Here is a 48,219-nt window from a genome sequence, read left to right as displayed (position 1 = left end):
CTTGAATTTGCTGCCAGATATCATCGGTGAGAAGAGTACGTGCCATTGAAAAAATATAGAAATCAAAAGAGCTTAAAGGAGGATTTTAAGTATTTAAAACCAATTTTTCAAATGAGGACACGCCCTAGTCCTTTACAATAATTAGCAATTACTTCTACCCCTTTCTGCTCTCGCCAACTGGTATAGGTCATTAATATTGCAAGCGGTGCAAAGATCGTTGCTGACCAAAGCAAGAGATTGGTCGCTAAAGCAATATCAACATCTAAAAGTTTGAAGATTGCATAAATCGCAATGCATAAAACTAAAATGATTGCATACACTGCCAGTAAAGTAGCCAACAGATTTTCTGACTTTTTCATCTCTTGCTACCCCAAAAGCAATTTAGCTTCTATTTGGCAACACGTTGTTTATTTTCTAAAATTTCTGGTAAACCATGTTCAATCCAGTGAATCATTTGCATCACTTTATCTGCAGCTTGTGAACCGGTAATGGTCAACTGATATTCCACTTTGGGCGGCACAACCGGATAAACCGTTCTGAGCACAAAACCATCTTGTTCCAGCACTTTTAAAGTCTGGGAGAGCATCTTTTCACTCACTCCTTCAATCCGTTGTTTCAGTTCACTAAAACGATGCACACCTTCACTCAGGCAACGCAACACCAAGACCGACCATTTATTGGAAAGATGCTCCAATATTTCACGTGATGGACATTCAGTTGATAAAACCTGTCCTAATAACGGACTAATTGCATAATTTGTCATAAATCTATCCTGGTATTTTATTACTTACTGATTTTAATATACTTACTCTTTGTAAGCTAACAGATTAATATTTCGTCAGCAAGCTGATTTACATTTTGTGATTGAATCGAATCCACCCGACTTCAATAAAAAATAAGTATAAAAAAAGAGCCTCCATAGAGACTCTTTTTTAAACTACATCAACAAATTATGCATTTGTTTCTGCAGGAACTTTAGGATAGCTTACGCCGCCCATTTGTTCAGCAATACGTAATACCTGGCAGCTATAACCCACTTCGTTATCGTACCAAACATAAGCAGTTAAACGGTTGCCTGAAGTGATTGTTGCTTGCGCGTCAAATACACCTGCAGTGCGTGAACCAATAAAGTCAGAAGAGACCACCTCAGTCGAGTTGGTATAACCGATTTGACCTTGAAGGATCGAACCGATTGAAATCTGACGAATATATTCGTTTACTTCATCACGATCAACGTCTTGACCTAAAGTCAGGTTAAGAATTGCAAGTGATACATTTGGCGTAGGAACACGTACAGAATTACCTGTCAATTTACCTTGAAGTGCTGGCAGCGCTTTAGCAACTGCTTTCGCTGCGCCAGTTTCAGTAATAACCATGTTCAATGTTGCAGCACGGCCACGACGGTCCGCTTTATGGTAGTTATCGATCAAGTTCTGGTCGTTTGTGAACGAGTGAACTGTTTCAACATGACCATTTAACACGGTGTATTTATCATGCAATACTTTCAGTGTTGGAGTAATTGCGTTAGTCGTACAGCTTGCAGCAGAGATGATGCTATCTTCAGCAAGGATGTCCGCCTGGTTCACACCGTAAACCACATTCTTCATGTCACCTTTACCAGGTGCAGTCAAAATAACACGAGCAGCGCCCGGGCATTTCAGGTGTTGAGCAAGACCTTCAGCATCACGCCATTTACCAGTGTTGTCGATCACAAGTGCATTGTTAATACCATATGCTGTGTAATCCACTTCAGAAGGATTAGACGCATAGATCACTTTAATGAAGTTACCGTTTGCAATAATTGCTTCGTTTTCTTCATCTACAGAAATCGTGCCTGCAAATGGGCCATGAATCGAGTCACGACGCAGTAGAGATGCACGTTTTTCCAAATCACCATCAGATGATTTACGAACCACGATTGCTTTCAGGCTAAGACCGCGACCCAGACCTGATTGACCAATCATCAAACGTGCCAGGATACGACCGATACGACCGAAACCATAAAGAACTACGTCTTTATGTTCTACAGCAGCAGCATTACCTTCTAGAGATTTAACAGCGTCTGCAACAAATGCATCGATGTCGCCGCCTTTTTCTTTAAATTCAACAGCAAGTTTACCTAGATCAACTTCAGCAGAACCGATGTTCTCAACTTTCGCCAATGCTTCAAGAATTGGGAATGTATTTACAACCGAAAGTTCAACATCGAGTACGCGAGTACGGCGGTGTGCTTTCAAGATCTGAATCACAGAACGGTTAATTAAAGAGCGACCATAAACTGTAGCTACAATATTTTTTTCACGATATAACTGACCAACAAGGGCAATCATGCGTTCCGCAAGTTCTTCACGGTTTTTCCAGCGACCTTGGTGCTCTGCATGTAGGGCAACGATAGTGTCTTTGCTCACAGATACGTCCTCTAATTAATTGTAAATCTAGGCATAAATTTCAAAACCCCATAATTGTAATGGAATTGGAGGCAACTTTGAATCAAAAGCTCACCGAGACGAGTGGTTTTTAACGTATATTCACTATAAATCTGGGAAATAGTTGCAATTAGCTAAATGATTTTGCATTCAAAAATTTTAAAAGCATGCGTTTTCCCGTACGGAGCAGAAATTTGTTAAATGTTGTTTATTCATTCGATCTCTTTTTAATTTTAAGAGTCTAGTCGATCCTGATAGTTTGCCAGATTTTTCTTAAGCGCTAATTGCTGTTTACGCTGCTTAAATAGATGCAGAATCCCTTCAATCACCAGCACCAATACGGCGAGCCAAATTGGAATATAAGTCAGCCACTCGCCAGCTTCCACACGCTCCCCCAAAGCCATCGAGGCAAAGGCCAACAGCACAGGTTCCAGATAACTCAACAACCCAAAAATAACAAAGGGTAAATATCGGCTGGCGAGAATATAGCTACCGAGTCCCAGTGCGCTCAAAAAACCCAGTACCAATACTGCCCAGATCAAATGAGAATGATTTAACATGAGCTGCATCGAGTCGCTATAAATAAAACCCAGATAAAATGCAGCGGGTAAAATCAGACATAGATCCCACCAGAAGCCCCCCAGATGATCCGTAGCAAATTTACGCCGCATGAAGAAATACAAAGGATAGGCCAAAGCCACATAGACCGTTTCCCATGCAATTGAACCAATTCGCCAGATCTCATGCCCTACACCCAATACAGCCAAAGTGACAGCCACCATCTGGAATGATGATAATTTCTCTTTATAGAGCATACAGCCGACCAGCACCATCACCAGAGGCAACAAAAAATAACCGAGTGAGACTTCTAGGCCACGGCCATTAATAGGGCCCCACAAGAACAGCCATAACTGTGTGGTACATAACAAAGAGCTGATCAGCAACCAGATCAAAAACGCAGGTTGCTGTAAAACCCGCTTAAAGATACTGCTGATATGTTGCAGATCACCCGACCACCACATAAAGGCAGTTAAAAACGGAATCGTGGCCAGCATACGCCAGGCAAAGGTCTGTTCACTATCTAAAGGCTGTAAGAAAGGCGTAAATACATAGAGCACCCCGAAAACCACCGAGGCCAATACAGATAACGCAATGCCTTTATACATAGTCAAACTCTACTTTCATTCGCCGGCATTATAACGATTAGTACACTAGAAAGCTTGATGCTTCATCTATTTAAAGTGAAATCACTACCCTACTTTGAAATATATTTTTGCTCATAAAAATAAAAAACCATGCCTAAGCATGGTTTCGATTAAGAAGATATTTCTATCTTTGCGTTTGTTTGGTATGAATCACATCACTCAGGTCATAACCCACAGACTGTGCATATTGCAAATATTCGTTTACAACATTTTTATCTAATTGCGGATTACGTGATAGTATCCACATGTATTTACGTTTAGGCTCACCGACCAGAACGGTTTGATAATTCTCATCCAGTTTTAAGACCCAATAATCGCCACGCCCGACCGGAATCCAGCGAATAAAGTCGGGCAGGAAACTGACTTTTAATTTGGTATTTTGCGGTGGATCTTGCACAAATGCCTCACCCAAGGATTGGGTTGGCTGACCATCTTTTTTAGTACAGCGGTTATCGACCACAATATTGCCATTTTCATTCAAGGTATAGGTTGCAGTGACATCACGATCACATTTATTTTGAAAAGACAAAGGCTTGCGCGCCACTTCATACCAAGTCCCCAAATAACGGTCCAGTTCTACTTTTTCAACGGTCGGTAATGGCTCATTTTGCGCATAGGCCATCGTTGCCGCGCCCAAACCCAGAAGAACCGCACTACCCACAGCAATTTTTGCCAGCTTCAATCCAGTACCTGAAGAATTTTGAGTTGTCATAAAAATACCTATTATATGTTCACAAAATATTTATTTAAAAATTTTCTGTTCTTACAATAGCCTTATCCAAGCACTTGATTTGTTACATTATGTTTGGTTTATGATTGACTTTAGGTCATTGAAATAAAACTTCATGTAAAAAAAATCAATCAAACATCTGGGCTTTTAAGCGCAAAATTTCATCACGCAGACGTGCAGCCTGCTCAAACTGTAACTCTTTAGAGGCTTTCAGCATTTCCTTTTCAAGCTTGTTAATATGCTTCGCAAACATTTTCGGGTCTGCCATGATATGTCGTTCATCTGCACTGATCGCGCGCGCCTGATCAGAAGCTTTCAATTCAATTGAATCATCATCCAATATTTCACCGGTATCAATTTCCTTGATTACCTGACGGACTGCGCTACGCGGAGTAATACCATGCTCTTCATTAAACTGAATCTGCTTGGCACGACGTCGATCTGTCTCATCAATGGCTTTTTGCATTGAGTCAGTTATTCGATCTGCATACAAAATCGCCCTCCCTTTCAGGTTACGCGCAGCACGCCCGATAGTCTGAATGAGAGAACGCTCAGAACGCAGGAAACCTTCTTTATCGGCATCCAGAATCGCAACCAGTGACACTTCCGGCATATCCAGACCTTCACGCAGCAGGTTAATCCCGACCAGCACATCGTGTACGCCAGTACGCAGCTCATGAATGATCTTGACGCGCTCAACAGTATCGATATCCGAGTGTAAATAAGCGACCTTAATCCCGTACTCTTTCAAATAAGAGGTCAGGTCTTCTGCCATGCGCTTGGTCAAGGTGGTGACCAGTACCCGCTCGTTGATATCTTTGCGCAGATTAATTTCTGAAAGTACATCATCGACTTGCGTCAGTACCGGACGAATTTCAATTTCAGGATCGATCAGACCGGTCGGACGTACCACCTGCTCGACAATCTGCTGCGATTTTTCCAGTTCATAGCGAGCTGGCGTTGCGCTGACATACACAGTGGTCGGGACAATGCGTTCCCATTCTTCAAATTTCATCGGACGGTTATCTAGCGCGCTTGGCAAACGGAAACCATAATTCACCAGATTTTCCTTACGCGAACGGTCGCCTTTATACATGGCACCAATTTGTGGCACGGTGACATGTGATTCATCAATAATCAGCAAGGCATCATCGGGAATATAATCGAACAAGGTGGGTGGCGCCTCGCCTGAAGGACGTCCAGACAAATGACGCGAGTAGTTTTCGATGCCATTGGTATAGCCCAACTGCTGCATCATTTCCAGATCATAACGGGTACGCTGTTCAATCCGCTGCGCTTCCAGCAATTTGTCATTTTCACGGAAGAATACCAGTCTCTCTTTGAGTTCTTCCCGAATGGTTTCAATTGCGCGGGATAAATTGTCTTTGGGCGTGACATAGTGACTTTTGGGATAAATCGTTACACGTGGTACTTTGCGCACCATTTTTCCGGTCAAGGGATCAAACCAGCGAATCGAATCGACTTCATCATCAAACAATTCAATCCGGATGGCATCCTGATCCGATTCTGCCGGGAAAATATCGATAATTTCGCCACGAATACGATAAGTACCGCGCAGGAATTCCAGTTCATTGCGCGAATACTGCATTTCGACCAGACGGCGGATAATATCATCACGACCAATGCGGTCGCCTTCCACCACATGCAGCAACATGCTCATGTAGGCATTCGGATCACCCAAACCATAAATTGCAGAAACTGATGCGACAATAATTGCATCACGACGTTCTAATAATGATCGGGTCGCGGAAAGACGCATCTGGTCAATATGGTCATTAATTGCGGCATCTTTCTCGATAAAAGTATCTGAAGATGGCACATAAGCTTCCGGCTGATAATAATCATAATAACTGACAAAATACTCGACGGCGTTATTCGGAAAAAATGCTTTAAATTCGCCATAAAGCTGTGCAGCCAGCGTTTTGTTATGTGCCATGACAATGGTCGGACGCTGGGTCTGTGCAATCACATTGGCCATGGTATAAGTCTTACCCGACCCGGTAACGCCCAGTAAAAGCTGATCATGAAAGCCCTGTTCAATACCCTTGACCAGCTTTTCAATGGCCTGTGGCTGATCACCTGCGGGTTGATAACTGGTTACTAATTCAAAGGGTTGCTTATCAGTCACAGCTACATGTCTCAACTCGAATGCGGATCAGGAATTTTAGCAGATTTCAGACTTGCCGGAGCAGATTCCATAGCCAAAATACCGAAATCCAACAGATGATGACAGTCGAGAAATATGTTGAGAATTCTCATATTTAGTCAGTCTTTCAACATTCAGGCCATCCCTGCTTTTTACTTGACCCCAACCCCGATCAAAGGCAACATGAAGATCAGGATGGCCTCGAATAGACAATTATGACTTACCACTATCACGATGAAAGTATTGTTAAATCCCTTCCGGAAAATACCGTGTTTGTTTTTGGCAGCAATCTGGCGGGGCAGCATGGCGCAGGTGCAGCAAGAACAGCGCTTGAGCATTTTGGTGCAGTCATGGGCGTCGGTCGTGGCTGGTCGGGTCAAAGCTATGCGATTCCAACCATGAACGAGCATTTGCAGCAAATGCCGCTGTCACAAATCCAGCACTATATCGATGACTTCAAGATTTACACCAAAAACCATTCTAAAAATAAATATTTTATTACGTCTTTAGGATGCGGGATCGCAGGTTATAAAGTCGAAGAAATTGCACCGATGTTTAAAGGCATTTCACGCAATGTCATTTTCCCGCAATCTTTCCGCCCTTTTGTGGAAAAGCCTCTACCCAAATTAAGCGCAAACTTCCTACATACGATTTTTCGCGATTCAGTCATTTTAAATCCTGCGACTGATGAGCTGATTGAAGAATTGCCATTGACCGAAAATGAAAAAAGTCTGGCGAGGATTATTTTAAATACCCAGATCTATCCGACCGACAGCAATGGGCGGGAACGGGTCTTCGAAATTGAAGATATCCTGCATAATCTAAATACCAAACTGGTCGATTTTCAGAGTCATTCCGAAGGTGCCATGCTGTTTGGGGGTGTGATTTTAGCGCTACTTGAGCTGTATAATATTAATGAAAAAGACTTTATTGATGTCTGGCAAGAACAGCGAGAAATTGCCCCACCAAAACCGGAAAATAAAGCACGTAAAAGCATTCGCTAATAACTTATCTCTCTAAAAGCCAATTTCTGAATTGGCTTTTTTTATGGGTATAAGATGTGCAAGGTCAATAGATCAACTAATTATTTTATTCTGCTTAGCGATGAGCTTTTTGAGATGCTGCATGTATTCGATCAAGATCATGCAAATGAGAAATGAGAAATGAGAAATGAGAAAAATCTGGCCAGGGTTTTATCTGCTCGAGAAATAAGGAAATAGATGAAATATTAATTGCTGAATATCTAAAAATTTACACAAAAAAAGCCATGACTCATCATAGCTTTTTGAGTTCGACCAATTAACGTTTACCCATTGAACGACGCGTACCGCGTGGCGGCATCCAGGTACGGTCAGCATAACGCTGCGGTCTTGGTCTTAAATCTTCCAGAACTTCTTCCGCAGCATTTTGCTCCGCTTGTTTGATCGGGAAAGGTAAATTAACCAGAGGCTTTTTTTTGGGAGGTGTTTGGGTGCTCATATGATTCACTCAATAATATATGCGCCTATTGTACAAAAAAACTCAAGCAACTGGGTAGCAGGATCTTGGATAAATTCTGTTAGTGCTATTTGGAGCTCAAGCACGGAAAGCAAAAAATCAATTCATTCCTAAACGACTTGCTGCAAAAATCGGCCTCATTCAGGAACAAAAACCTATATTGAGGACTTAAAAAATCAAAATTTTGCTGAGATAAAAACCAGATTTTTCTCTACTTAAACTAACTGTCTACATTTTAAAAGACTTATTTTACAGATGTTTCTTTGTTAACAGCTCAAACCTTGAATACAAAAAACACACAAAAGCTACCAATCTTAACCGATGGTTAACCTTTGATCTATTGTTCTATAACTGAATTTTTTAATGAAGTTCACATAATTAGTGAACTAGAAAAACGAATAAATACACTGGACATGGAGTTCCAAATCAATGAAAACAATGCTGGCATGTATGGCAGGCCTTGTCACTTTACCTATGGTCGCCCACGCAGATTCGCCTTATTTTAGTCTACAGGATGGAGATGGCTTTAAACGCTTTTCTGTGTCTGTGGGTGCACTACATGTGATGCCACAAGGTAAGGCCCAAGCTTTTGCAGTCAATACTGCGGTCAAAAATGGTGAAGTAAGTGATGTCGGGGCAGTCAAGTCAAGTACTGTACGCGACAATATTCGTGAAGGTTATAAAATCCCGCCTTTACTCGATTTAGCTTTAAACCTACCCGAAATCTCGGCTCCCCTCAGTGGGCAAGCCACCATTCAAGGTTTAGAACAATGGAATAATCCAGGGACTGGTCTGGAAGCCGATGATGTCACGACTTTAGGCATCATGACCAATTACTATTTTACTGATCATATTTCCTTTGAAGTGAAAGCTGGTATTCCACCCAAAGTGGATTTACAAGGCAGTGGTAAAATCTATGCCCCATTTTCGGCCATCGCAACCCCCCTGGGGGGTGCCTTAGGCAACCTTGAATTGGCCAATGATCTTCTGATTACAGACTTGGAAGCCTATGGCCCTGCTGCCTCGGCCCGTGCCTGGACACCTGCCGTTGAATTCCAGTATCACTTTGGTAAAACCGGAGTGAATAAATTTCGTCCTTATGTCGGCTTAGGTGTGATGTATGCCTATTTTAATGAACTGGAAATCAACTCGCGTACCGAGCAGGACCTGATTGCTGCTGGACATATGATTGCCAATATTAAACAAGGCAATGCTGGTGCTTCCCTTGAAGGTAAGCTAAGTGAAGCCGATCCTAAAGTAAAACTTGAAGCCTCAGATGTCTTTGCCCCTGTCGCTACGGTTGGCTTCAGTTATGACTTTAATGATACCTGGTTTGCGGTCGGCTCAGTCTCCTACGCACATCTGAAAAATGATACAACCATTACCGTCACTGATAGTACGTTGGGTGAACTGATTCGTTCCAAGGCAGATATTGAGATTAATCCGATTCTGGCCTATGCCGGTATTGGCATGCGTTTCTAAGTTCAATATCAGGTTTCAGAAAAACGGCTTCGGCCGTTTTTTTAGGCTTAAAATATTGATAAAAAAAATTTATCTTTCGATCAATTTTTATTTTATCGCCTCCTTTACCTGAATCGAATACTATAAGCGCTGACTTTATCTGCCTGCCTGCCCTATGTCCGATACTCCATTTTCCAAAGCGCTTATTTTTATGCTGATTGGCTCCGCTATCATTCTGGCATTGTCATTGGGCGTACGTCATGCATTTGGTCTTTATCTGGTGCCGATGAGTGATGAATTTGGTTGGGGACATAATGTTTTTAGCTTGGCGATTGCCATGCAAAACCTGATCTGGGGAGCAGTACAACCCATTACTGGAGCCTTCGCAGATAAATATGGCAGCAAGATTGTCGTTGCCTTAGGTGGGGCACTCTATGCCGTGGGCTTGCTACTCATGGCGGTCAGTTCTACTGGACTGCTGTTAAATCTGAGTGTGGGCCTGATTTTAGGTCTGGCCCTGTCTGCAACATCTTTTCCGGTTTTACTGTCTGCTGTAGGACGTGCTGCACCACCAGAAAAACGCAGTCTGGCGATGGGTATTGCCAGTGCGGCCGGATCTTTTGGCCAGTTTATCATGCTGCCTTCGACCCTGTTGCTGTTACAGAATGTCGGTTGGTCAGGAGCATTGGTGGTCAGTGCGATTTTGATTGCCCTGATTGTACCACTGGCCTGGATGCTGAAAGCACCAATGTATATTCATCCAAATGCAGCATCTACACCCAATAAAGTGTCCCTCAGTTTTAAACAGATTCTGCTGGTAGTGAAAAATCATAAACCCTTCTGGTTTCTGTCTATGGGCTTTTTTGTCTGCGGTTTCCAGGTGGTATTTATTGGCATTCACCTGCCGGGTTATCTGATTGATCACGGTTTTAATGCCACCACAGGGACTATTTTTCTGGCATTGGTGGGTCTATTTAATGTGGTCGGCACCTATACTGCAGGCTGGCTCGGGGGTAAATATTCCAAACCGCATTTGTTGATGGGTCTCTATGGCTTACGCGGGATCGCAATTACTGCCTTTCTCATGCTGCCACTGAGCACATGGACAGTCTATGCCTTTGGTGTCATTATGGGATTACTCTGGCTATCGACCGTTCCGCTCACCAACGGCATTGTGGCGAATATGTTCGGGGTGAAATACCTGACCATGCTCAGCGGTATCGTGTTTTTTACCCATCAGGTCGGCTCGTTTTTCGGTGGTTATCTTGGTGGAGTCAATCATGACTTGAGTGGTAATTATAATGCTGTCTGGATGCTGTCGATTGCCTTAAGCATTTTTGGCGTATTGGTACATTTCTGGGTCAATGAGGAGCAAATTGTGCATGACTGATTCTATGCTCATACTCAAAATCTCGATTGCTGTGGCGCTCTTGCTTTTATTTGCTCTGTCGGTGGCATTATGGATCCAGACACCGCAGCTGTTTGAATACTTTAATCAGGCCTTTTGTGCGCATTAAACTGCTGAAATTTACTCAGCTAAATAAACACAATTCACAGCACAATACCTTAAATGATTCATAATCAATAGAATAATAAAAACACAAGGTTATTTATAAACTTTCGATCATTACTTTTTTAATTTTGTTTCAATCGGCAATTTTCTTAGATGCTCATGAACAAGAAAATTCCGAGACTTTACATTCCAGTCGTCCTTTTCCAGCCGATCAGCACCATTTACTCAAACGGATCAGTCTTGCCGGTAGTCGCCTGTATTAATGAGAAACATCATAATAAAAAAAGGACGATCCAGCCTTCCAGAATAATTAGATCAGCGAGGTATACACTTTCACCATTGAGGAACTAACCACCTCAATGGTGTTTTATTTTTGGGATATTGCCAGTTCTGCTCGAGTGAATTTTATTTTTCAAGCTTGATGAATATAAGATTCTTTCGTATATCCTTTTACATAACCAAGTTATTCTTTACTTTTTCTCACCTAATTAACCTAGTGTGTTTTCCTTTTTCTGCTTAGCGTATTCAGTCATGAATATGTTTATCGCCTTAAGGAGAAAAAGATGAATACCAGTCATTTGTCAGATTGTGTTCAAACCTGTATGAGCTGCTCCCTCACCTGTACTGCTTGTGCAGCTGCCTGCTTAAAAGAAGAACATGTAGAAATGATGCGTGAATGCATCCAGCGTTGTCTGGATTGTGCCGATATTTGTCAGCTCTGCGCGCGTATGGAGCAGAAGCAATCGCCTTTTATGCAGGAAATCTGCGAGCTGTGTGCCAAGGCTTGTGATTATTGCGCAGAGGAATGCAGTCAGCACCAACATGAACATTGTCAGCAATGTGCAGAAGCCTGTCGCCGTTGTGCAGAAGAATGCCGAAAAATGGCTGCTTAAAAACCAAGTTAATCAACTTTATCTTCATCCGAATTGAATTGGTCAATGCTTTATCTTCTAGCTGATTTAAAGCATTTAAAACAAAAAACCCGCAAGCCTTCACTTACGGGTTTTTTTAAATCCAAGGCAAACATCTCGCTTAGAATAAACGATTCATACCATTGAGTGTCGCTACACGGTAGGCTTCCGCCATGGTCGGATAGTTAAACGTGGTTTCCACAAAATACTTGATCGTATTGTTTGGACTGTTCATCACCGCCTGACCAATGTGGATAATTTCAGATGCATTATTACCGAAGCAATGTACACCCAAAACTTCCAGCGTTTCACGATGGAACAAAATCTTTAATTCGCCCATAGTGTCACCGGTAATTTGCGCACGCGCCAAATGACGGAACGAGGCCTGACCGACTTCATACGGAATTTTTTCTTCAGTCAACTGCTGCTCAGTTTTACCAATCGAAGAAATCTCGGGAATGGTATAAATTCCGGTTGGAATATCAGTAACGGGGGCAACGTCTGGCTCACCGCTCATATTGGCACCCGCGCAACGACCTTGGTCATAAGCAGCAGATGCAAGCGACGGCCAACCGATTACATCACCGGCAGCATAAATATTTTCAACTTCAGTCTGATATTGATCATTTACAGTCAACTGACCACGGCTGTTTGGTTTCAGGCCAACATTTTCCAGCCCTAAACCATCGGTATTACCTGAACGGCCGTTACACCACAAAATTGCATCGGCTTTAATTTTTTTGCCGCTTTGCGTGTGCATCACCACATGATCATCAAATGTTTCCAGGAAGTCGATCTGTTCATTGTGACGAATCAGCACCCCTTGCTCACGCAAGTGATAAGACAGTGCATCGGAAATTTCATCATCCAGATAGCTCAACAGTTTGTGCTGGGTATTGATCAAATCAACTTTATGCCCAAGACCAATAAAAATCGATGCATATTCACAGCCAATTACACCTGCGCCATAAATAATGATTTTCTGGATAGAAAAGTCCAGATCCAGAATTTTATCTGAATCAAATACACGTGGATGATTAAAATCAAGAATTTCTGGGCGATACGGACGCGAACCGCTGGCAATGACCAGTTGCTTAAACATCAAGGTTTCTTTAATGCCGTCTGGACTAAATACAAAAATAGTATTTTGATCCTGAACATAGGCTCGACCATGATAGATATCGATCTTGTTACGGTCATAGAACCGTGAATGTGTATCTACTTGTTGTTGAATCACTTTATGCGCATGACGCAATACTTGCTTCATGGTGAACTGTTTCCAGTCCCCAACTTTCTGAAACAGTGGATCACGTTGATAACGGATAATACTGGATACCGTTTGACGCAATGCTTTACTTGGAATGGTACCCACATGGGTACAATTACCACCTAGCTGTTCACGCATCTCAACGATTGCAACACGCTTACCAGATTTGGCAAGTTTCATTGCCGCGCCTTCGCCCGCAGGGCCCGAACCTAGAACTACCGCATCATATTTAACGAAAGTCCCACTAACGACCTCTTTTTTACGTGGCATTCAACGCTCCTCAAAATTAAAAAATTCACTTTAATCTACCTGCTTATTATGACGTAAATCCTGTTGATTTTGTGTATTTAACTCACATATATTGGTTGATGAGAACATTTTTTAAATGAATACCCCTTTTTGCCCTATTTATAGCTAAGTTCGTTATAATAAACGCGCTAGCTTTGATCATCTCCCCCTTCAAAAACAGTGGAAAAGTTGAATATGTCTGAAAACCGTAAACCTGAACAGGGTGTCAAACTTCGTGGCGCAGAGAAAGTCGCTCGTATTCCTGTAAAAGTGATCCCTACGGTTGAAACACCACGTAAGCCGGACTGGATTCGCGTAAAGATGGCAGCGCCGGAAGAAGTACAACGGATTAAAACAACGCTTCGCGAGCAAAAACTACATACTGTCTGTGAAGAAGCAGCCTGTCCAAACCTGCCTGAATGTTTTGGTGGCGGTACCGCAACCTTTATGATTATGGGTGATATCTGTACCCGTCGCTGTCCATTTTGCGATGTAGCACATGGTCGACCAAATGCATTGGATGCAGATGAACCGCGCCACATGGCCGAAACCATTGCTAATCTTGGGTTGAAATATGCCGTGATTACCTCTGTAGACCGTGATGACTTACTCGATGGTGGTGCGCAGCATTTTGTCGATTGTATTAAAGAAGCACGTGCTTTAAGTCCAAAAACTTTGCTTGAAATTCTGGTACCGGACTTCCGTGGCCGTATGGATATTGCACTGCGCATCATGACCGAATGTCCACCCGATGTGTTTAATCATAATATTGAAACAGTACCGCGTTTATATAAGGCGATGCGTCCAGGTTCTGATTATCAGCACTCTTTAAACCTGTTAAAAATGTTTAAAGAATATTGCCCGGATATTCCAACCAAATGTGGCCTGATGGTCGGTATTGGTGAGACTGAAGAAGAAGTGCTTGCCTTACTTGACGATTTGCATGCACACGGCGTGGACTATGTGACGATTGGTCAGTATCTACAGCCTTCTAAAGAACATGCAGCGATTGATCGCTTTGTGACCCCTGAAGAATTCGAACGTTATACCGAACATGGCCAAAAACTGGGCTTCCGCAATATCTGGGCAGCACCCATGGTTCGTTCAAGCTACTTTGCCGATCGTCAATACTACGGCGAACCGGTTCCAGCAGTGCGTCGTAAAACTGACCCTGCCAAGAAAATTGCTGTTCAGGCCATTGAAGCTTAGTCCTGTTTAAACCAATGAAATAAAAGCCCTCTCAAGTAGAGTAATGCCAGTCAGTTAAGCAATTGACTGGCATTTTCTTTTTTAAATTCAGTATTATATTTGATAGATAGCAAAGTCATCCGCAACTGTTTGAGGCATCAGGTGTATTGCACCGCAAGATTAAAAAAATGATGGTTTCCATGACAAATTGACGAGTCGATAGTGGCTGACGAGTTTTGCAGTGAGGGATCACAAGATGCCTTCCTTGCGAAGTTTCGCTTCTCATTTGGGCAAAACCAAAGTAACAAATGTTTTACAAATATTTGATTTAAAAAGTTAAGACTCCATCGTGAACGACTAAAAAGTTAAAGAGTCTATTTCTAAATTCTTTAACTGATCAGCATTACTCTCCAGTAGAGGGCTTTTTAATATCCATTATTAAAATTTTACTGAGCGTTAAACCCCATTTTTTATTTTAGATAAAGATTAAGTCATTACTTATCTTCACATTTCTTTGCGCGTTCTCACTTGAAGATTGATCATTTTTCCAACAACCTCAAAATAGATGCAAGACTTAAACATATCGTTGCCATACTTAAAAAGATCATTCTCACAAATCCAATGCTAAACCTGTCTGATTCTCGAACGACTAAAAATGAATGAACGGTGGTGAAATATCCGAGAAATCCAGACAAAGCCAGTGTTGTATAAATCTGGAGAAATATAACAATGTCATTTATTTTCGCTGTGCTACTGCTGTTACTGAGTTTATGGGCAGTTTTCTATTTTCAGCTCTCGCGTAGTGCGGGTGCAATCGTGCTGATGGTCGTGTCAGTGGTCTGTGCCTTTCTTAGTCCGTGGTCACTGATTCTTGGTATCCCGCTCATCCTGATCAGCCTCGTGGTGATAATCGACCCTTTGCGCATGTCGTTTATTTCCAGACCGGCCTATAAAGCGCTGGCCAATGCCATGCCTAGCATCAGTCCGACAGAGCGTGAAGCACTGGACTCCGGAACCAGCTGGTGGGAAAAAGAACTGTTTATGGGTGCACCGAACTGGGAAACCTTTAATAGCTATCCTTATCCAAAACTCTCGCTAGAAGAACAGGCCTTTCTGGACAATGAAGTTGAAACCTTGTGCAGCATGCTGGATGAATGGGAAATTCACGAGCAGAAAGCGCTGCCTGATCATGTCTGGCAATATATTAAGGAGCATGGTTTTTTAGGCCTGATTATCCCCAAAGAATATGGTGGTCGCGCATTTAGTTCTTTTGCTCAAAGCCGGGTGATGAGCAAGATTTCCTCTCGCTCCCTCACCACGGCCGTGAGTTGCATGGTACCGAACTCTCTCGGCCCGGGTGAACTATTGCTGCATTATGGTACTGAGGAACAGAAAAACCGTTACCTGCCGGGCCTGGCGCGAGGTGAAGAAATTCCCTGTTTCGGCCTGACCAGTCCTGAAGCCGGCTCTGATGCAGGCGCTATTCCCGATACTGGCGTGGTCTGCTATGGCCAGTTTGAAGGTCAGGAAGTCCTAGGCTTGCGAATGAATTTTTCCAAACGCTGGATTACGCTGGCACCCATTGCAACAGTGGTAGGTCTGGCCTTTAAAATGTATGACCCGGATCATCTTTTGGGCGAACAGACAGAATATGGTATTACCTGTGCCCTGCTACCTGCCAGTCACGAAGGGGTGCAAGTAAGTCCTCGTCATAATCCCGGCCCACCATTCATGAATGGTACAGTTGAAGGTAAAGATGTATTTATTCCTCTGGACTGGATTATTGGTGGCGTAAAAAATGCCGGTAAGGGCTGGCGCATGCTGATGGAATGTCTGGCTGTGGGTCGTGGCATTTCCCTACCGGCACTGTCTACTTCTGCGGCAGAAATGACTTATTTAAATGTCGGGGCTTTTTCCCGAATCCGTCAACAATTTAAAATTTCAGTCGGCAAGTTTGAAGGTGTTCAGGAAGCCAATAGTGAAATTGCCAGTGATACCTATATGCTGGAAGCTTTCCGTTATCTGGTGACTTGTGGCCTTAATCAGGGCGGCAAGCCTGCTGTAATGACAGCGATTGCCAAATACTATGCCACGGAGGGAATGCGTAAGGTGGTAAATCACGGGATGGATGTGGTCGGTGGCCGCGCCATTCAGATGGGGCCACGTAATTTTCTGGCACCTTATTATCAGGCAATTCCTGTCTCCATTACCGTTGAAGGTGCAAATATTCTCAGTCGCTCCCTGATGATTTTCGGTCAGGGTTCAATGCGCTGTCATCCTTATCTCTATGAAGAATTACAACTCTTACAGGCTGAAGACCCGGCAGCAGCACTCAACCCTTTTGATCATTTGCTGTTTAAACATCTGGGTTATACCTTTAACCGTACCGCCCGTTCCTTTGCCTACGCATTTACGGGTGGTTCAAGTACAGCACCTCAAAGTGCAGTTGAGTTTACCCGACCTTATTACAAGGTCATTAACCGGCTGAGCGCCAACTTTGCCTTAACCGCAGACATGTGTCTGGGTTTGCTGGCAGGCGATATCAAACGCAAAGAAATGCTGTCCGGACGTCTCGCCGATATTCATGCTCACCTGTTTATTGCCTCCTCTATTCTGAAGTATTTTGAGCATAGCAAAAAGACTGAAGCTGAACGTTTGCATGCACAGCTTGCAATAGAAAAGTCACTCTATACAGCGCAGGAAGCATTTTATGATTTATTTGCTAACTTCCCGGCCGGTGCAGCAGCAGGCATGGTCAAGCTGTTATGTTTCCCATTTGGCCGTCCTGTACACAAACCCTCAGACCAGCTTAAACAGCAGGTTGCAAATAGCATGATGGAAGATAACGCATTCCGTCAGGTATTGAAAAAGCATGTCTATTACAATACCCATGAAACTGATGTCACTGGACGCATGGAATCGACTTTCGCTTTGCTACTGGATATTGAACAGCTTTGGGATCGCTTTAAAAAAGCTGAAAACAAAGGTCAGTTTAAAGGTTTAAGCTTTGCCGAGCATGTGACAGATGCACAGCAACATGGCTTTATTAATGATGGAGAAGCAGAAAAACTGCTTCACTATAATGCACGTCGTTATGACAGCATGCTGACAGATGTCTTTGATCTGCATTTACAGGAAGTATTGGAGCTGGAGAACCCCCATATTCGTAAAGCAGATGCGACAGGAACCGATACTTCTGTTCAAACCGATCCTTCACACTCAACTTCGCCTTAAATCAAACTTTGACCAAAGGTGTCATAAATTCCAAAGTGGGATGTAGTTGAATATTTCACTTTAGAACCTTTCCAAGTGGCTTTTTAGCCACTTTTTTACGACTATGGCACGATGGTATTTCGCATAAAAAGCACTAAGCTAGAGCTATAAGAAAATTGAGGGTAAACCATGTCACAACAAGATTATGAAAATGGCCTGAAAGTGCGTACTGATGTCATGGGCGAAAGCTTTGTCAAACGTGCACAGGAAAATACCGTGCCTTTTACCCAGCCTCTACAAGACTGGATTAATGAACATGCCTGGGGTTCAACCTGGCAACGTGAAGGTGTATTGCCACGTAAATATCGTTCTTTAATTACCATTGCTTTCCTTACGGCTCAAAAAAGCCCCACTGAATTAAAAGGCCATGTTCGGGGCGCTCTTAACAACGGCGCGACGGTTGAGGAAATTCAGGAAGTGTTACTCCATAGCCTGCCATATTGCGGTGCACCAGCAACTCAGGAGGCATTTCGGGCGGCACTTGAAGTGATCCAGGAATATCAGGTGAATGAGGAATAATTTGGTTGCAGATGAAATTGAGCCGTTTTAGAAATGAGCTCACAATTTAATTTTGCAGATGATTCATAAGTTACTTAGGCTAAATAAAGCTCAGCTGATTTTAGTTGCTTACCCTGATCTCAGCCTATCCGTCAAATGAATATGTACCGAGAAATTGTAGATTCTCGGTACATTACAATAATGATTCTAAAATAAAACTGATGGATTTTTTAGAGTTGAGCACCTACTTATAAAAACTCGCGCCTTTGATCACATACAGCCCGATCACTCATAAGATCAAATCAGACCGATCCAGTAAAATAGTGGCTCAAAATAAGCCTTAGTTAATGAAGATTCACACTAGAGCCAGTACACATTAAAGCTATAATAAAACTCCAGCACTTCAAAACGTACGTTATAGCCCAGTTCAGTCAACTCGGCTGATAAAGCCCGAATATCTTCCAAAGGCAAATGTTTGGGAAATACAGTAATGACTGCGGTATTACCCTGTTTCGCATTTTCTTCAATTAACTTGGCTAGACGCGGCTTATAGACCTCAATATTTAAATTGGCCACATCTGATAAAACCTTGGCCTGATCCGCCGTCATAAAAGTCATTTTTTATTTTCTCTTTTGATGTAATTTCATCAAGTTAAATGATTTAAACCAAAAGCCGTATTTCATTTTTGTATCAGGTAACTAAAAAATAACAAGCAAAAAAATCCCTCTGCAGAGGGATTTTTTTAAATAAAAACTTACTGACCGGGCAGTGGAATATATTGAGAAGAACTGTTTTGTGCTTTACGCTCAGTCACTACTACATCCAGCATCATGGTTTTGCCAGCACGCTCCACTTCAATCTGAATGGTACTATTCGGCTTTTGCAGGGCAACAAAATTAATCAAATGCGAAGCCGAACTGATCTCTTCCTCATTCACTTTCATAATTTTATCGCCACGCTGAATGCCCGCTTTCGCTGCCGGTCCATCTGCCAGCACTTCTGCGACAGTTACCCCTTTCTCTTTAGGTTGCAGTACATCATCACGTTCTGTCGGTAATAAACTGATTCCTAACCAGCCACGAACGACACGGCCATCTTTCAGAATAGCATTCATCACCTGCTGACAGATTTTGGCTGGAATGGCGAAACCAATCCCCAGTGAACCACCAGTTTGCGAGAAAATTGCCGTATTCACCCCAATCAAGTTGCCGGCGACATCGATCAAGGCTCCACCTGAATTTCCCGGGTTAATTGCAGCGTCGGTTTGCACAAAGTCTTCATAGGTATTAATGCCCAGATCTGAACGTCCTGTTGCTGAAATAATCCCTTGCGTTACGGTTTGACCCACACCAAATGGGTTACCAATGGCCAAAACGACGTCACCGACTTCATTGCCACTCAATTTAAAAGGCAACACGGGTAATTGATCCAGTTCAATTTTAATCACTGCCAGATCGGTATCTGGATCCATTCCCACAACTTTTGCTTCAGCACGTCGTCCATCCTGCAATGCCACCACAATCTGGTCTGCCTGTGCAATCACATGATTATTGGTCAGGATATAACCATCAGGACGTACAATCACCCCGGAACCTAAACTGTTCTCATTCGGACTTTGTCCATACTGGTCAGGCAACTGATCGCCAAAAAACTCACGAAAGACCGGATCGGTCAGCAAAGGATGAGCCTGCTGTTTGACTTTTTGAGTGGTAAAGATATTGACTACAGCCGGCGCTGCCACTCTTACCGCAGCACTATAGGAGACCACGCCTCCTGAGCGCGACGTATCAATCAACGGCTCTACTTTTTCAGCAGGCATCTTGACACCATCTGGTGCAACCGGTGCTTTTGGTTTTTGTAGTTGTTGCCACCCCAAAAAACCGATAATGACCAAAATCAGTAACACCCAGGGTAACCATGTAAAGGTGCGGCGCACGTTGTTATCCTCTAAAATATTTTAATTCATTGATGACTAAGTAATTTGTGTTCTATTGTAATGCGAAATACATAACTAAACACAAAAAATTCCACAGAGTTTTGTGCAGCTTTAGTTACAATTAAATATAAAGATAAATATTGGCAAGTTTTTAAACGAACAGGAATTTTATGGCGAATTTAAACGATATTATTCAGTGGTGTGAACAGACTTTGACAGCACGTGAATTTAAGGACTATGCACCGAATGGCTTGCAGATCGAAGGTAAATCCGAGGTCAATAAAATTCTGTGTGCCGTGAGTGCTTCGCAAAGTGCGATCGAAGCGGCAATTGAGCAAGGCGCAGATTTACTGCTGGTTCATCATGGTTATTTCTGGAAAGGAGAAGCCTATCCGATCACTGGTATGCGCGGTAAACGGATTAAAGCCTTAATTCAAAATGATATCTCTCTGGTTGGCTATCATCTGCCTTTAGACAGTCATCCAACTTTAGGCAATAATGCGGCGATTGCAGATTTATTAGAACTAGAAAATATCGAACAGTTGGATCCGAGTGAACGCCATCCGATTGGCAATATTGGCTATTTAAAACAACCGATGCGTCCTGAATATTTTAAAAACCATGTTTCAGAAAAACTTGGCTTTGATGCAATTCATCTTCCTGCGGACAAAACTCAAATCCATAAAGTCGGTTTCTGTACCGGTGGTGCGCAGGATTATATTCATAAAGCAGCGCTACAAGAGTGTGATGCTTATATTTCTGGTGAAGTGAGCGAACGCACCTTCTATGAAGCCCAGGAACTGAATGTACATTATTATGCCTGTGGCCATCATGCCACTGAAAAATATGGTGTACAGCGCCTGGCCAAAGCGATTTCAGAACAGTTTAATATTGAGTATGCTTATTACGAATTAAACAATCCGATTTAATTCTCGCTGACAGCATTTTCCACGAGCTTTATTTATATATTTTCAGGATTTATTGTGTATTGTTATTTATACGTAATGCCCATTTGGTCCGATTATCTATTACAATAAAGCCACTTATTGTTAAAACCCAGCTAAATGCAAGGAATTGAGAACATGACAACCATTACTTTACCAGCATTACCTTATGGCTACGAAGATCTTGCTCCACACATCAGCAAAGAAACTTTAGAATACCATCACGACAAACACCACAATACTTATGTGGTTAACCTGAACAACCTGATCGCTGGTACTGAGCTTGAAGGCAAAACTCTAGAAGAAATCATTACAGCAACTGCTGGTGATGCGTCTAAAGCAGGTATTTTCAATAACGCTGCTCAAGTTTGGAACCACACGTTCTACTGGAACTGTATGGCTAAAAACGGTGGCGGTAAAGCAACGGGTACTTTGGCTGCAAAAATTGATGAAGCTTTCGGTTCTTACGAAAAATTTGCTGAAGAATTTGCTGCTGCTGCAACCACTCAGTTCGGTTCAGGTTGGGCTTGGTTAGTGGCTGACCAAGTAAACGGTCAACTGTCAATCATGAAAACTTCAAATGCTGATACGCCAATGGCGCACGGTAAAGTTGCAGTATTGACGATTGACGTTTGGGAACATGCTTATTACATCGACTTCCGTAATGCACGTCCTAAATACATCTCTACTTTCCTGGAAAGCCTAGTAAACTGGGATTATGCAAATGCGAAATATGCAGGTCAGCCTGCAGGTGTTGAGAAATAATTCTTTATTTCTTTGCTAAAAAATCACCCATTTCGGGTGATTTTTTTATTTTTAAGCCCCAAATGAATATTTATAAAGCAAACAATTCATTTCTTTACATTAATTGATTGACGACCTTGGGTTTCCTGCCTAAAATGCCGATCAGATTCTCCAATAGCTCAGTCGGTAGAGCGACGGACTGTTAATCCGCAGGTCCCTGGTTCGAGCCCAGGTTGGAGAGCCATCTATTCTTCCATAGCTCAGTCGGTAGAGCGACGGACTGTTAATCCGCAGGTCCCTGGTTCGAACCCAGGTGGAAGAGCCAAAATTCTAAAAAACCCACTCATTGCGAAGTGGGTTTTTTTATATCTGCTTTTTTAAATTGAGATCGGTAGTGATATCTGTATATACAATTAGCTACCTTATATTCTCTGAGCCAGATCACTTATAAAAATTAAGGCTGATAACAATCTGACTGCTCCGACTGTTTACATAAACATAACAGTTTGAACTCCAAGCCTTTTCGACTATTTTTAAAACACTTGATTCAATTTCTTCGGCTTTTTTCTAAAAGTGCCTTGACCCCTTTTTAAATCTCTCTATAATCGCTGTCAGATTCTCCAATAGCTCAGTCGGTAGAGCGACGGACTGTTAATCCGCAGGTCCCTGGTTCGAGCCCAGGTTGGAGAGCCAATCTATTCTCCCATAGCTCAGTCGGTAGAGCGACGGACTGTTAATCCGCAGGTCCCTGGTTCGAGCCCAGGTGGGAGAGCCAAGATTCTGAAAAAACCCACTCATTGCGAAGTGGGTTTTTTTTATTCTTCCCTATTTGTGATCTGTGTTTAATTTGAGTCAGTTTATATTTTTTGTGATTGGCTGCCTGGCAACTTTTGCGTTAGTTTGCCTGCTCTTCCCGCATCTGTTCACCCGTCAAAAAAAATTCTATCCGAAGCGTGTGATTACTGCTTTTGAAAGCAGGATGTTTACACGCCTAAAAGAAGCCTTTCCTCATCATCATATTCTGGCTCAGGTTGCCTTTAGCGCCTTGATTACCCATGATCAGATGAACATGCGTAATCAGTTCAATCGCAAAGTTACAGATTTTGTGGTGCTTGATCGTGACTATAATGTACTGGCCATTATTGAACTGGATGATCCCAGTCACATTGGCAAAGAACAGGAAGATGCTGAACGGGATGCCATGCTGATTGCAGCAGGCTATACCGTGATTCGATACACTCAGATTCCGAGTATCAGACAACTGCAAAGAGATTTGAGATAATTTAAGGCAAGGTTACTACGCTTTCGGATGCAGCTTGGGTTGAATTTGCATCTTGCTCTGCTTTGAGCTTTTCCGCAGCTTCTCGCGCTTCGATGCGCGCAATCATTTCTGCCTGCTGCTGTTTATATTTTTCCTGATTTTTAGCATCACTATTTACCGCAAGAAAAGCCATACTCACCAAAAATATCGGTATACATAATACCAGCGCACCTAAAATTACCAGCTTTTTAACACTGCGGGGCTGCGGCTGCTCAGACATAACAAACCTACTTTAATTTTTTCACTTAATTGCACTGCTCAATATAACAAAATAAAGTCATAGCTCAAGTCTTTGAAAAGTTTTACTGTAAAAAAGGAGCCGAAGCTCCTTTGTAGATCTTAATAACTCTATTCTTTACTTAGCTGGCATATGCTCTTCAATAAATGCAACCAGTTCAGCATTCTTTTCTACAATTGCTTGAGTATGTCCTGCACCCTCAACCCCTAGGAAAGTCACGTCTGTACCCAAAGCTGCCAAATTCTTTTGCAAAACATCTGTAACATCATAAGGTACTGCCATATCTTCCTTACCCTGAATAATCATGACTGGTACACTGATTTTTTTAGTCGCGGGTTGGTTCTCCACCAAAAATTCTTTCACAGATCTGTTTTGATCAAAAGCATCTATCAACCCCGGATATTCAGCTACTGTTCTTCCAGGATTCTGCCGCAACCATTGATCGATATCCGCACTAAACTCTGTCATTAAATCGCCTAGACACAAGCCATTTTCACCAGTGGTTCCTTCTGCACGCTCAGCAACCAGTTTTGCACTGGATTCAAAAATATTCTGATATACAAAATTTGGCTCATAAGCTTTAATTCCAACTGCCACATATGCTGCATAAGCAAGTAATTCTGAATACACAGCTTTGGCAGTTCCTGCCGGAACAACACCAGCACCCTCACCGAAAACTAATCGATTTAAAGCTTGTGGGGCAACTGTACCAATAATATAACCTAGGCTGGAGGCTGGTGCCGCAGCAACCGCTGCCTTATAGTTTGGATCATCTCCTGCAAATTCTGCCGTTGCAAGCGAAGCATGCCCCCCTTGTGATTGACCCACAGAAACCCAAGCTCCATTAAACCTATTCCCTTGCTGTTGCTTAAATCCTTTCACTGCATAAATTGCAGATTGTGCCGCACTCTCTAAATGTAAATAAGGATGAATGCCCTGTGTACCCAATCCTTCATAATCAGGAGCAACAATCACATAGCCTTTGGCAAGCAGACTCTCAGCCATGGCTTTAAAGCGTGGGTTAAAAGTATTTCGACTTGGCGCACAACTATCACCGCTCCCTACTGTACCGTGCTCCCAGACAACAACACGCCAACCATCTCGTGGTTGTTGTGTTCGCGGATAAATTACCAAGGCAGTAGCTTCTGCAGTCCTATTCTGTACATTTGGCATGTTATAGCGCATAACCCGAATACTTGATGCTTGAGACATAACATCTTGGGTATACGTTTGTTCACCGAGAAAAACCTGAGGCTGCGGGACAAAGAAATCATTATCATCATCATTGTTACACGCAGATAAAAATAGTACCGAGGAACACAGCACACCTAACATCAATTTCTTATAACTGTTCTGCATATTTCTATCCTTTTATTGTTATTCCCTATCTCTTAATCGAGATCACTCAAAATTAATCATAAAAAAAGCATCCTTTATAGGATGCTTTTGTTGTTATCCGACATACGGTAATTATCTTAGAGCAAACAATATTCCCACAAAAATAATGAGGCCAATCCAACGGTTATGACGGAATGCCCAAAAACATAGCTGTGGATTTTTATCGCGAGTTTTAAACCATTGGTAAATAAAATCAGCAGCAACCAGCAAAAGTGCTAACAAGCCAAATGGAATCAATAAATTTTCCAGCCAAAGTGCAGCACCTATCAATAAAATACTGCTCGCCTGCAAGGTGCTAATGATTGGAATATCATAGCGACCAAACAGAATTGCGGTTGATTTCACTCCAATCTTTAAATCATATTCACGGTCTGCAATCGCATATTGAGTATCGTAGGCCACAGTCCAGGCCAGATTGCCAAAATACAATAACCAGCAGGTCAGATCGGGAGTTTGCCCAACAGCGGTATAGGCCATGGGTATGGCCCAGGAAAATGCTGCACCCAAAAATACCTGAGGCAAATGGGTATAACGTTTCATAAAAGGATAAATAAACGCTAACAGCAAAGCCCCAAATGACCAGTAAAAAGTTTCGATCGGCAAGAAAAATAGCAGACAGGCGCTGGCAGCCACCAAAACCAGAAATACCATCACCGCTTCTTTGGCGCTGATGACTCCGGTCGCTAGTGGTCGGTTTTTAGTACGCTCCACATGCGCATCGACTTTACGGTCAGCAAAATCATTGATGGCACAACCCGCCGCCCGCATAAAAATCACACCCAAAATCATGGGAATTAAAATTTCAATGCGTGGCATCCCCTGAGCCGCAATCCATAACGCCCACAAGGTTGGCCAAAAGACCAGTTCAGTACCAATCGGTTTATCAAAACGACAAAGATAATAATAGGCGCCAAGACGCTCACGCCAGGTTATTGCTTGTGCAGTTGCCATATAAAGTCAAGCCCTTGAATTTTGTATAAAGTTTTCAAATGCCGGTAAAAATGTTTCTTGTACGATAAATTTACAGCCGTGCCAAGTATAGCAGCTCTGACGCGTCCAACCCTCTTCTAAAAGAATGACCCGACGCTGGCAAAGTGGATTCGTCCGTTGAAACAGGAACCAGCCAATTGGCTTAGTCCCAATATGCTGAAAGATTCGGGCTTTTTTCTGCAGGCTTAAAATTGGAAAAATACTCTTTGCTTTCACCCAGGGCGACTGTTCTGAACCATAGAGATAGCTTTCCCGCACCCAGGAAGTATGCTGATGTGACATCTGCATCCATTTGGCATTGGCGAAGCTTAAACGCTGAAAATGCTCTTGAATAGGCTCAACATGAAATTGTCCCTGCGCCAAGCCGGTCAATTGCTGTGTCAGAGAACCTGAGGCATACAGCCATGGTTTTAGCTCAGCAGACATAGTGGGCATCAAGGCATGCTGATTTTTAGAAAAATACGTCATGTTTAACAGTTATCTGCTTTAGCAATCACTTCAAATTTGCCTTGGGGTGTTTTAATTAAAATTAAGCCTTCAGCGCTTAAATAAAACTCTTTTGGATAGTCAAATGTAAGTGCCAGTTCAGGATTTTTCAGTTCAACAAACTGTGCTTGTTTATAACCTTCAATGGTATGCCCTACTTCCAAATATGTAACTTCAGAAAAATTTAACTTAAAACCTTGTGCATGGTCTTTAGGATCATTCCAAGGAAAAAATCCGGTATGTTTTTTACGTGGTTTAGCCATAACAATCTAATTCAACATTCTTTGCTTTATATTAACCCAGTATAGAAAAAACCCGCGACATGCGCGGGTTTTTTACAGGGAAATTCTTGAAAGAATTACAGACTGTAGTACATCTCGAATTCAACTGGGTGAGTGGTCGTGTTTAAACGACGCACTTCTTCAGTTTTAAGTTCGATATAGGCATCAAGCATGTCTTTCGTGAACACGCCACCTTTCAGCAGGTAATCATGATCTGCTTCAAGTGCTTCAAGCGCCATATCCAGGCTATGCGCCACTGTCGGGATTTTCGCTTCTTCTTCAGGAGGAAGATCGTACAGGTTTTTGTCAGCCGCTTCACCTGGGTGAATCTTGTTTTGAATACCGTCGATACCCGCCATCAACAATGCCGCGAAACCGAGGTACGGGTTCATCATTGGATCTGGGAAGCGAGCTTCAATACGCTTGCCTTTCGGGCTTGACACGTAAGGAATACGGATAGATGCAGAACGGTTACGCGCTGAGTAAGCCAGCATAATCGGTGCTTCAAAATGCGGAACCAGACGCTTGTACGAGTTTGTAGAAGGGTTGGTTAATGCATTCAATGAACGCGCATGTTTGATAATACCGCCAATGAAGTACAATGCCATTTCTGAAAGGCCTGCATATTCATCACCAGCAAACAGGTTCTTGCCATCTTTAGAGATCGACATGTGAACGTGCATACCAGAACCGTTATCACCAACCATTGGTTTAGGCATAAAGGTTGCTGTTTTCGCATATTGATGCGCAACGTTCCAAACCGCATATTTAAACTGTTGAACTTCGTCCGCTTTACGAACCATGGTGTTGAAGCTTACACCAATTTCTAACTGGCAAGATGCAACTTCATGATGATGTACTTCTACACGACCTGGGCCCATGATGTCTTCAATTTTGGCACACATATCTGCACGCATATCATGTGAAGAATCAACTGGAGGAACCGGGAAGTAACCGCCTTTTACGCGTGGACGGTGACCAGAGTTACCACCTTCGTAGTCATTGTTGGTTGACCAGGCCGCTTCTTCAGCGATCAATGTATGGCGCGCGCCAGACATATCGATTTCCCATTTTACTTCGTCAAATACGAAGAATTCTGGTTCTGGGCCAAAGAATGCTGTATCACCAATACCTGTTGATTTTAGGTATTCTTCAGCACGGCGAGCAATCGAACGTGGGTCACGGTCATAACCCTGACCTGTAGAAGGCTCAATCACATCACAAGTCACAACAACTGTAGGCTCGGCAAAGAACGGGTCGATGAAACCGGTTTCTGCATCTGGGCGTAAAATCATGTCAGATGCTTCGATGCCCTTCCAACCAGCAATTGAAGAACCGTCGAACATTTTACCGTCTTCAAAAGTATCTTCGTCGATTGTATCTGCTGGGTAAGTCACATGTTGTTCTTTACCTTTAGTATCCGTAAAACGGAAATCGACCCATTTCGCGCCACTTTCTTGGATGAGTTGAAGGACTTTGTTCGCCATGCTCATTTTGCTCCGATGAATTTTTGTTGCACTCGTTACGTGCGTGTTAGTAGTTGGTAGTCATTAAGCAATTACCGTACCAACTATTCAAAGTATAGATAAAATCTTGAAATCTATATAAGAAATCATGAAGTGACAAAAATACTTTGCGACTATTATACTAGTTGAGAAACTAAATGCACTATATTCAGGCATTCTTCATTTATTTTATTTCGGCTTTATTTTTTAGCGCACCTAAATAGTGCAATCACCTATAGAAGTGTATTAAAAACATAGTTTTTTATATAAAATTTGCTACTTTTTCGTGTATTTGTTTAAAAAAACACCCATATGTTGCTAAAAATTGACTCTTTTCTCATGGTCTGAGGCAAACAGAAATCTGCAACATGCAGTTGCTCAGTGAATATTTTGATGCATTTTCTTTAAATATACTTTCTATACCATAGTCTATATAAATTTCTATTATTCAAGTGATGCTTTTTTCAACAGATTTTAGATCAATATTGCTGATTATTTTTAACTTATCAATTTTTCCCTAAAAAATATAAATTCTAAAGTTTCCTTAAGTAAGTCTATTACTTTAAATCATGATTAAAATTTTATTCCAGTTGATACAGATGCTTTTAAAGCAAATAAATTGAGCAAAATTGTTGCGCCGAATACGGCTATTTTTTGCTATGATGAATAGTGCTTTATTTTCACACAATGAAATCAATGATTTAGTCGTGTCACACCTGTGCTTGCAATAAGCGCAAATAAAGTACGATCTGGACAACTTTAGCACAGTTAAGTGCATTAATTTCAATAGGTTAAGCTCATGCTTTTAATGGTCGACAACTATGACTCCTTTACTTACAACATCGTTCAATATTTTGGCGAACTGAATCAAGAAGTAAAAGTAGTCCGTAATGATGCCGTGACATTGGAAGATATAGAGCGATGGCAACCCAAGTATTTAGTGATTGGCCCCGGCCCATGCTCGCCGAGTGAAGCAGGCATTTCGATTCCTGCGATTCAGCATTTTGCTGGAAAAATTCCGTTATTGGGCGTTTGTCTCGGCCATCAGAGTATTGGTCAGGCATTTGGTGGCAACATCATACGTGCCAAACGTGTCATGCACGGCCGTCTGTCGGATATGTACCACAGCGATACCGGGATTTTCAGTAATCTTCCGTCGCCATTTCCTGCAACGCGCTATCACTCCCTGGTGATTGATCAAGCCACCTTGCCTGAATGTCTGGAAGTGACCTGCTGGACCAATGAAGCCGATGGTTCTATGGAAGAAATTATGGGGGTAAAACATAAGACATTGCCGGTCGAAGGCGTGCAGTTCCATCCTGAATCGATCCTGAGCCAGCATGGCCATCAAATCTTTAAAAACTTTCTCGAAATTTATGCCTAAGAACATCTTATGAATATTCAACAAGCTTTAAACAATATTACCAAAAACATTCACCTGACTCAGGATCAAATGCAAGACGTGATGCGTGCCATCATGTCAGGTGAAACCACTGATGCCCAGATTGGTGCCCTGCTGATGGGTTTGCGCCTTAAAGGCGAAAGCATTGATGAAATTACCGCAGCCGCACGGGTCATGCGTGAACTGGCTACCAAAATTGATGTCAGCGATATTCCCTATTTAGTCGATATTGTCGGTACAGGCGGTGATGGTCAAAACCTGTTTAACGTCTCTACCGCGTCTGCATTTGTGATTGCAGCAGCAGGCGCAACCATTGCTAAACATGGCAACCGTGGCGTTTCAACCAAATCAGGCTCGTCAGATTTACTGGAACAGGCTGGGATTAATCTTGACCTGAATATGCAGCAAACCGAGCGTTGTATCCGTGATGTGGGGGTCGGGTTTCTGTTCGCACCGAATCATCATACAGCCATGAAATATGCAATCGGCCCGCGTAAAGAATTGGGTATTCGCAGCATTTTCAATTTACTTGGCCCGCTGACCAATCCGGCCGGCGTCAATCGCTTAGTCATTGGCGTGTTTTCCAATGAACTGTGCCGTCCAATTGCAGAAGTAATGAAACAGCTCGGTGCTGAACATGTGATGGTGGTGCATTCTCGCGACGGGCTGGATGAGATCAGTCTTGCCTCTGCAACGTATGTGGCAGAGCTAAAAAATGGCGAAGTGACTGAATGGGAAATTACCCCTGAATTGGTTAATATCGAATCTCAAACCTTGACTGGTTTAATTGTAGAAGATTCTGCACAGAGTCTGGCATTAATCAAGGATGCATTGGGCAAGAAAAAATCAGAGATCGGTGATAAAGCGGCCAATATGATTGCCCTCAACGCGGGTGCAGGTATTTATGTCTCCGGTTTGACCAGCAGCTATAAACATGGTGTTGCATTGGCACATGACATTATTTATGGCGGCCAGGCTCTGGAGAAAATGAGTGTGCTGTCTGAATTTACCAAAACCATTAAACAATACGAAGCTTAATTCGGTCAGGAATTTTGATCATGGTGGATATCGCAAATACAATTTTAGGCAAGATTGTTGACCGTAAAACGGAAGAATTTGCTCTACGTTTAAAGCAGAAAAGCTATAAAGATCTGGAAGAGCTGGCTCAAGGTGCATCAGCTGTGCGTGGTTTTGCCCAGTCTTTAATGTCAAAACGTCCGGGTGTAATTGCTGAAATCAAGAAAGCCTCACCATCTAAGGGGATTATTCGTGAGAATTTTAATCCTGCAGAAATTGCAGCACAGTATCAAGATGCTGGTGCCGCATGTTTATCTGTCCTGACCGATGTGGACTTTTTTCAGGGTGCAGATGAAAATATTCAGATTGCCCGTTCGCATTGTGACCTGCCGGCGCTGCGCAAAGATTTCCTGATCGATCCTTATGGAGTCATTGAAGCACGTGCTTTAGATGCGGATTGTATTTTACTGATTGTGGCATGTCTGTCAGATCAGCAACTAGAAGAAATGTCGAAAACTGCTTTTGAGCATCATTTAGATGTTTTAGTTGAAGTACATGATGAAGCAGAACTGGAACGTGCGCTGAAACTTTCAGATCGCTGCTTGCTGGGTGTGAATAACCGTAATTTAAAAACCTTCGATGTCGATTTAGATACCTCGATTCGTTTAAAGAACTTACTCGATCCCTCTCGCCTGTTAGTCACTGAAAGTGGTATTGCTACCCCTGCCGATGTGGCGATGATGCAACAGCATGATATTCATGCCTTTCTGGTCGGTGAAAGTTTTATGAAACAGCCTCGACCTGATCATGCATTCCGTAACCTGTTTGGTGAGCCTGAATCGGTTTAACTATTGACTAGTTTAATACTTAGACCAAGCCCAATCTCAGGATTGGGCTTTTTTATTTTCAGGATTGATAAGAAAAGAAATAGCATCATGTGAATTCATAAATACCGAGACATGCCATGCAAGCAATTCATTTCTCCTTTATCTATTTTCAGACTATAATTCTGTTAAATTCCGCATCTTCCTTGTTTTTACATTATGAGTAAACACGATTCTTCATTATCTAAAGATCAGTACAACCTGCTGAAATCTTTTAAGAAGCAAATTACACAGCCGCATAGCCCTGCGGTTGTTGCTGCACCCGTTGAAAAGACTGTCGAGCAAGAAGCTTTAGAAGAACTGGAATTATTCCGCAAACAAATGCAGGGCGTGCAAAAAATTGAATCGGGAAATACCGTTCAATTGGACAAACCGCGCAAGAAAAAACCGGATGCACAAGTTCTGGCAAAGCGTGCAGCGGCGACTGGCCCGATGGAAACAGATGCCATGGCATTATCGGACACGCAGGCCATGCTCAATCCTGTCGGGAGTCAGGCCAACTTGAGCTATCGCATTGCCACCTTGCAGCATAAAGTGTTTGAAGACTTAAAAGCCGGCAATTTACGCTGGTTTGAAGCTGTGGATCTGCATGGCTGTACCGTGGAAGAAGCGCGTCAGGCGGTGCTACAAATTATCCAGATCGCCAAAGATGAAAACCAGAACGTGATTAAGATCGTACACGGTAAAGGCCCGGAAGCGATTTTAAAAACCTATGTGAATGGTTGGCTGCGTCAGCATCGCGATGTTTTGGCTTTTGTCAGTGCGCCTGAAAAACAAGGCGGTACTGGTGCAGTTCTGGTTCTGCTAAAACGTGCAGAAAAGAATCCAAAGTTTAAACAGTAACCGGTTTTCGCCTCAAAACAAGGCATTGTAAAAGTTTTCTGCTACAATGCCGTCCTTGTTCATTCTCAGTTTAAGTGAATACGTCATATGACTATGCAGCAATCCTACGCAAACATTCTTACTGCCGTTGGCGAAGATCTCAATCGCCCTGGTCTCAAAGATACGCCTGTGCGTGCTGCCAAAGCATTTTCATATTTAACCTCGGGTTATAGTCAGACACTTGAAGAAGTTACCAACAAAGCGGTCTTTCCTTCCGACAACCGTGAAATGGTGCTGGTCAAAAACATCGAATTCTATTCCTTATGTGAACATCATTTATTACCATTTTATGGCCGTGTCCATATCGCCTATTTACCAGAAGGTCATGTCTTGGGCCTGTCCAAATTTGCCCGTATTACTGAAATGTTTGCGCGTCGTTTGCAAATCCAGGAAAACTTGACCCAGCAAATTGCAGAAGCAGTGGCGGAAATCACCAAAGCACGTGGTGTCGCCGTGATGATTGATTCTGCACATATGTGCATGATGATGCGTGGTGTGGGCAAACAGGAATCGACCACACGTACAGTCTCTTTTATTGGTGATTTTAAAACTGATAAAGAAACCCGCCGTGAGTTTTTAAGTGCAGTGCCAGAAAGCTACTAAGCCTTAAAAGCCAATTATTTAAAGCCTCGATCATTCGGGGTTCTTTTAATTTTTTATAAACTGCTCTGGTCAGAGAATATCGATATCACAGCTGCTGTTGACCAAATTTGCATTCGTTATACTTGCAGCTAAACAATTGCTGCTTATCTTTGCAACAAGCCTACATTTAGATACATGATAAAGTTTTAATCCAGTTAGTCCTCGCTTAAAGTAAATTGACGTTGATATACAGCAAACAGCTTTATATCTTTCTGCTTGATTTTTAATGACAAGGAAAATGACCATGGCGAATAGCAAAAACAATCAGGACAAAGACAGCAAGAAATCTGCAAAAACTGCTAAAAAGACGCAAGATGAAAAACTGAAGAAGTCGAACAAAAGCAGTGACAAGGACAGCGATCGCAAAGTCAGCAAAAAAGCTGAAAGTGCTAAATCTAAAGCAGCATCTTCTAAAAAAGAGAATGCCAGCAAAGATGAAAAAGTGAAGGCGAAGAAAAGTGCGAGTTCTAAAGGCAGCGATAAAGCCAAAGACCTGAAAACATCTTCAGCGAAAAAACCGTCTAAAGCGAAAAGCAGCAATAAGAGCAAAGATGAAGACAGCAAGACGAAAAAATCTTCTTCAAAAAAATCAGCACCGGCCAAAAAGCAGTCAAGCACTTCGTCCAAGAGCAAGTCTGATAAAGCCAAAACCTCGAAGACCAGTTCGAAAAAGTCAAAGTAAAATCCAAGCCCCATGACTGGGGCTTTTCTTGATCCTGATCTCGGGTGAGTAGATCAGTAGAATTATTTTATATTTTTTAGTGTGTTCTTTATTGGGTGATATCTACTCTTCTAAATATAAGGCAAAGATATGAGTCCAGCAGCCAAAAATCCGCCGCCAAAACGTCAGTCACGGGTGGTGTCGAATAGTTTTGATTATTCTCTGGACTTCGAAAAGATTAATTTTCGCAAACGGCCCGAGTTGTACCGAATTGGCCGAGGAGAACAAGGCGTATTATTGGTGGAGCCTTATAAATCTGAAATTCTGCCGCACTGGCGCTTTGCGGATGAAGAAAAAGCCCAAGCCAGCAGTGACAAAATTTATCAGCTATTCCTAGCTTATTTAAAACAAGATGATTTTATCGGTGCGGACATGGCACGCAAGTTTTTACAGATGGGTTATACCCGTGCCCGCCGTTACGCCAACCATAAAGGTGGTAAAAAATATGATGGGCCGGTTCCGGAAGATAAGAAAGGCTTAAGCGGCGCACATGGCCGTTCAGAATTGCCACGCAGCCACGAAGATCCAGTCAAAGCAGCGGCCGCCAACATTTTTAAACAAAAATGGAATGATGCGAAAAACCATCCAGACTATATTCAGCAAAAGCGAAAATTTCAGGAATTTATCCAGCAACACATGGCAGATGAATAGAACTTTTAAGCTAGCTGGATCATTGCTGCCCTACCGGATTTGAGGGCGACTGTGCCATATAGACCCGGTTACGACCGGTATTTTTCGCCATATACAGTGCGGCATCCGCAGCATCTAAAAATCGCTGATAATCCGGATGCCCGTCATAGAGCGTACATCCAATACTGATCGTGATTTTAAACTGTTGTCCTTGCGCGGTTTTAATCATGCCATTTTCAACATATTTACGAATACTTTCGGCAATACTTAAGGCACGTTGTTTATCTGTGTCGACCAGCAACAATAAGAATTCTTCCCCACCGACCCGGAAGGCATAATCACTGCCCTGACTGTATTTTTGCAGCGCTTCGGCAATAAATTTAAGTGCCAGATCACCTGCGGCATGTCCAAATTTATCATTGATACTTTTAAAGAAATCGGCATCCATCGCAAGTAAAGACAAAGGTGTATGATTTTTACGGGAAAAAGTGATTTCACGGGAAATCACCGTATTTAAATAACGGCGATTTAACAACTGGGTCAATGAATCATTGCCTGATTCAATATATTCCGCAACCTGAAATAACTGATCGACCAGCAGTTGAATTTCACGGTTTAAGTCACGGATTTGTTGAATCAGCCCCAAGACATTATTTTTATCCGTACAATCCATGATGGTCTGATTAATTGCATCAATCTGATAAATCCGCTCAATGATTAAATCGACCTGGTCCGAACCGGTAAAAGCATAAGAGGCTTTATGGATAAACCATAAACCGAACTCAGATTTGGACAACATCGGATGCTTTAAATTGTCAGGGCTCGAAAAGACCTTGAACATCAGTTCATTTTCCCAGTCCAGCAATGAGCTGCGCTGTTTGTCTTTTTGTACCGCCACATCCTGCATGGCTGAAAAAACACGGTAACTGTGTTTGATTTCCTGATTCACGGCTGTTTTGGCTTCATAAGAACGGCACATGATTTCTGTGGCAAATCCCATGATTTGCACAATATAACTGCAGGCGGTCAGCATGCTGTTTTGAGAAGATGCTTGCAACAGTTCAAAAACCTTGCGTTCAATTTCACGGACACCGCGCATGATTAACCAGGAAGGGATACCGACTCGGGCATGTACATGTCCAACCATCGCCTGCTTTTGTACGGCTTGCGCATAACTCTTGTTGATCGGTACGCTAAAACTTTCTGACAGCCATTGAATCAAAGTATTACGCAAACGCTGCTGAACCATCTGTTCGGTCAGGAACTGGGCCGATTCTTTTTCTAAGAGCATATTCTTATAGAATTCTTCGACCAGAATAACAGAATGTTCCTGAACAAAATGAAATGCATGCAATAGATCATCTGCTGAATAATTCTGACAGATCTGCCTCCATTGTTCGGCCAGCATTGCCATGCATTCATTATTCATACGCCCCATTCCCCAAAACACTGCAATTTGCACTAACATTATGTGACAAATATAACAAAATTCGGGTGCATTAACTAAAATATCGACAAGATTATTCCAATTATACTGATCGATGATTCACAGGAAAAGTTTCGTAAACTAGCCCTTAAAATATATAAGCCGTTTAAAAATAACGGATCAGGCCCAAACTCCATTGATCCCAGTCTTTCGCCTGTTGTTGCTGATATTCCCAAGACAATCGAACCGCATTCTGTGCAGTAAAGGCATATTGCAATTGGGTATTTAGCTTCAGATGCCAGCGATGCGAATCTTCCCAATAAGGCAGTTCCACTTGCACCAGACTGTTGATCTGATCAGTCCAGATATTCTGGCAGCCCAAAGTTGGCCCTGCTCCTACGCGCCAACCCTGATCGAGCGCCTTGCCCGCCTGAAGGTGAGTTTGCATTTGTGCATAGCACAAATGTTCGCGGCTCGCATTTGCCCAGCTATAGCCCGCTTGGGTCTTAAAACCGGCGACGCCATGCTGTTGCTCTTCGCTAAACTGGCCATGACGGTCTAAGGCTTCCTGTGTCCAGCCCAGATTAAAACCCCAAGATAAGGGCGTATTAAATGGATTAATCGGGTTATAGGAATTGACGGCCAGTAAATCCAGATGTTCCAGTTTGAGTTCACTATTACGATATTGTAATGCCCCATCCAGAAACAGCAGTTGTGTGCCGGTACGCAAACCACCCTGTGGATCGATTAAATCATGATAGGCATGCCGATGCCCAAGCTGAACAAAGGATTCACCCTGAACCTGTCCGGCCTCAAAACTGATATTTCGTGCATGATGACTTTGTACTGGATCTGTTTTCGGACGCTCAGGTGCTTGACGCTGTTTCTCGATAGCCAGCTGACTTCTTAAGCCCAATAACTTGCGAAAACGTGGCTGGGCAAAGGACTCATCTACTTTCTGTCTGAGAAAATCCAGATATAGATGATCATAGGCCATTTCCAGCACTTTGGCCTGATCCTCTGCCGGATAAGTTTGCAACATTGAAGGCATGGTACCTGTTTCTGCATAAGCCAGCTGATGAGCCTTTTTTGCCAAAGCTTTGCCATGCTGTCTAGATTGAGCCAGCAACTGTGTTTCCAGGGCAGGACGATAAACTTTCTGTTTGATCAAGCCCTGCTGTTCTACCACTTTCAAGGTTTCGATCGGAATGGCAGTCGAATTAAACTGTTTTTGTAGATTCAACTCAGGACGCACCAGATCGAATAGCCCCAGCAGGCGATAAGCACAATTATCGTTGATAAAATAATAAGGGAAACTCACCTTCTGCATTTCCCAAAGATGCTGCACCAGAAACCGGGTCTCTTGTGGAGTTAAATTCAATTCATATTCCCATAAATCCCGGCTTTCAAAGTCGCCATATTCTTTGACCTTGCGATAATACGGCATCAGGGAATATTCACCCGGATATTGTCCGGTCAGTCCTTTCCAGGCAAATGACCAGTTGTCATTGCCGTCGACGGTTGCGGCATAGTTGACGGCATAGGAAATCAGGTTGAGCTGCTGTTGATCTTTGGGATCTAGACGCAACAAGGTATGCCCGAACATCGAACTGGGATTGCCCATAAAATCTGTGGCATAAATCAGCGTGGCCTGATAGGGCTTGACCTCAGCAATCCATCGATCAAAATCCGGACAACTCACTTCAGGTAATTGCTGTTCGGAAATATCCAGCTGCTGCATTAACCAGCTGCTTCGGGCCGGAAACTTACAACGGATGGACTGATTCGGTTCTGTACTGCCAAATAAGGCCTGAATATTATGCTGTATTTCTTTTTTGAGATCAGTCTTTCCCTGCTCTGCCAGAAAATAGCCTGAATAATCGACCTCGCTGTGGCCTTTAGAATTGGCATACATCAGACGCTGCCAGGTGGTGCTCTGATCTAGGCGTTTGCTTTTGGCCTGATCGAGATAATGCTGGATATCCGGATTAATTTCGTTTGCAAAACTTAAGGGACTGAAGGCCAGACCCAACATGAAGAACGCATATTTCATTCAGTTAACTTATTCTCGTCAATTTCTTTGAGTCATAAGAAAAACCCTGCCAGAGCAGCAGGGTTTTCAAAGTGCGGATCAGATGTAAGATTTCAATACTTCATCTTTGGCCATCACTGTTTGTAATGAACTCAGAACTTGAAGGGTATTCTGGTTTTGTTCGGAATAGATTTCAGCAAAATTCTGCTTGGAAATGTTAAAAAAATGGCCTTTGTCTTCAGATTTGATATTCAGAAGTTCGGCCAGAACATTCAGGCTTTCACCTTCACCCACTGCCATATCACGCGCCAGTGCTTCAGCATTTTCATTGGTAAAAGTCACCACTTGAGCGGTGACTGTTCCACCCTGGCTACAACCCAAAGTACCAAACGTGATCCCGAGCCATTGATTCGTGAAAAGAACGTTGGTGGTACCTGCTAAAAGTTTAGGAATAATACCAGTCTGACCGGCCCACACCTGACTTCCGATACCACAGCCGACATCTCGGTCAGCCATTGCCATACTTGAACCAGTCGCTAATACTGCCGCCAGCATAATTTTTTTCAACATACTTATTCTCCAGTTATTCTCATGCAATCTTTGTTATTACTCTCATTATGTAATTTGACTTACACACTCAGCAGAGTAGCGATAAGTCAGGTTTGGCGCAATCGAAAAAATGCATGCTTTACATAAACATAACCTGAATAATTCCATTACTCTTTCAGCGTCCAGTCGCCATGTAAATTGCGCTGCCCTAAAATCTTCAGTACCAAGACCAGACTCAGCAATAACAACAAATACCAGGACCCGAGTTTGCCCCAGCCCACCATATGCCATTGTTCAATCTGACTTGGATAGAGCCAGATCTGATAAAAGGTACTGATGTTCTCGGCAATCCAGATGATAAAGGCCAGCAGCAGCAAGATCGGTAACATTGGCAACTGAAAAGCGTGCTGATTCAACTGAAAACGAATTTTAGTTTTCCAGAACATCAGCACGCTCCAGACAAATAAAAGCATGCGATAGTCAGGAATAAAAAACTTGCTCATAAAGTTGATATAAGACAACACCGCCAGCAGCAACATATGGCGAAAGCCTGGCAACTTTTCAAATGAGACCTGATATAAACGCAAGGAACGCGCAAAAAAACTGCCGACCGCAGAATACATAAAACCGGCAAATAAAGGCACGGTCATAATTTTAAAGATTGCCGGTTGTGGATAATACCAGGAGGCAATCGCAGGATGGGTCAGAAAGATTTCCATCACCATGGCCATGAGATGAAACAGCGCAATCACTTTGGCTTCGGCCCAGGATTCCAGTTTGGTATAAAGCAGCAGCACCTGAATGAGCAGGGCAAAAAATAACAGATAGTCATAACGGTAAAAACCGTAAAACAGATCACTGCCCATGGCAGCAGTGAGTGCAAACGCCAGCAGGAGTAGAATCCCAAATAAGGCAGCCGAAGCTGCCTTATAGGTAAATTCAAACCCTGATTTGAATAGATCGATCAAGGTTTAAATCCTAAAGATATTTAGCACTATACTCATGTACGGTATCAATAAAGGCTTTTGGATTGGCTGGATCGACCCACTGGGTAATGCCGTGGCCGAGGTTTGCTACATAACCGGTTTTTTCACCATTGGCATAAGCATCATCCAGCATGGCTTTGGTCGCCTTAATAATAGTTTCCGATGAACCATATAAGGTCGCAGGGTCGAGGTTACCCTGAAGCGCAGCACGACCCGCAACGGTTTGACGTGCTACATCCAGTGGTGTGGTCCAGTCCAGACCAAAGGCATCTGCGCCTGTAGCGATCATCGGTTCCAACCACTGACCGCCACCTTTGGTAAACAGAATTACTGGAATCTTGCGGCCATCTTTTTCACGGTGCAAGCCAGTAACAATCTTCTTCATATAGTTGAGCGAGAATTCAATATATTCACGATGTGCCAGTGCGCCGCCCCAACTATCAAAAATCTGTACCGCTTGTGCACCTGCATCAATCTGCGCATTCAGATAATCAATCACGGCATCGGCTAGACGTTCCAGCAAAGCATGCAGCACTTCAGGCTGTGCATACATCATATTTTTGGTGAAACGGAAATCCTTGCTTGAACCACCTTCCACCATATAAGTCGCCAAGGTCCACGGACTGCCAGAGAAACCGATCAGAGGAACCTGGCCACCCAAGGCCGAACGAATGGTCGACACTGCATTCATCACATAATCCAGATCCGATTTTGCATTAAAGGCCGGCAGATTTGCGACATCCTGCTCGGTACGGACAGTTTTATGAAATTTAGGCCCTTCACCCACTTCAAAATACAATCCTAAACCTAAAGCATCAGGCACTGTCAAAATGTCAGAGAACAAAATCGCGGCGTCCAGATCATAACGGCGTAAAGGCTGTAAGGTCACTTCACAGGCCAGTTCAGTATTTTTGCAAAGAGAAAGGAAATCTCCTGCCTGAGCACGCGTTGCGCGATATTCTGGTAAATAACGGCCCGCCTGACGCATCATCCATACCGGAGTGGCATCTACAGGTTCACGCAACAAGGCGCGCAGAAAACGATCATTTTTTAAGGTCGTCATTTACTTTCCTATCTATCTTTGATATTCGCCATATCATAACAAAAAGGTTGTATTTTTAATAACTTCTGCTGACTTTAAAAACCGATCAGCTTAAGCGACCAAATGTGATGTTTTACACAAAACAACTACTGCATCTCCACATTTTTTCTGTAATACTTATAGTGTTTTTTCACATTTTTAAAGAAATAATTTTAAGGTTGATTTACATGTTCGTTCGCACAATGCTCGCTGTGAGTTTAGGTTGCATTTTCGCAGGTACTGTTTTTGCTGCGTCTACTGCTGAACAACCATTGAACCCGCAAGTTGTTACCGATGTTTCAGTCCAGGATCCAATTGATCCACTCGCGACTGAAGCTTCAGCCGCCCAAGCACCGGCTGAAGCCAAAATTACGGCGCAAGAACAACAAGACTTAAATCAGGCCTCTGAAGCACTGAATGAGCTACAAGATACCGAAGACCAATCTGCTGATATTGGTGCAGCGCCAAATACCAAGGCCCCGACGAACTCTGCTGCGACCAAAGCTTCGTGGACTTTAGACGGCTTAAACAATGCCCAGTGGTATGAAAACATTGGTGCAGGTCAATTTCCGGTCTACGCACGTGCACATGTCATGCTCAACAATGCCCACGCTTCACCGGGTGCGATTGATGGTACCAGCGGCAAGAACACACTGAAAGCAATTGCCTCTTTCCAGCAAATGAATGGCATCAAGCCAAATGGCGTACTGACGCAGGAAACCTGGGACAAACTGGTGGCACGTCAGGGTTCCAAGCCGACCTTTGTAGAGTACACCATTACTGAAAAAGATCTGGCAGGACCATTTGCCAAATCGATTCCTTCAGATTATGCGCTACAGGCGAAAATGAAAGGTTTGTACTACACCAGCGCATCTGAAATGCTCAGTGAAAAGTTCCATATGGATGAAAACTTCCTGAAGAAGTTGAATCCAGGTGCTAATTTTAACAAAGTCGGCCAAAAGATTCTGGTGACCAATGTTCGTAATGAGCTACCAGAAGGTATTCACTTGATTGTTGCACATAAAGGTGCCAAACAACTGTACTTATTTAACAGTAAAAATCAAATGATCGGCTCATTCCCTGCCAGTATCGGCAATACCAGTACGCCTTCACCAACGGGTACTTATAAAATCACCGGCGTTGCACCAAATCCTTGGTATAGCTACTCGCCAAGTAACTTTGTTCAAGGTAAAAACACCAAACCACTGTCTCTACCACCAGGTCCAAACGGCCCGGTCGGTAATGTCTGGATTGGTCTCAACAAAAAATCATTTGGTATTCACGGCACACCGAATCCGTCCATGATTTCTAAATCCTATTCACACGGTTGTATCCGTCTGACCAACTGGGATGCCAATGATCTTGGCCGTAAAGTCAAATCTGGCGTAACTGTTCGTTTCTTAGAATAATGATCCGTAAAATGCTTTGAATAAAATGGCCCGCTTTTCAGTGGGCTTTTTTATGACTTGATTTTAAGCTGATATATCGTTTTTATGACTTGATTTTAAGCTGATATATCGTTGCAAAAATGCAATGATATGTCGCCCATTTGAGATTTTTTTGAGCTTAAAACAACAGTATGATGATCTCAAGTTGAAAATAAGATCGAGATGAAATCATGAAGGCTTTTCTACATCCTAGCGAAAATCGTGGTCATGTAAAAATGGGCTGGCTGGAGTCTAAGCACAGCTTCTCATTTGGTAACTGGTATGATCCCAAGTATATGGGGATCAGTGCCTTACGTGTTATTAATGACGATTTAATCGCTGGGCATCAGGGTTTTGGAACCCATCCCCATGACAATATGGAAATCCTGACCTGCGTACTGAAAGGAACCATTACTCATCAGGACAGCATGGGCAATCATGGCGGCATTGCTGCCGGTGAATGGCAGCTCATGAGTGCCGGAACAGGTATTCGTCATAGTGAAATGAATCAGGGTGATGAACAGGTACATTTACTGCAAATCTGGATTATTCCCAATGAACAGGATGCCAAACCGAATTATCAGCAAATTCGCCTGGATCCGCATGAGCAGCCCAACCAGTGGCATTTGATTTGTGGACCGAATGGCAATGCGCCGATGCATATTCGTCAGAATGCTGAAGTCAAAACTACGGTAATTCAGCAAGGTCAAAGTTTGCAAGTGCAGACCACCCAGCAGATCAATTATATTCATGTAGTTTCTGGCACTGTGCAGATTGCAGAACATAGAGTTGAGGCGGGTGGTGCAATTGCTTTTCTGGATGACTCAGCGATTCAAGCCATCGATGATGCGCAAGTGATCTGGTTTGATTTACCAGAAGTGCCTCACTAAGTTTTAAGGCTCTCACCCATCATGGCTATTAATCACTTTGATAAATAGCCATTTTTTATGAATCGAGAATAAAAGCAGACAGAAGCTTTATCAGAAGATAATTTTTTAAAAACAGCTATAAAAATCACACCAATTCACATCAGTTTTTTACTTAAAATTCTGGCATTTCAGGCGAAGATGAAGCTGATTCATTTCTATTGAATGAACGCATCGCGAATGGCTGATCTGGTCATGGTCTTATATGGGATTCAACGTCTATCCAGCTTTGTATTGATTTTAAATAAACCAAAGAGCAACGCTTATGAACCAGATTTTAGAAATTCAGAATCACCAGCAACATGCTCTGCATTTTTTACTAGCGTTTTTAAAACAACAAAACTATCAGTTCACAGCCATTACCCCGTTGTCGCATCAACGGATTTTAGATCGTAAAAGAAACGAGAAAAATCAGGAAATAACCCTGCAGGATATATTTGGCTGGAATCTGGAATTTAGCAAAACCGATCTTGATCCGGTTCTTTTTTCCTTGCTGGCAAAACAGCAACTTCTACAGGTTCAGGATGAGCAATACACCAGTCTGGTCAGAGTCGCTTCACTGGAAGGTGAACTCTTTATTCACTCTTCCTTTCCGACCACACAACAGGATGCTGTTTTTTTTGGTCCCGATACTTATCGCTTTGTCTATCATCTCAAGCAATATCTAGCCACCGAACCTCGCCCTTTCAAACGGGCTGCTGAAATATGCTGTGGCACCTCTGCTGCTGCCATCAGTATCGCCAAATACTTTCCGGATCATGAGGAAATCTTTGTAGCAGATCTAAACCCCAAAGCCTTGCTCTATAGTCAGCTCAACATTGATTTTTCGGGTTTTGCTTCAATCTCTCCTGTACAGAGCAATTTATTTTCCAATCTTGAAGGTCAGTTTGACCTGATTTTTGCCAATCCACCTTATTTAATTGATCCTGAGCAACGGCAATATCGACACGGAGGTAATGAGCTCGATGGCAATGAATTATCTTTTAAAATTATAAAACAAGGCCTGCAAAGGCTAAATTCAGGCGGCCGTTTATTTTTATATACCGGCGCTACCATCACACGAAATGGCAATCGATTTTTACAGTATCTGCAAGACCTGATGCAGCAGCATCAAAATATTCACTGGTCTTATGAGGAAATTGATCCGGATATTTTTGGTGAAGAATTAGAGCAACCTGCTTATCAGCATGTGGAAAGAATTGCTCTGGCTCTGATTAAGATTGAAGTATGCGATTGAAGAATATCTGTTTATAAATTATCGACTTTTTAAATATCGAACCTCTTTAAGATCCGTTTATTTTAAATCATTCTGTAAAATTCATCAGCAATAAAAAAACCCCAATCTTTCGATTGGGGTTTTTAAAATTTGGCGGAAGCGGTGTCCGTCAAATTAAAACACTATCTATATGTTTTATATTATATATAATTATTTATATTTTTTTCTTACTACAATTCTTACTACAAAAAATTTTGTTACATTTAGCCTGAAATTTACGACATGACTTATACCGTTTATCGACATATTAATGATGTTTAACAACGAAGATAAAATAAATATAGATTGTAAGATATTGAATTATTTAAACATTAAAAACAAAGAATGATTTTCTTAGAGACTAGCCTTAGCTGATTTGAGGTAAAAGCTTATTGACTCATTTTTTAAGCACTGATAGCGTATTTATTACACAGCAAAATCTGTGTTCAGGCGTGGAAACCTGATACGATCTAGGTGCATAAAATGTCGCACTTGCGGCTATTTTTTTGCTTACTGTTTTATGCAGTCTTTATGGCAGCATGACAGGGCAACTTCGTGTTGGCTGATCCTAGATTCAGTATTTCCACCCCTGTCTGTTGCCACCTCACCTCTGTGGAAATGAGTTGTGGTGGTGTATATCCCAATCTAGGAGTGCATCATTATGCAAAATCAAATTTCAGCAAAGCGTATCGTCACACAGTTGATTCAAAACGTTGCCAAGAAAATCCCAACCGAAGACCTGCAACGCCTTACCGATCTTTATGTTCTCATTGATCGCTTAGAAGATCAGACTCAACCAGATGACAGTCATACCCCCTACACGACTCAGCCTAAAAATGTAGCCACACAGTATCCTGAAATGTGGTCACAACGCACTAAGCTACGCCCTAAACGGACAACTTTTAAAAATTAAGATATTAGTTAGGGAGTGTTTTGATCGATCAAAACATTCCCTTTCTTATAGTTCTAAATCCCGTAAGTTCTTTCTCTTCGGTTCTGGTGTTTTAGGCACAATTTTCATGTCTTGTTTACGCTCAGTTTCCTCATGAGGCTTCTTGTGGTCATAAGGTTCTAGGTAAGACCGAAGTTCATTCATACAATCTTTCATATCAAGTCTTGAAGCATCATTCGCATTGATCAAAGGTGAATTTTCTTCTTTCAGGTGTGGTCGAGGATGGTTAAGATCAATCATCTGCATGTAATGATCCATGGTGTTTAAAAATCCCAAGATATTTGGATCATCTTTTTTAAATAGATGGATATTTTGAATGAGTTTTTCCGTACACAGCCTAAACTCTCGAGCAAATTTTAGTTTTTCTTCTGTTGGATAGCGATTCCCTTTTTTGTTTTCATCTATTAAGAAACGAATATGATCTGTGATTTGATCATCCACCCTTTCCGCATAGACCCTCATCATGGTGAAGTCTTGGTCAGGATGTTGTTGCACGATGTTATTGATGAAATGACTCAAGCGGTATTTAGGAAAAATACGTTGTATCGACCAATCTAGCGCTGTTGATATAAATTGATGAGCTTGCTTAAATCGTTGCTCATACTCATGACTTCGTTCAGCACATTGTCCAACTCTTTTTCGATGCTTTTCTCTGGATACTGCAAACTTACCCAATTGATCGAATTTAGTGTCTCTAAACAACTCGAGTAACTGCTGAGTCTTGCCTCGATATACCTCTGCCACTGCATTTGAAACTGTTCTGATTGGAGATAAGTATTCAGAGACTCTTTGAACAACGGCATCAAGATATTGGATAAGTTTATTTGATCTGGCACGTCGATGTTGCTGGATAAATAATTCTGATACTGCTGGATCTGCTGATCCTTGTGCTGTAGATCGCTGTTCAATTGTTCGATCAATTGCTGCAATTTGTCTTGGTAAATCTTCTGCAATGCGATGATATTGTTGGCTTCTTTGATCTCGTCCTTCATCATTTGTAGAGAACTTTTCAAAGCTTGATTTTCTTGTTGTAACAACTTCAGTTGTTGCTGAGTCAGATATTGTAACTCGGTATGGAATTCGGGCATTTAGATACCTCTTATGTTGGTGTAGATTAAGATGAGGCTGTTGCTGAAAGTCAGGATCAGCAAGAGCACTAAAATAATAGTAGGTGTTTTGGTGATGTTCTGCTGAATTTCCTCTATGGTGTTGAGATCGGGCTTCATCTTGAGTTGTTGACTGATCTCTTTGAATCGTGTGTCGCTCGACATCGAGGAATTCAAAACCAATTTTTTGATTTTCTCTATCGTCTCTAAGGTCTCCAAATGTGATTGTTGATGACCTTTCATCTGTAGAAGAATTTCCTCCATCTGATTGTTCTGCTGTTCGGACTCCTTCTCGAGATGGGTCTTGTAGCGTTGTATCTTTTTCAAATGTTCGCTCAACTGCATATACGATTCTCTGATCATCACCAATTGATGCTGATAGTGGTTCAGGATCTCGATATGTTCGTTCATTGTACTGCTGGCGTTTTGTTCGTACGTCTTGAATGCGTTGCTCAGCTTCTCGCAATGCTCGAGTCCGTTCTGCAAGCTTTGTTGAATCCTCATTTGATGGAGATCCAAGAGCGTCTCTTCTTCTTTGATTTTCAAGGTAATCTGAGAGGTAAAACTGTTCGTCATAATATGCAGCCTTTAATCTGTCTGTACCTGCCTCGGTACGAAGTGAAATATAGTTTTGTCCGACCCGTGTGATCGTGCCGATTTCAGAGAGTGCTTGTAGAACGGTCGGACGGTCATACACCACGCCTTGTAACATCCGGTGCTCGATAAATTGATTAATCAGCTCAATGCGTGTTGCCTTAGGCTGTTCAATCAAATTGGCTCTTAAAGCAGCCGAATTCTGCTTCAGTGCATGGTCTTGGAGTTGTAAGCTTCTCGCTCGAGCAGGGTCATCAGGTCTTGCCCAATCGTATTTATGGTTGAAGTAATCTCGGAGTGGATCGAAATAATGCCGATGTCCAGGTGGTGCGATGTTGAGAGATTTCTCAGTACTCAGTTCCAGACGTGGAATCAAGACATGGATATGTCTCGATCTATTCTCCTCTTCGTGCATCACAGCCGTCATGTGGTACTGATGTGGTTTTAAGCCTGCAAAAGCATGTTGTTCAAAGGCATCAAGGACTTCGTTGATTTCATCGATACCCACTTCATCTTCTGCGGCCCATGCAATCACCACGGATGTATAGCGATATTTATTTGGTGAGCTTTGTGCAATCGAAGCAAAGGTCATTGGGTCACCTCGAAGTACTTCTACACCTGTACGTGGCAAATTCAGATGATCTTTATCATCCATCACATAGGCAGCAGCACGAAATGGATCACCTTTTCCATGCGGTAGAAACTTAATAATCATGCATCTTCCCTTTGGGTTGTCACATAACGTAAAGCCTGTTCTTTCCGACGCTCAACCTGATATTCAGAGCGTGTGATGATAGGTAAAGGATCAAGATGCTGATGAAGTTGCTGTTGAATATTTTCTAATACAGCCAAGCATTGGATATATGAAAAATCCATCTTCTGTTTCTGTTGGCTCAGACAGAGAATATTTAGGGATTTAGCAATTTGATTGATGTTATTGCCAATCCGCCCTAACTCCCTCAAAAAGTCTGGATCAAGTTTGCAGTAAGATGTGGCTACACGACTGACTTTTGTGGCTACATTCTTTGCACGTACAACACTGTTTTGTAATTCACTTTCTCGTGGGACATAGGGCTGACTTGTTGCATATTCATGTGCAATGAGCATATGGACTAGGTCAGTAAAACTGATGCCTTTCCACTCGAGCAACTGTTCAAGCTGTTCAGCTTGTAGATCTAAAAACCTCAATCTTTTGACAATATTTCGATTGCCTTGTTTCATTCTTCCACCTGTTCTTATTTTTATTGTGGTGTCAGTAATGTGTTGATTTAGCTTGTAGCTACAAGGAGCAATTTACAGATCGCTTTGTAGCTACAAGACATTGAATCATTCTTTGTTTGTAGCCACAGACCGAATTACTTTTCTAAATCATGGCTACAAACAACATTACTGAGTGCTGAAAGAAACTTTAGCAAATTAATTTTTTTGACAATCTCAAA

Annotated in this window: 45 protein-coding genes, 4 tRNA genes and 1 pseudogene; 27 read left to right on the top strand and 23 right to left on the bottom strand. The window is 42.5% G+C overall.

The window, feature by feature from the left end; translation table 11 throughout:
- Window positions 1-107: 107 nt before the first annotated feature.
- From FTV48_RS08600 to uvrB, 6 genes are all read right to left on the bottom strand, one after another.
- A complete protein-coding gene (locus tag FTV48_RS08600) occupies window positions 108-359 on the bottom strand; it encodes a hypothetical protein (RefSeq protein WP_253602672.1) in 252 nt (83 codons plus the stop codon).
- 29 nt (window positions 360-388) lie between these two features.
- The gene (locus tag FTV48_RS08595) at window positions 389-763 is read right to left on the bottom strand and encodes a helix-turn-helix domain-containing protein (protein WP_180000028.1); all 375 of its coding nucleotides are present in this window, start codon (window positions 761-763) and stop codon (window positions 389-391) included.
- A 187-nt stretch (window positions 764-950) separates the two neighbouring features.
- Window positions 951-2,408, bottom strand: coding sequence for a glyceraldehyde-3-phosphate dehydrogenase (locus FTV48_RS08590; protein ID WP_005096443.1), 1,458 nt, complete (start codon window positions 2,406-2,408; stop codon window positions 951-953).
- Window positions 2,409-2,659: 251 nt separating this feature from the next.
- On the bottom strand, window positions 2,660-3,592 hold the full coding sequence (gene rarD, locus FTV48_RS08585) for an EamA family transporter RarD (RefSeq protein ID WP_180000026.1): 933 nt from the start codon (window positions 3,590-3,592) through the stop codon (window positions 2,660-2,662).
- A gap of 163 nt (window positions 3,593-3,755) precedes the next feature.
- Complete coding sequence (locus FTV48_RS08580; protein WP_180000024.1) at window positions 3,756-4,343, bottom strand: lipocalin family protein; 588 nt, start codon at window positions 4,341-4,343, stop codon at window positions 3,756-3,758.
- Between the two features lie 145 nt (window positions 4,344-4,488).
- Window positions 4,489-6,510 carry an excinuclease ABC subunit UvrB gene (gene uvrB / locus FTV48_RS08575; protein ID WP_005096439.1) on the bottom strand — a complete coding sequence of 674 codons (2,022 nt, stop codon included), beginning with the start codon at window positions 6,508-6,510 and terminating at the stop codon, window positions 4,489-4,491.
- Between the two features lie 233 nt (window positions 6,511-6,743).
- Between uvrB and FTV48_RS08570 the strand changes: the two genes are divergently transcribed.
- The gene (locus FTV48_RS08570; protein ID WP_005171774.1) at window positions 6,744-7,532 is read left to right on the top strand and encodes a hypothetical protein; all 789 of its coding nucleotides are present in this window, start codon (window positions 6,744-6,746) and stop codon (window positions 7,530-7,532) included.
- 295 nt (window positions 7,533-7,827) lie between these two features.
- Here FTV48_RS08570 and FTV48_RS08565 read toward each other — a convergent pair whose 3' ends face one another.
- Complete coding sequence (locus FTV48_RS08565) at window positions 7,828-8,007, bottom strand: hypothetical protein (RefSeq protein ID WP_004646507.1); 180 nt, start codon at window positions 8,005-8,007, stop codon at window positions 7,828-7,830.
- Window positions 8,008-8,454: 447 nt separating this feature from the next.
- Between FTV48_RS08565 and FTV48_RS08560 the strand changes: the two genes are divergently transcribed.
- The 5 genes and pseudogenes from FTV48_RS08560 to FTV48_RS08550 all read left to right on the top strand — a co-directional run bounded on the left by FTV48_RS08560 (window position 8,455) and on the right by FTV48_RS08550 (window position 11,892).
- Window positions 8,455-9,507, top strand: coding sequence for an OmpW family protein (locus tag FTV48_RS08560; protein WP_159138013.1), 1,053 nt, complete (start codon window positions 8,455-8,457; stop codon window positions 9,505-9,507).
- 154 nt (window positions 9,508-9,661) lie between these two features.
- Window positions 9,662-10,876, top strand: a complete 1,215-nt coding sequence (locus FTV48_RS08555) for an MFS transporter (protein WP_100357208.1) — start codon at window positions 9,662-9,664, stop codon at window positions 10,874-10,876.
- Complete coding sequence (locus tag FTV48_RS14940; protein ID WP_005096435.1) at window positions 10,869-11,003, top strand: hypothetical protein; 135 nt, start codon at window positions 10,869-10,871, stop codon at window positions 11,001-11,003. The genes FTV48_RS08555 and FTV48_RS14940 overlap by 8 nt, the downstream gene beginning before the upstream one ends.
- 163 nt (window positions 11,004-11,166) lie before the next feature.
- A pseudogene (locus FTV48_RS14935) lies at window positions 11,167-11,262 on the top strand (TauD/TfdA family dioxygenase); the annotation flags it as partial.
- Window positions 11,263-11,562: 300 nt separating this feature from the next.
- Window positions 11,563-11,892 carry a four-helix bundle copper-binding protein gene (locus FTV48_RS08550; protein WP_100534368.1) on the top strand — a complete coding sequence of 110 codons (330 nt, stop codon included), beginning with the start codon at window positions 11,563-11,565 and terminating at the stop codon, window positions 11,890-11,892.
- 139 nt (window positions 11,893-12,031) lie between these two features.
- Here the strand turns inward: FTV48_RS08550 and sthA are convergent, their stop codons facing one another.
- The gene (gene sthA, locus FTV48_RS08545; protein WP_005096431.1) at window positions 12,032-13,447 is read right to left on the bottom strand and encodes a Si-specific NAD(P)(+) transhydrogenase; all 1,416 of its coding nucleotides are present in this window, start codon (window positions 13,445-13,447) and stop codon (window positions 12,032-12,034) included.
- A 213-nt stretch (window positions 13,448-13,660) separates the two neighbouring features.
- Between sthA and lipA the strand changes: the two genes are divergently transcribed.
- The 3 genes from lipA (at window position 13,661) to FTV48_RS08530 (ending at window position 18,445) form a co-directional block, all read left to right on the top strand.
- Window positions 13,661-14,674, top strand: coding sequence for a lipoyl synthase (gene lipA / locus FTV48_RS08540; protein ID WP_005096430.1), 1,014 nt, complete (start codon window positions 13,661-13,663; stop codon window positions 14,672-14,674).
- Window positions 14,675-15,382: 708 nt separating this feature from the next.
- On the top strand, window positions 15,383-17,887 hold the full coding sequence (locus tag FTV48_RS08535; protein ID WP_180000022.1) for an acyl-CoA dehydrogenase: 2,505 nt from the start codon (window positions 15,383-15,385) through the stop codon (window positions 17,885-17,887).
- 168 nt (window positions 17,888-18,055) lie between these two features.
- Complete coding sequence (locus tag FTV48_RS08530) at window positions 18,056-18,445, top strand: carboxymuconolactone decarboxylase family protein (protein ID WP_005096428.1); 390 nt, start codon at window positions 18,056-18,058, stop codon at window positions 18,443-18,445.
- Window positions 18,446-18,784: 339 nt separating this feature from the next.
- Here FTV48_RS08530 and FTV48_RS08525 read toward each other — a convergent pair whose 3' ends face one another.
- Together FTV48_RS08525 and FTV48_RS08520 are read right to left on the bottom strand one after the other, a co-directional pair.
- Complete coding sequence (locus FTV48_RS08525; protein ID WP_005096427.1) at window positions 18,785-19,042, bottom strand: hypothetical protein; 258 nt, start codon at window positions 19,040-19,042, stop codon at window positions 18,785-18,787.
- A gap of 137 nt (window positions 19,043-19,179) precedes the next feature.
- On the bottom strand, window positions 19,180-20,361 hold the full coding sequence (locus FTV48_RS08520; protein ID WP_005096426.1) for a trypsin-like peptidase domain-containing protein: 1,182 nt from the start codon (window positions 20,359-20,361) through the stop codon (window positions 19,180-19,182).
- Window positions 20,362-20,531: 170 nt separating this feature from the next.
- On the opposite strand from FTV48_RS08520, the gene FTV48_RS08515 reads away from it, so the two are divergent.
- The 7 genes from FTV48_RS08515 (at window position 20,532) to FTV48_RS08485 (ending at window position 23,331) form a co-directional block, all read left to right on the top strand.
- Window positions 20,532-21,290, top strand: a complete 759-nt coding sequence (locus tag FTV48_RS08515) for a Nif3-like dinuclear metal center hexameric protein (RefSeq protein WP_180000020.1) — start codon at window positions 20,532-20,534, stop codon at window positions 21,288-21,290.
- A gap of 153 nt (window positions 21,291-21,443) precedes the next feature.
- Window positions 21,444-22,070: a superoxide dismutase gene (locus FTV48_RS08510; protein ID WP_005096423.1), complete on the top strand. Its 627-nt coding sequence runs from the start codon at window positions 21,444-21,446 to the stop codon at window positions 22,068-22,070.
- A gap of 147 nt (window positions 22,071-22,217) precedes the next feature.
- Window positions 22,218-22,293: transfer RNA gene (locus FTV48_RS08505), tRNA-Asn, on the top strand.
- 5 nt (window positions 22,294-22,298) lie between these two features.
- Window positions 22,299-22,374 (top strand) — tRNA-Asn (locus FTV48_RS08500).
- Window positions 22,375-22,666: 292 nt separating this feature from the next.
- Window positions 22,667-22,742: transfer RNA gene (locus tag FTV48_RS08495), tRNA-Asn, on the top strand.
- Window positions 22,743-22,748: 6 nt separating this feature from the next.
- Window positions 22,749-22,824 (top strand) — tRNA-Asn (locus FTV48_RS08490).
- Window positions 22,825-22,887: 63 nt separating this feature from the next.
- Entirely contained in the window at window positions 22,888-23,331 is a 444-nt protein-coding gene (locus FTV48_RS08485; protein WP_005096422.1) for a DUF2726 domain-containing protein, read from the top strand.
- Between the two features lies 1 nt (window position 23,332).
- Here the strand turns inward: FTV48_RS08485 and FTV48_RS08480 are convergent, their stop codons facing one another.
- The 6 genes from FTV48_RS08480 to glnA form a co-directional block, all read right to left on the bottom strand.
- Window positions 23,333-23,590 (bottom strand): hypothetical protein, encoded by a 258-nt coding sequence (locus FTV48_RS08480; protein ID WP_180000018.1) that lies wholly within the window; start codon window positions 23,588-23,590, stop codon window positions 23,333-23,335.
- Window positions 23,591-23,725: 135 nt separating this feature from the next.
- Window positions 23,726-24,967, bottom strand: coding sequence for a S9 family peptidase (locus FTV48_RS08475; protein ID WP_180000016.1), 1,242 nt, complete (start codon window positions 24,965-24,967; stop codon window positions 23,726-23,728).
- A 111-nt stretch (window positions 24,968-25,078) separates the two neighbouring features.
- On the bottom strand, window positions 25,079-25,957 hold the full coding sequence (gene ubiA, locus FTV48_RS08470; protein WP_005096418.1) for a 4-hydroxybenzoate octaprenyltransferase: 879 nt from the start codon (window positions 25,955-25,957) through the stop codon (window positions 25,079-25,081).
- Between the two features lie 6 nt (window positions 25,958-25,963).
- On the bottom strand, window positions 25,964-26,431 hold the full coding sequence (locus FTV48_RS08465) for a chorismate lyase (RefSeq protein WP_035337906.1): 468 nt from the start codon (window positions 26,429-26,431) through the stop codon (window positions 25,964-25,966).
- Between the two features lie 35 nt (window positions 26,432-26,466).
- Window positions 26,467-26,745 (bottom strand): hypothetical protein, encoded by a 279-nt coding sequence (locus tag FTV48_RS08460; RefSeq protein ID WP_005096415.1) that lies wholly within the window; start codon window positions 26,743-26,745, stop codon window positions 26,467-26,469.
- A 95-nt stretch (window positions 26,746-26,840) separates the two neighbouring features.
- Window positions 26,841-28,256 carry a type I glutamate--ammonia ligase gene (glnA, locus tag FTV48_RS08455; RefSeq protein ID WP_171063330.1) on the bottom strand — a complete coding sequence of 472 codons (1,416 nt, stop codon included), beginning with the start codon at window positions 28,254-28,256 and terminating at the stop codon, window positions 26,841-26,843.
- An 811-nt stretch (window positions 28,257-29,067) separates the two neighbouring features.
- Here glnA and FTV48_RS08450 point away from each other — a divergent pair.
- The 7 genes from FTV48_RS08450 (at window position 29,068) to FTV48_RS08420 (ending at window position 34,467) form a co-directional block, all read left to right on the top strand.
- Window positions 29,068-29,652 (top strand): aminodeoxychorismate/anthranilate synthase component II, encoded by a 585-nt coding sequence (locus tag FTV48_RS08450; RefSeq protein ID WP_100355236.1) that lies wholly within the window; start codon window positions 29,068-29,070, stop codon window positions 29,650-29,652.
- Between the two features lie 9 nt (window positions 29,653-29,661).
- A complete protein-coding gene (trpD, locus tag FTV48_RS08445; RefSeq protein ID WP_005096410.1) occupies window positions 29,662-30,708 on the top strand; it encodes an anthranilate phosphoribosyltransferase in 1,047 nt (348 codons plus the stop codon).
- Between the two features lie 20 nt (window positions 30,709-30,728).
- Window positions 30,729-31,535: an indole-3-glycerol phosphate synthase TrpC gene (trpC, locus tag FTV48_RS08440; protein WP_180000014.1), complete on the top strand. Its 807-nt coding sequence runs from the start codon at window positions 30,729-30,731 to the stop codon at window positions 31,533-31,535.
- A gap of 195 nt (window positions 31,536-31,730) precedes the next feature.
- Window positions 31,731-32,414: a Smr/MutS family protein gene (locus tag FTV48_RS08435; protein ID WP_005096408.1), complete on the top strand. Its 684-nt coding sequence runs from the start codon at window positions 31,731-31,733 to the stop codon at window positions 32,412-32,414.
- A 93-nt stretch (window positions 32,415-32,507) separates the two neighbouring features.
- Window positions 32,508-33,056 carry a GTP cyclohydrolase I FolE gene (gene folE, locus FTV48_RS08430; RefSeq protein ID WP_005096407.1) on the top strand — a complete coding sequence of 183 codons (549 nt, stop codon included), beginning with the start codon at window positions 32,508-32,510 and terminating at the stop codon, window positions 33,054-33,056.
- 283 nt (window positions 33,057-33,339) lie between these two features.
- Window positions 33,340-33,777 carry a hypothetical protein gene (locus FTV48_RS08425; protein WP_074383031.1) on the top strand — a complete coding sequence of 146 codons (438 nt, stop codon included), beginning with the start codon at window positions 33,340-33,342 and terminating at the stop codon, window positions 33,775-33,777.
- 129 nt (window positions 33,778-33,906) lie between these two features.
- Window positions 33,907-34,467, top strand: coding sequence for a DUF4385 domain-containing protein (locus FTV48_RS08420; RefSeq protein WP_005096404.1), 561 nt, complete (start codon window positions 33,907-33,909; stop codon window positions 34,465-34,467).
- Between the two features lie 19 nt (window positions 34,468-34,486).
- On the opposite strand, the gene FTV48_RS08415 is transcribed toward FTV48_RS08420, so the two are convergent.
- The 5 genes from FTV48_RS08415 to hemE all read right to left on the bottom strand — a co-directional run bounded on the left by FTV48_RS08415 (window position 34,487) and on the right by hemE (window position 40,502).
- Window positions 34,487-35,875 (bottom strand): diguanylate cyclase, encoded by a 1,389-nt coding sequence (locus FTV48_RS08415; RefSeq protein WP_100355320.1) that lies wholly within the window; start codon window positions 35,873-35,875, stop codon window positions 34,487-34,489.
- 163 nt (window positions 35,876-36,038) lie between these two features.
- Entirely contained in the window at window positions 36,039-37,925 is a 1,887-nt protein-coding gene (locus FTV48_RS08410; protein WP_180000012.1) for a DUF4105 domain-containing protein, read from the bottom strand.
- A 78-nt stretch (window positions 37,926-38,003) separates the two neighbouring features.
- A complete protein-coding gene (locus tag FTV48_RS08405; RefSeq protein ID WP_100355239.1) occupies window positions 38,004-38,474 on the bottom strand; it encodes a DUF3015 family protein in 471 nt (156 codons plus the stop codon).
- 146 nt (window positions 38,475-38,620) lie between these two features.
- Complete coding sequence (locus FTV48_RS08400; protein WP_005096399.1) at window positions 38,621-39,421, bottom strand: DUF817 family protein; 801 nt, start codon at window positions 39,419-39,421, stop codon at window positions 38,621-38,623.
- A gap of 10 nt (window positions 39,422-39,431) precedes the next feature.
- A complete protein-coding gene (hemE, locus tag FTV48_RS08395; protein WP_005096398.1) occupies window positions 39,432-40,502 on the bottom strand; it encodes a uroporphyrinogen decarboxylase in 1,071 nt (356 codons plus the stop codon).
- 206 nt (window positions 40,503-40,708) lie between these two features.
- Here hemE and FTV48_RS08390 point away from each other — a divergent pair, with 206 nt between their 5' ends.
- From FTV48_RS08390 to FTV48_RS08375, 4 genes are all read left to right on the top strand, one after another.
- Window positions 40,709-41,929 (top strand): L,D-transpeptidase family protein, encoded by a 1,221-nt coding sequence (locus FTV48_RS08390; RefSeq protein ID WP_005171817.1) that lies wholly within the window; start codon window positions 40,709-40,711, stop codon window positions 41,927-41,929.
- 209 nt (window positions 41,930-42,138) lie between these two features.
- On the top strand, window positions 42,139-42,837 hold the full coding sequence (locus FTV48_RS08385; RefSeq protein ID WP_180000010.1) for a pirin-like bicupin family protein: 699 nt from the start codon (window positions 42,139-42,141) through the stop codon (window positions 42,835-42,837).
- 301 nt (window positions 42,838-43,138) lie between these two features.
- Window positions 43,139-44,110, top strand: a complete 972-nt coding sequence (locus tag FTV48_RS08380; RefSeq protein ID WP_005096395.1) for a class I SAM-dependent methyltransferase — start codon at window positions 43,139-43,141, stop codon at window positions 44,108-44,110.
- Window positions 44,111-44,789: 679 nt separating this feature from the next.
- A complete protein-coding gene (locus FTV48_RS08375) occupies window positions 44,790-45,041 on the top strand; it encodes a hypothetical protein (protein ID WP_180000007.1) in 252 nt (83 codons plus the stop codon).
- A gap of 45 nt (window positions 45,042-45,086) precedes the next feature.
- On the opposite strand, the gene FTV48_RS08370 is transcribed toward FTV48_RS08375, so the two are convergent.
- Together FTV48_RS08370 and mobC are read right to left on the bottom strand one after the other, a co-directional pair.
- Window positions 45,087-47,495, bottom strand: a complete 2,409-nt coding sequence (locus tag FTV48_RS08370) for a hypothetical protein (RefSeq protein WP_180000005.1) — start codon at window positions 47,493-47,495, stop codon at window positions 45,087-45,089.
- Window positions 47,492-48,001: a plasmid mobilization relaxosome protein MobC gene (gene mobC / locus FTV48_RS08365; protein WP_180000003.1), complete on the bottom strand. Its 510-nt coding sequence runs from the start codon at window positions 47,999-48,001 to the stop codon at window positions 47,492-47,494. The genes FTV48_RS08370 and mobC overlap by 4 nt, the downstream gene beginning before the upstream one ends.
- Window positions 48,002-48,219: the final 218 nt, after the last annotated feature.

Origin of the sequence: Acinetobacter sp. YH18001 (assembly GCF_013416975.1) — a bacterium.
GTDB lineage: Bacteria > Pseudomonadota > Gammaproteobacteria > Pseudomonadales > Moraxellaceae > Acinetobacter > Acinetobacter pseudolwoffii.
Note: the sequence above shows the minus strand (reverse complement) of the source record. Positions and strands in the feature narration are given on the sequence as shown.

Excerpts from the sequence above, each read along its gene's own strand:
- FTV48_RS08580 (WP_180000024.1), bottom strand. The coding sequence starts at position 4,343 with ATGACAACTCAAAATTCTTCAGGTACTGGATTGAAGCTGGCAAAAATT.
- trpC (WP_180000014.1), top strand. The coding sequence starts at position 30,729 with ATGGTGGATATCGCAAATACAATTTTAGGCAAGATTGTTGACCGTAAA.
- FTV48_RS08480 (WP_180000018.1), bottom strand. The coding sequence starts at position 23,590 with ATGTCTGAGCAGCCGCAGCCCCGCAGTGTTAAAAAGCTGGTAATTTTA.
- FTV48_RS08570 (WP_005171774.1), top strand. The coding sequence starts at position 6,744 with ATGACTTACCACTATCACGATGAAAGTATTGTTAAATCCCTTCCGGAA.
- FTV48_RS08425 (WP_074383031.1), top strand. The coding sequence starts at position 33,340 with ATGGCGAATAGCAAAAACAATCAGGACAAAGACAGCAAGAAATCTGCA.
- sthA (WP_005096431.1), bottom strand. The coding sequence starts at position 13,447 with ATGCCACGTAAAAAAGAGGTCGTTAGTGGGACTTTCGTTAAATATGAT.
- hemE (WP_005096398.1), bottom strand. The coding sequence starts at position 40,502 with ATGACGACCTTAAAAAATGATCGTTTTCTGCGCGCCTTGTTGCGTGAA.
- FTV48_RS08475 (WP_180000016.1), bottom strand. The coding sequence starts at position 24,967 with ATGCAGAACAGTTATAAGAAATTGATGTTAGGTGTGCTGTGTTCCTCG.
- FTV48_RS08460 (WP_005096415.1), bottom strand. The coding sequence starts at position 26,745 with ATGGCTAAACCACGTAAAAAACATACCGGATTTTTTCCTTGGAATGAT.
- FTV48_RS08435 (WP_005096408.1), top strand. The coding sequence starts at position 31,731 with ATGAGTAAACACGATTCTTCATTATCTAAAGATCAGTACAACCTGCTG.
- FTV48_RS08600 (WP_253602672.1), bottom strand. The coding sequence starts at position 359 with ATGAAAAAGTCAGAAAATCTGTTGGCTACTTTACTGGCAGTGTATGCA.
- FTV48_RS08510 (WP_005096423.1), top strand. The coding sequence starts at position 21,444 with ATGACAACCATTACTTTACCAGCATTACCTTATGGCTACGAAGATCTT.
- FTV48_RS08555 (WP_100357208.1), top strand. The coding sequence starts at position 9,662 with ATGTCCGATACTCCATTTTCCAAAGCGCTTATTTTTATGCTGATTGGC.
- FTV48_RS08525 (WP_005096427.1), bottom strand. The coding sequence starts at position 19,042 with ATGACTTTTATGACGGCGGATCAGGCCAAGGTTTTATCAGATGTGGCC.
- FTV48_RS08595 (WP_180000028.1), bottom strand. The coding sequence starts at position 763 with ATGACAAATTATGCAATTAGTCCGTTATTAGGACAGGTTTTATCAACT.
- FTV48_RS08375 (WP_180000007.1), top strand. The coding sequence starts at position 44,790 with ATGCAAAATCAAATTTCAGCAAAGCGTATCGTCACACAGTTGATTCAA.
- trpD (WP_005096410.1), top strand. The coding sequence starts at position 29,662 with ATGAATATTCAACAAGCTTTAAACAATATTACCAAAAACATTCACCTG.
- FTV48_RS08420 (WP_005096404.1), top strand. The coding sequence starts at position 33,907 with ATGAGTCCAGCAGCCAAAAATCCGCCGCCAAAACGTCAGTCACGGGTG.
- FTV48_RS08380 (WP_005096395.1), top strand. The coding sequence starts at position 43,139 with ATGAACCAGATTTTAGAAATTCAGAATCACCAGCAACATGCTCTGCAT.
- FTV48_RS08415 (WP_100355320.1), bottom strand. The coding sequence starts at position 35,875 with ATGAATAATGAATGCATGGCAATGCTGGCCGAACAATGGAGGCAGATC.
- FTV48_RS08565 (WP_004646507.1), bottom strand. The coding sequence starts at position 8,007 with ATGAGCACCCAAACACCTCCCAAAAAAAAGCCTCTGGTTAATTTACCT.
- FTV48_RS14940 (WP_005096435.1), top strand. The coding sequence starts at position 10,869 with ATGACTGATTCTATGCTCATACTCAAAATCTCGATTGCTGTGGCGCTC.
- FTV48_RS08405 (WP_100355239.1), bottom strand. The coding sequence starts at position 38,474 with ATGTTGAAAAAAATTATGCTGGCGGCAGTATTAGCGACTGGTTCAAGT.
- FTV48_RS08550 (WP_100534368.1), top strand. The coding sequence starts at position 11,563 with ATGAATACCAGTCATTTGTCAGATTGTGTTCAAACCTGTATGAGCTGC.
- FTV48_RS08530 (WP_005096428.1), top strand. The coding sequence starts at position 18,056 with ATGTCACAACAAGATTATGAAAATGGCCTGAAAGTGCGTACTGATGTC.
- ubiA (WP_005096418.1), bottom strand. The coding sequence starts at position 25,957 with ATGGCAACTGCACAAGCAATAACCTGGCGTGAGCGTCTTGGCGCCTAT.
- FTV48_RS08390 (WP_005171817.1), top strand. The coding sequence starts at position 40,709 with ATGTTCGTTCGCACAATGCTCGCTGTGAGTTTAGGTTGCATTTTCGCA.
- glnA (WP_171063330.1), bottom strand. The coding sequence starts at position 28,256 with ATGAGCATGGCGAACAAAGTCCTTCAACTCATCCAAGAAAGTGGCGCG.
- FTV48_RS08515 (WP_180000020.1), top strand. The coding sequence starts at position 20,532 with ATGGCGAATTTAAACGATATTATTCAGTGGTGTGAACAGACTTTGACA.
- FTV48_RS08370 (WP_180000005.1), bottom strand. The coding sequence starts at position 47,495 with ATGATTATTAAGTTTCTACCGCATGGAAAAGGTGATCCATTTCGTGCT.
- lipA (WP_005096430.1), top strand. The coding sequence starts at position 13,661 with ATGTCTGAAAACCGTAAACCTGAACAGGGTGTCAAACTTCGTGGCGCA.
- FTV48_RS08450 (WP_100355236.1), top strand. The coding sequence starts at position 29,068 with ATGCTTTTAATGGTCGACAACTATGACTCCTTTACTTACAACATCGTT.
- FTV48_RS08535 (WP_180000022.1), top strand. The coding sequence starts at position 15,383 with ATGTCATTTATTTTCGCTGTGCTACTGCTGTTACTGAGTTTATGGGCA.
- FTV48_RS08560 (WP_159138013.1), top strand. The coding sequence starts at position 8,455 with ATGAAAACAATGCTGGCATGTATGGCAGGCCTTGTCACTTTACCTATG.
- folE (WP_005096407.1), top strand. The coding sequence starts at position 32,508 with ATGCAGCAATCCTACGCAAACATTCTTACTGCCGTTGGCGAAGATCTC.
- mobC (WP_180000003.1), bottom strand. The coding sequence starts at position 48,001 with ATGAAACAAGGCAATCGAAATATTGTCAAAAGATTGAGGTTTTTAGAT.
- FTV48_RS08465 (WP_035337906.1), bottom strand. The coding sequence starts at position 26,431 with ATGCCCACTATGTCTGCTGAGCTAAAACCATGGCTGTATGCCTCAGGT.
- FTV48_RS08410 (WP_180000012.1), bottom strand. The coding sequence starts at position 37,925 with ATGAAATATGCGTTCTTCATGTTGGGTCTGGCCTTCAGTCCCTTAAGT.
- rarD (WP_180000026.1), bottom strand. The coding sequence starts at position 3,592 with ATGTATAAAGGCATTGCGTTATCTGTATTGGCCTCGGTGGTTTTCGGG.
- FTV48_RS08385 (WP_180000010.1), top strand. The coding sequence starts at position 42,139 with ATGAAGGCTTTTCTACATCCTAGCGAAAATCGTGGTCATGTAAAAATG.